The sequence below is a fragment of the Ruminococcus sp. AF31-8BH genome (assembly GCF_003460605.1).
Lineage (GTDB): Bacteria > Bacillota > Clostridia > Lachnospirales > Lachnospiraceae > Blautia_A > Blautia_A acetigignens.
Genome location: NZ_QTVN01000009.1, coordinates 187,791 through 233,331, shown reverse-complemented (window position 1 = coordinate 233,331; position 45,541 = coordinate 187,791). Strand labels below are relative to the sequence as shown.

The 45,541-nt window shown below is 45.0% G+C and carries 49 protein-coding genes, 2 pseudogenes and 1 riboswitch (1 of these 52 running past the window's edge); of the genes and pseudogenes, 12 read left to right on the top strand and 39 right to left on the bottom strand.

Annotated elements, in window-relative coordinates:
• Positions 1-51: 51 nt before the first annotated feature.
• A pseudogene (locus DWZ38_RS22805) lies at positions 52-267 on the top strand (group II intron reverse transcriptase/maturase); the annotation flags it as partial.
• A gap of 312 nt (positions 268-579) precedes the next feature.
• On the opposite strand, the gene rpsI reads toward DWZ38_RS22805, so the two are convergent.
• Together rpsI and rplM are read right to left on the bottom strand one after the other, a co-directional pair.
• Complete coding sequence (rpsI, locus tag DWZ38_RS13115; protein ID WP_117853329.1) at positions 580-972, bottom strand: 30S ribosomal protein S9; 393 nt, start codon at positions 970-972, stop codon at positions 580-582.
• Between the two features lie 17 nt (positions 973-989).
• A complete protein-coding gene (gene rplM, locus DWZ38_RS13110) occupies positions 990-1,418 on the bottom strand; it encodes a 50S ribosomal protein L13 (RefSeq protein WP_117853326.1) in 429 nt (142 codons plus the stop codon).
• Positions 1,419-1,902: 484 nt separating this feature from the next.
• Between rplM and DWZ38_RS13105 the strand changes: the two genes are divergently transcribed.
• The gene (locus DWZ38_RS13105) at positions 1,903-3,072 is read left to right on the top strand and encodes a cation diffusion facilitator family transporter (RefSeq protein ID WP_117853323.1); all 1,170 of its coding nucleotides are present in this window, start codon (positions 1,903-1,905) and stop codon (positions 3,070-3,072) included.
• 2 nt (positions 3,073-3,074) lie between these two features.
• On the opposite strand, the gene DWZ38_RS23555 is transcribed toward DWZ38_RS13105, so the two are convergent.
• Complete coding sequence (locus DWZ38_RS23555) at positions 3,075-3,254, bottom strand: DUF6783 domain-containing protein (protein ID WP_334298057.1); 180 nt, start codon at positions 3,252-3,254, stop codon at positions 3,075-3,077.
• Between DWZ38_RS23555 and DWZ38_RS23550 the strand changes: the two genes are divergently transcribed.
• Positions 3,174-3,383: a DUF6783 domain-containing protein gene (locus DWZ38_RS23550; RefSeq protein ID WP_317259449.1), complete on the top strand. Its 210-nt coding sequence runs from the start codon at positions 3,174-3,176 to the stop codon at positions 3,381-3,383. The two genes, DWZ38_RS23555 and DWZ38_RS23550, sit on opposite strands and share 81 nt — an antisense overlap.
• Here the strand turns inward: DWZ38_RS23550 and DWZ38_RS13095 are convergent.
• From DWZ38_RS13095 to DWZ38_RS12985, 23 genes are all read right to left on the bottom strand, one after another.
• Positions 3,365-4,420: a substrate-binding domain-containing protein gene (locus DWZ38_RS13095; RefSeq protein ID WP_021924375.1), complete on the bottom strand. Its 1,056-nt coding sequence runs from the start codon at positions 4,418-4,420 to the stop codon at positions 3,365-3,367. The two genes, DWZ38_RS23550 and DWZ38_RS13095, sit on opposite strands and share 19 nt — an antisense overlap.
• Positions 4,417-6,012 carry a helix-turn-helix domain-containing protein gene (locus DWZ38_RS13090; protein ID WP_021924374.1) on the bottom strand — a complete coding sequence of 532 codons (1,596 nt, stop codon included), beginning with the start codon at positions 6,010-6,012 and terminating at the stop codon, positions 4,417-4,419. Before DWZ38_RS13090 ends, DWZ38_RS13095 begins: the two co-directional genes overlap by 4 nt.
• Before the next feature lie 26 nt (positions 6,013-6,038).
• A complete protein-coding gene (locus DWZ38_RS13085; protein ID WP_117853321.1) occupies positions 6,039-7,538 on the bottom strand; it encodes a histidine kinase in 1,500 nt (499 codons plus the stop codon).
• A complete protein-coding gene (locus tag DWZ38_RS13080; protein WP_021924372.1) occupies positions 7,535-8,548 on the bottom strand; it encodes a substrate-binding domain-containing protein in 1,014 nt (337 codons plus the stop codon). Before DWZ38_RS13080 ends, DWZ38_RS13085 begins: the two co-directional genes overlap by 4 nt.
• A gap of 138 nt (positions 8,549-8,686) precedes the next feature.
• Positions 8,687-9,844, bottom strand: a complete 1,158-nt coding sequence (locus DWZ38_RS13075) for a sugar ABC transporter permease (RefSeq protein ID WP_117853319.1) — start codon at positions 9,842-9,844, stop codon at positions 8,687-8,689.
• Positions 9,845-9,861: 17 nt separating this feature from the next.
• A complete protein-coding gene (locus DWZ38_RS13070) occupies positions 9,862-11,400 on the bottom strand; it encodes a sugar ABC transporter ATP-binding protein (RefSeq protein ID WP_117853317.1) in 1,539 nt (512 codons plus the stop codon).
• A gap of 116 nt (positions 11,401-11,516) precedes the next feature.
• Positions 11,517-12,647 carry a sugar-binding protein gene (locus tag DWZ38_RS13065; protein ID WP_117853314.1) on the bottom strand — a complete coding sequence of 377 codons (1,131 nt, stop codon included), beginning with the start codon at positions 12,645-12,647 and terminating at the stop codon, positions 11,517-11,519.
• A 565-nt stretch (positions 12,648-13,212) separates the two neighbouring features.
• Positions 13,213-13,953: a tRNA pseudouridine(38-40) synthase TruA gene (gene truA, locus DWZ38_RS13060; RefSeq protein WP_117853312.1), complete on the bottom strand. Its 741-nt coding sequence runs from the start codon at positions 13,951-13,953 to the stop codon at positions 13,213-13,215.
• A gap of 84 nt (positions 13,954-14,037) precedes the next feature.
• A complete protein-coding gene (locus tag DWZ38_RS13055; protein WP_117853309.1) occupies positions 14,038-14,841 on the bottom strand; it encodes an energy-coupling factor transporter transmembrane component T in 804 nt (267 codons plus the stop codon).
• A complete protein-coding gene (locus DWZ38_RS13050; RefSeq protein ID WP_021925820.1) occupies positions 14,838-15,725 on the bottom strand; it encodes an energy-coupling factor transporter ATPase in 888 nt (295 codons plus the stop codon). Before DWZ38_RS13050 ends, DWZ38_RS13055 begins: the two co-directional genes overlap by 4 nt.
• Positions 15,716-16,561, bottom strand: a complete 846-nt coding sequence (locus DWZ38_RS13045; protein ID WP_117853307.1) for an energy-coupling factor transporter ATPase — start codon at positions 16,559-16,561, stop codon at positions 15,716-15,718. The genes DWZ38_RS13050 and DWZ38_RS13045 overlap by 10 nt, the downstream gene beginning before the upstream one ends.
• Before the next feature lie 17 nt (positions 16,562-16,578).
• On the bottom strand, positions 16,579-17,196 hold the full coding sequence (yihA, locus tag DWZ38_RS13040; protein ID WP_021925818.1) for a ribosome biogenesis GTP-binding protein YihA/YsxC: 618 nt from the start codon (positions 17,194-17,196) through the stop codon (positions 16,579-16,581).
• Between the two features lie 17 nt (positions 17,197-17,213).
• Complete coding sequence (lon, locus tag DWZ38_RS13035) at positions 17,214-19,526, bottom strand: endopeptidase La (protein ID WP_117853305.1); 2,313 nt, start codon at positions 19,524-19,526, stop codon at positions 17,214-17,216.
• Between the two features lie 19 nt (positions 19,527-19,545).
• On the bottom strand, positions 19,546-20,868 hold the full coding sequence (gene clpX / locus DWZ38_RS13030) for an ATP-dependent Clp protease ATP-binding subunit ClpX (RefSeq protein WP_021925816.1): 1,323 nt from the start codon (positions 20,866-20,868) through the stop codon (positions 19,546-19,548).
• Between the two features lie 208 nt (positions 20,869-21,076).
• Positions 21,077-21,658, bottom strand: coding sequence for an ATP-dependent Clp endopeptidase proteolytic subunit ClpP (gene clpP, locus DWZ38_RS13025; RefSeq protein WP_117853302.1), 582 nt, complete (start codon positions 21,656-21,658; stop codon positions 21,077-21,079).
• Positions 21,659-21,725: 67 nt separating this feature from the next.
• Entirely contained in the window at positions 21,726-23,033 is a 1,308-nt protein-coding gene (tig, locus tag DWZ38_RS13020) for a trigger factor (protein WP_117853300.1), read from the bottom strand.
• A gap of 218 nt (positions 23,034-23,251) precedes the next feature.
• On the bottom strand, positions 23,252-23,803 hold the full coding sequence (locus tag DWZ38_RS13015; protein WP_117853297.1) for a DJ-1 family glyoxalase III: 552 nt from the start codon (positions 23,801-23,803) through the stop codon (positions 23,252-23,254).
• A 153-nt stretch (positions 23,804-23,956) separates the two neighbouring features.
• On the bottom strand, positions 23,957-24,751 hold the full coding sequence (gene proC / locus DWZ38_RS13010; protein ID WP_021925119.1) for a pyrroline-5-carboxylate reductase: 795 nt from the start codon (positions 24,749-24,751) through the stop codon (positions 23,957-23,959).
• A gap of 146 nt (positions 24,752-24,897) precedes the next feature.
• The gene (locus DWZ38_RS13005) at positions 24,898-25,356 is read right to left on the bottom strand and encodes a CYTH domain-containing protein (protein ID WP_021925118.1); all 459 of its coding nucleotides are present in this window, start codon (positions 25,354-25,356) and stop codon (positions 24,898-24,900) included.
• A gap of 81 nt (positions 25,357-25,437) precedes the next feature.
• Complete coding sequence (malQ, locus tag DWZ38_RS13000) at positions 25,438-26,988, bottom strand: 4-alpha-glucanotransferase (protein ID WP_173765295.1); 1,551 nt, start codon at positions 26,986-26,988, stop codon at positions 25,438-25,440.
• 156 nt (positions 26,989-27,144) lie between these two features.
• A complete protein-coding gene (locus DWZ38_RS12995; RefSeq protein ID WP_021925116.1) occupies positions 27,145-28,473 on the bottom strand; it encodes an MATE family efflux transporter in 1,329 nt (442 codons plus the stop codon).
• A 15-nt stretch (positions 28,474-28,488) separates the two neighbouring features.
• Positions 28,489-28,959 carry a MarR family transcriptional regulator gene (locus DWZ38_RS12990; RefSeq protein WP_117853294.1) on the bottom strand — a complete coding sequence of 157 codons (471 nt, stop codon included), beginning with the start codon at positions 28,957-28,959 and terminating at the stop codon, positions 28,489-28,491.
• Positions 28,960-29,189: 230 nt separating this feature from the next.
• Complete coding sequence (locus DWZ38_RS12985) at positions 29,190-30,275, bottom strand: J domain-containing protein (protein ID WP_117853291.1); 1,086 nt, start codon at positions 30,273-30,275, stop codon at positions 29,190-29,192.
• Positions 30,276-30,483: 208 nt separating this feature from the next.
• Here DWZ38_RS12985 and DWZ38_RS12980 point away from each other — a divergent pair, with 208 nt between their 5' ends.
• Positions 30,484-31,122 carry a sugar O-acetyltransferase gene (locus tag DWZ38_RS12980; RefSeq protein WP_021925113.1) on the top strand — a complete coding sequence of 213 codons (639 nt, stop codon included), beginning with the start codon at positions 30,484-30,486 and terminating at the stop codon, positions 31,120-31,122.
• Between the two features lie 44 nt (positions 31,123-31,166).
• Positions 31,167-32,543 (top strand): MATE family efflux transporter, encoded by a 1,377-nt coding sequence (locus DWZ38_RS12975; protein WP_117853289.1) that lies wholly within the window; start codon positions 31,167-31,169, stop codon positions 32,541-32,543.
• 116 nt (positions 32,544-32,659) lie between these two features.
• Here DWZ38_RS12975 and DWZ38_RS12970 read toward each other — a convergent pair whose 3' ends face one another.
• The 7 genes from DWZ38_RS12970 to DWZ38_RS12940 form a co-directional block, all read right to left on the bottom strand.
• Complete coding sequence (locus DWZ38_RS12970; protein WP_117853287.1) at positions 32,660-33,085, bottom strand: phosphohydrolase; 426 nt, start codon at positions 33,083-33,085, stop codon at positions 32,660-32,662.
• Between the two features lie 252 nt (positions 33,086-33,337).
• Positions 33,338-34,075: a sulfite exporter TauE/SafE family protein gene (locus DWZ38_RS12965; RefSeq protein WP_021925110.1), complete on the bottom strand. Its 738-nt coding sequence runs from the start codon at positions 34,073-34,075 to the stop codon at positions 33,338-33,340.
• A 12-nt stretch (positions 34,076-34,087) separates the two neighbouring features.
• Positions 34,088-34,993 carry an AraC family transcriptional regulator gene (locus tag DWZ38_RS12960; protein ID WP_117853285.1) on the bottom strand — a complete coding sequence of 302 codons (906 nt, stop codon included), beginning with the start codon at positions 34,991-34,993 and terminating at the stop codon, positions 34,088-34,090.
• A gap of 278 nt (positions 34,994-35,271) precedes the next feature.
• On the bottom strand, positions 35,272-35,487 hold the full coding sequence (locus tag DWZ38_RS12950; RefSeq protein WP_243000260.1) for an ATP-binding protein: 216 nt from the start codon (positions 35,485-35,487) through the stop codon (positions 35,272-35,274).
• Entirely contained in the window at positions 35,459-35,650 is a 192-nt protein-coding gene (locus DWZ38_RS21980; protein ID WP_147343010.1) for a hypothetical protein, read from the bottom strand. Before DWZ38_RS21980 ends, DWZ38_RS12950 begins: the two co-directional genes overlap by 29 nt.
• On the bottom strand, positions 35,622-36,017 hold the full coding sequence (locus DWZ38_RS12945) for a hypothetical protein (protein ID WP_117853277.1): 396 nt from the start codon (positions 36,015-36,017) through the stop codon (positions 35,622-35,624). The genes DWZ38_RS21980 and DWZ38_RS12945 overlap by 29 nt, the downstream gene beginning before the upstream one ends.
• Positions 36,018-36,114: 97 nt before the next feature.
• Positions 36,115-36,187, bottom strand: a riboswitch (cyclic di-GMP riboswitch).
• A 62-nt stretch (positions 36,188-36,249) separates the two neighbouring features.
• Positions 36,250-37,611: a M20 family metallopeptidase gene (locus DWZ38_RS12940; RefSeq protein ID WP_173765283.1), complete on the bottom strand. Its 1,362-nt coding sequence runs from the start codon at positions 37,609-37,611 to the stop codon at positions 36,250-36,252.
• A gap of 150 nt (positions 37,612-37,761) precedes the next feature.
• On the opposite strand from DWZ38_RS12940, the gene DWZ38_RS22265 reads away from it, so the two are divergent.
• Both DWZ38_RS22265 and DWZ38_RS12930 read left to right on the top strand, forming a co-directional pair.
• Positions 37,762-38,010, top strand: a complete 249-nt coding sequence (locus tag DWZ38_RS22265) for a hypothetical protein (protein WP_021925104.1) — start codon at positions 37,762-37,764, stop codon at positions 38,008-38,010.
• Complete coding sequence (locus tag DWZ38_RS12930) at positions 37,968-38,300, top strand: amino acid ABC transporter substrate-binding protein (RefSeq protein WP_147343008.1); 333 nt, start codon at positions 37,968-37,970, stop codon at positions 38,298-38,300. The genes DWZ38_RS22265 and DWZ38_RS12930 overlap by 43 nt, the downstream gene beginning before the upstream one ends.
• A 25-nt stretch (positions 38,301-38,325) precedes the next feature.
• On the opposite strand, the gene DWZ38_RS12925 is transcribed toward DWZ38_RS12930, so the two are convergent.
• Positions 38,326-39,363 carry a helix-turn-helix transcriptional regulator gene (locus tag DWZ38_RS12925; RefSeq protein ID WP_021925102.1) on the bottom strand — a complete coding sequence of 346 codons (1,038 nt, stop codon included), beginning with the start codon at positions 39,361-39,363 and terminating at the stop codon, positions 38,326-38,328.
• A 309-nt stretch (positions 39,364-39,672) separates the two neighbouring features.
• Here DWZ38_RS12925 and DWZ38_RS12920 point away from each other — a divergent pair, with 309 nt between their 5' ends.
• The gene (locus DWZ38_RS12920) at positions 39,673-39,945 is read left to right on the top strand and encodes a DUF3784 domain-containing protein (RefSeq protein ID WP_021925101.1); all 273 of its coding nucleotides are present in this window, start codon (positions 39,673-39,675) and stop codon (positions 39,943-39,945) included.
• A gap of 53 nt (positions 39,946-39,998) precedes the next feature.
• Here the strand turns inward: DWZ38_RS12920 and DWZ38_RS12915 are convergent, their stop codons facing one another.
• Entirely contained in the window at positions 39,999-40,634 is a 636-nt protein-coding gene (locus DWZ38_RS12915; RefSeq protein ID WP_117853273.1) for a class I SAM-dependent methyltransferase, read from the bottom strand.
• Positions 40,635-40,839: 205 nt separating this feature from the next.
• Here DWZ38_RS12915 and DWZ38_RS12910 point away from each other — a divergent pair, with 205 nt between their 5' ends.
• Positions 40,840-41,118: a hypothetical protein gene (locus tag DWZ38_RS12910; protein WP_117853271.1), complete on the top strand. Its 279-nt coding sequence runs from the start codon at positions 40,840-40,842 to the stop codon at positions 41,116-41,118.
• Positions 41,119-41,417: 299 nt separating this feature from the next.
• Positions 41,418-41,864, top strand: a pseudogene (locus DWZ38_RS12905) (ABC transporter substrate-binding protein); the annotation flags it as partial.
• Between the two features lie 206 nt (positions 41,865-42,070).
• Here the strand turns inward: DWZ38_RS12905 and DWZ38_RS12900 are convergent.
• The 4 genes from DWZ38_RS12900 to DWZ38_RS12885 all read right to left on the bottom strand — a co-directional run bounded on the left by DWZ38_RS12900 (position 42,071) and on the right by DWZ38_RS12885 (position 43,936).
• Positions 42,071-42,292: a type II toxin-antitoxin system MqsA family antitoxin gene (locus DWZ38_RS12900; protein WP_330385670.1), complete on the bottom strand. Its 222-nt coding sequence runs from the start codon at positions 42,290-42,292 to the stop codon at positions 42,071-42,073.
• Positions 42,293-42,303: 11 nt separating this feature from the next.
• The gene (locus tag DWZ38_RS12895) at positions 42,304-42,555 is read right to left on the bottom strand and encodes a DUF4258 domain-containing protein (RefSeq protein ID WP_347519690.1); all 252 of its coding nucleotides are present in this window, start codon (positions 42,553-42,555) and stop codon (positions 42,304-42,306) included.
• Positions 42,556-43,086: 531 nt separating this feature from the next.
• A complete protein-coding gene (locus DWZ38_RS12890; protein ID WP_117853268.1) occupies positions 43,087-43,353 on the bottom strand; it encodes a hypothetical protein in 267 nt (88 codons plus the stop codon).
• 31 nt (positions 43,354-43,384) lie between these two features.
• The gene (locus DWZ38_RS12885) at positions 43,385-43,936 is read right to left on the bottom strand and encodes a helix-turn-helix transcriptional regulator (protein ID WP_178105334.1); all 552 of its coding nucleotides are present in this window, start codon (positions 43,934-43,936) and stop codon (positions 43,385-43,387) included.
• Positions 43,937-44,250: 314 nt separating this feature from the next.
• On the opposite strand from DWZ38_RS12885, the gene DWZ38_RS12880 reads away from it, so the two are divergent.
• Positions 44,251-44,865: a CHC2 zinc finger domain-containing protein gene (locus tag DWZ38_RS12880; RefSeq protein WP_117853263.1), complete on the top strand. Its 615-nt coding sequence runs from the start codon at positions 44,251-44,253 to the stop codon at positions 44,863-44,865.
• Positions 44,846-45,541: the 5' portion of a DUF5906 domain-containing protein gene (locus DWZ38_RS12875; protein WP_117853261.1), read on the top strand. Its footprint extends 102 nt past the window's final position; 696 of the gene's 798 nt are visible here — the first part of the coding sequence; its start codon is at positions 44,846-44,848; its stop codon lies off the right edge, out of view. The genes DWZ38_RS12880 and DWZ38_RS12875 overlap by 20 nt, the downstream gene beginning before the upstream one ends.

Sequence of the window (45,541 nt, the reverse complement as noted above, 5' to 3'; positions counted from 1 at the left end):
ATTTACGCAGATAATCAGCGTTAACTCGTCATAACGTTTATCTCGTCATAAGGCGGTATCCTGTCGCCATTGCTTGCAAACATTGTTTTGAACGAGTTGGATTGGTGGATTACTTCCCAATGGGAAGAAATGCCAACGAAAAGAGATTTTACAACAAGAAGCAATAAGCAGGGAACAGTTATCAAAAGCCATGCTTACAGGGCTTTGCGCAGAAGCAGACTGAAAGAAGTGCATGCGGTGCGATATGCCGATGATTTCAAAATCTTCTTTCTAATGCCGGAATCTCTGAAACAAAAAGCACCCAGTTATTTGTTACTGAGTGCCTGCATTAGAATCGTATTTAATTGTTCAGATTTGGTCAGATTATGCCAAACCCTCCTATTTTTTAACCACTAAGGCCGTTTTTTGACCCCATTTTTGCCGGTTGTCCTATATTTAACCACTAAAAATTGGGTGAAAACGGCTCTCGTTTGGTCAAATGAGGTCAAACTATATCAGCCCGTTTAGGTATAAGGAAACCCCGGAAAACCTTGATTTTCCGGGGTTTTTGAACCATTTTGATATAGTCTGAGCAGTCGATTATCGTTTGCTGAACTGCGGAGCGCGACGAGCTGCTTTGAGACCTGGTTTCTTACGTTCTTTCATACGAGGATCACGAGTAAGGAATCCTGCTGCTTTAAGAACTGGTCTGTACTCTTTATCTGCTTCAAGAAGGGCTCTGGAGATACCATGTCTGATAGCACCAGCCTGTCCTGTATATCCGCCACCGTGTACATTTACAAGGATATCGAATTTACCATCTGTTTCGGTAGCAGCCAGTGGCTGACGAACGATAACTTTAAGAGTATCTAATCCGAAATACTCATCGATGTCTCTTTTATTGATAGTGATTTTACCAGTACCTGGGGTAAGGTAAACTCTTGCTACTGATTTTTTTCTTCTTCCTGTTCCGTAGAATTTTGCGCTAGCCAATGTTTTCTACCTCCTCATTAAAATGTTAAAACTTCCGGTTTCTGAGCCGCATGTTTGTGTTCAGGTCCGGCATAAACGAAAAGTTTTGTGTACATTTCTCTTCCTAATGGTCCTTTTGGAAGCATACCTTTAACTGCCAGCTCAACAACTTTCTCAGGTTTCTTAGCCATCATCTCTTTTAATGTAGTCTCTTTCATTCCACCTACATAATCAGAGTGATTGTAGTAGATCTTCTGATCCATTTTCTTACCTGTAACTTTGATCTTGTCAGCGTTAACAACGATTACATAATCACCTGTGTCAACGTGTGGTGTAAACTGAGGTTTGTTCTTTCCTCTTAAAACGCTTGCTACGCCAGAAGCCAGACGGCCAAGGGTGCAGCCTTCAGCGTCAACTACATACCATTTTCTCTCGATTTTATCTGGATTAGCCATATAAGTCTGCATGGTTTTACCTCCTGTTATTTATCAACGATTGTTTGTATAAATGCGATATCTCGCATATTTTAGTAATATGGAAACGATGGTGCAATTACTGCGGAAATGTCCGAAACCGCTGATAAATACTGTCGCCGGGGCTATTGGCTAAAGTATCTCGCACTACGTCACATTGAGTAATTATATTATAACCCCTCTCTTCTGTCAACTACTTTTTCCCCATATTTCCATATTTTTTTCAAAAAGTTTTCCACATTCTGCCAGAGATTTGAACTAGATTTTCCACAAAACATATTTCCTGTATCCACCGCATGCACTTTTCTCCACAATCGTCTGAGAAAATGCCGACTAAATTAGCACACCCAAATTATGTATGATTTTATAAATTTCCACTAGCAATTTCCCTGACAAGATGTTATATTGGAAAGAATGTATTTTCGGATACGGGTACCCTTTTATTTTTTCTTCTTATATGATTGAGGTGAGGTTTTTTATGATAACATTTTTATCCCGTTTTTTCATTAAAGATTACAAAGATTACGCTTCCCCCCAGGTACGCCAGTCTTACGGCATGCTGTGCGGAGCTGTAGGAATTGCCCTGAACATTTTTCTTTTTCTTGGGAAATGGCTGGCAGGCATGTTAAGCGGTTCCATTGCCATCACGGCAGACGCCTTCAACAACTTATCAGACGCCGGCTCTTCTGTGATTACCCTTGTAGGCTTTAAGCTCTCCGGACAGAAACCGGACACCGAGCACCCCTTCGGACATGGACGAATGGAATACATCTCCGGGCTTCTTGTCTCTGTTGCAGTTCTGATCATGGGCTTTGAGCTGATCCGTTCCTCCATTGACAAGATCCGCACACCGGAGCCAATCGAATGCAGCCCGATCATCATCCTGGTACTGGCAGCTTCCATTCTGGTGAAAATTTATATGTACACTTACAACCGCGGAATCGGCCACAAAATCGACAGCACTGCCATGCAGGCAACTGCAGGCGATAGTTTAAGCGATACTGCCGCTACCAGCCTGGTGCTTCTTGCAACCATTATCAGCCAGCTTACAGGACTGATTCTGGATGGCTGGTTCGGTGTTCTGGTGGGAATCTTTATTTTCTATACCGGAATCACAACTATGAAGGATACCATCGATCCGCTCCTCGGTCAGGCTCCGGAGAAAAATCTGGTAGAAGAAATCGAGGAAATTGTTCTCGCCCATCCCCTTGTCCATGGCATGCACGACCTGATCGTCCACGACTACGGCCCTGGAAGACTGATTCTCTCCCTACACGCCGAAGTACCGGAACATGGAGACCTGCTGATCATCCATGACGAGATTGACAATATCGAGCACGAACTCCAGGACAAACTGAACTGCTCCGCAACCATCCACATTGACCCTATCGTCACAGACAATAAAGAGGTCAACGACATGCGCACCCAGATTGAGGAAGTTACCCACAATCTGGACCGCCGCCTTTCCATCCACGATTTCCGTATGGTAGAAGGCCCCACCCACACCAATCTGATTTTTGATGTGGCCGCTCCTTTTGAGTGTAAACTTACCAACGTAGAGATAACCAATCTCCTGAAAGAGCGAATCCGCAACATGGACGATGGCAACTACTGCGCCGTCATCCAAATCGACCGCGTTTATTTCTAATATTAAGCTGCGCCAAAATTCCCCCAGACAGTATTCTTACTGTTTGAGGGAATTTTTCTGCACCTTTCCCTAGAGCGTGTTTGAAAAAGGCTTGCTGCAAGATGTGCGTCACAATTTGTGGGAGATTTTGCCCGGATGAGGGCGTCGTAGCGGGCTACGACAACCGAATTCGGGTGAAATATACCGCAAAGTGGGGCGTGCAGATTGCGGGAATGATTTTGGGGGCAGGCTCTAAAATACATCAAAGCTTTAAAGATCACAAGTGTCCGAATGCGTCCGCCTTGAACCATATCTATCTTATATTCAAATAAACATCCTCCCTTGTATGGAATCCCCCGTCAATAATCACCTCATCCATATTCTCCGCCGTCACCGCAATAGGATCAATCTTATAATAAGGAATCTCATACGTACCGTCATTAAACGTCTCTTCCGCTTTATACTCCCCGGAACCAGATGTAATATCCTCCCCATTTCCAAGAGCCACCGCAAACTCCGCCGCCGTATTCGCCTCCTGCTCAATAGGTTTGTAAACCGTCATCTCCTGGGTGCCTTCCACAATTCTCTGACAGGCCGCCAGATCCGCATCCTGCGCAACCACAGCCACCTTTCCAGCCAGCCGGTTCTCCGACAAAACCTTCACCGCCTGACTGGCCAGATCATCATTTCCGCACATTACACCCACAATATCCCTGGTTACTTCCAGTCCCTTGTTCACATGATTCCCAGCCAGTTCCGCCAGCCAGTTATCACAGTAGCCAGTATAAACAACATTCAGATTGCTTCCCTCCAGAGCTTTGTTAAACCCTCGCACAACTTCATCCACATTTTTATCTGTAGGAGAACCATTAATCGCAAAAATATTTCCCCCGTCAGGACAAGCCTGCATCAGCGCCTCGCCCATAAGAGTTCCCACCTTTTCATTATCAATGGTAATATACAGGTCTGCATTGATATTCCCCACTATACGGTCGTAACAGATCACATAAATCCCCTTATCCTTGGCTTCCTTCACCACATCATAAAGGGCATCTCCGTCAATAGGGATCACCACGATCACATCCATATTCTTCTTAATAAAATACTCAATCTGCGAAATCTGCTCTTCCACCACGCCCCCGGCAACCTGCACATTCACCTCTGCCCCAAGGCTCTGCGCTGTGGAAACAAACATATCCCGGTCCCGAAGCCACCGCTCGATTACAAAAGAATCAAAACTCAGTCCAATTTGCAGCTTGTCCTCTTCCTCTTTTTCCGTCTTTTCAGGCTCCCTTTGGGCGGTACCGCACCCAGCTGTAAAAGCCAGCGCCAGAACCATGATCAGAAACGTCCATCTTCCCTTTTTCATTTTCCATACCTCGCCTTATATTCGCTTGGTGTCATATCCATCTGCTTCTTAAAAATCCTGCTGAAATAATTAGGATCCGAGTATCCGCTCTGAATTCCAGCTTCCTTCACGCTTATATTGGCATCCACCAGAAGCTCTTTTGCTCTCTCAATCCGCACTCTGGTCAGATACTCAATGAAATTTTCTCCTGTCTCATCCTTAAAAATCTTGCTGAAATAATAAGGACTGATATTCACCTGCCCGGAAACATCATCCAGGGAAATATCCTTGCTGTAATTTTCCTGAATATAAACCATGGCCTTCTTCACTGCTGAATTGGACTGATCCACCTTCTGGTCACGGATCGCACGGCACACATTCACCATTTTCTCCTGAAACCACTTATGAAGCTCTTCATAGGTGGAAAGAGACATTGCTGTATCCAGATAATCTCTGCGGTAACTGAATCCATAATTGATCGCCCCGCACTCAAATGCAATCTTCTCGCTCCAGATAATAAACTCCAGGATCTTCAGACGAATATTGTTCATATCCTGGGAATAATGCTCCACCATCCAGTCAAAGAAGAAATTCACCTCCTGAAGCATGCCTTCCTCATTTCCCTCCTCCAGGAAACGATACATCCGCTTCTCATTGTTGCCGGGAAATGCTTCATCATACACACCATTCTGGGAAAGATCCTCAATATGTATCACACGGCTGAGGCTGCCATTCAGCGCACGAAGAGCCTCGCGGTAAGAACGCTCCATCTCCGCCATCTCCCAGATTCTTCCGATTCCTACACGGAATTTAGCATCCAGACGGTTCTCCAGCCTTGCCACCAGCTCCCTGGCTTTTTCCACCAGATCAATACGGTCCTCATAAGGATTCTGGGAAATCTCGCAGGGAACTACCACAGGGATACGATTAGACATAATATTTCCTACCACACAGGGAAACGCGGATTTCACCACATCCCGAAATTCCGGGTAAAAGCTCTGCGCCTTCACATTCATCCCAACCGGGCTCACCAGCCTGCCGTTCTCATAGCTCTGCCCAAACTGCACCACCATAACAAACCCCTGTGCATATGCAATATCCAGAAGCTGCTGGTAATAATCTGCTGCCTGCATCTCCTTCTGGAAAAGCAAAGCACTTACATAGCTTGACTCCACAACAGGAATTACCGTTTCCAGTTTTTCCTGAATTTTCAACAGATTGCTTCTCTGATCACGAACTTTATCCACCTTTGCCGTGGCTTCTTCCACAACGGAAATGATTTTTCCTTTTGAAATAGGCTTGGTAAGATACTTTTCCACACCAAGATCAATGGCATCTTTCGCATAATCAAATTTGTCATAGGCAGAAATCACGTAAAACAGGGCAGAATTGTTAAACTTGCGTATTTCCCTCATCGCCTGGATTCCGTTGATTCCCGGCATGTGAATGTCCATAAACACAATATCCGGGTGAAAGGTTTCCGCCTTCTCGATCACCACTCTTCCTGTTTTAGCTGTCTCCACAATGCATTTTTCTCCAAATTCAGCCAGGATTATGCCTTTAAAAGCCTCCAGCATAAGTCCCTCGTCATCTGCTATCAGAATACGGTACATATCTTCATGCTCCTCTTCGTTCTTGCTTACTCTTCCCCTTCATTTTCAACAGGCAGCGTAATATGCACGCTGGTTCCCTTTCCAAGGCCGTCACTTTCTATGATAAGAAGCCCTTTTTGCTTATAATACAGCTCCAGCCTGTCGATTACATTTCCTACCGCAATTCCTGTGGAATAACGGTCCTCCCCATTGTTCCGGGCCCTTCCCGCCATTACAGACTGAATCATTTCCGGTGTCATTCCGGCACCATTGTCGCTGACTGTGATTTCCAGATCTTCTCCGGCCTTATGGATGGACATTTTGATTTTTCCGGTTTCCATACAGTCATGAATGCCATGCTGAACTGCATTTTCCACCAGCGGCTGCAGGATCATGCTGGGAATCCGGAAATCACCGATTCCCTCATCCACATCCTTTTCGTAATGGATGTCCCCTGCAAACCTTACATTTAAAATATAAATATAGTTGTCAACTGCTTCCACTTCCTCAAAAAGCATGGCATCGTCTTCCATTTTCCGCACATTATACCGGAAAAAATCCGCCATTTTTTCCAGAAAAATGCCAGTCCTCTCTGCATCCTCCAGCATGGCAAGCTGTGCTCCTGCATTCAGGCAGTTAAAAAGAAAATGGGGATTGATCTGGGCCTGAAGGTATTTCAGCTGAGCCTCCTTCAGATGAGTTTCCATAAGAAGCTCCCGCTCCTTCATCTGGGCCTGCTTCTCCATGCTCTCCCTCTGCTGGGCAATGTGAATGCGGATGCTGTCCAGCATCTGGTTAAAGCTTCTTGTTACAACGCCGACCTCATCCTCACACACTACCGGCAGAACCGGCACATCCAGATTTCCCATTGCAACCTCATGAGCTGTATTGGAAAGCTGGGTCAGCGGCCGGATCATAGAGCGCACAACCAGTAAAATAATAACCACGCCCACTGCTGCCACAATAAAAATAACTACCAGTGCCAGGCGATACAGCACATCCATAGAGGACAGAAGGATCTGGTAATTCGCAGAGTTGGTTCGAAAGCGCAGATTATTTAGCTTGTAAATGTAAGAATTAATATATTCATACAGCTGAAGCTCTTTTTCATAGGAAGATTTATATTTCTCAATATTTCTTCCTCGCTTGGCCTGAACCGTCTCGTTTGTTTGATCCAGATAGCTCTCAGACATTTTGCGGATATTTTTCTCCAGCATTTTCACTTCGCTGTCCACATTGCGGTCATTGAGCCCGTCCAGAAGCTGTCTGTAATCCTGCTCATAGCGATAGTAATTTTCCAGGGCTTTGCTTCCCTTTGTATTCAGATATTCGTAAACGGTTCCCTCCAGTTTATTCAGGGACTCAGACAGGTCATTGATCGCTGTATTACTGGAAAAAACAGCGTCAATGCGGTCCACGCCCATGTGGATCTGCTCAAAAATAAAAAAATTAATGCATACTACAAAGATCATGACCAGAACCATGGCAGCACTTAACCTGGTCTGGATGGAATTCTGCATCGAAAGGCTTTCTTTTTGTTCTCTCATTGATTCGCCCCCGTTCTGTAGGTTCCCACATTTTTCCGGGTGATCACATTCTGACCTACGCTGTAATAGCTGCTGGTGTGTCCAAGGGAGGAATATTCCTCAAGGGCATTGATGCTGTATCTTCCGATTTCCTCCATATCAAGAGCGATTGCAGAAGAAATGATGCCTTTACTGATGGCATCCAGAATTACATCCGAATAGTAGAAGCCAACAACATCCACGTTGCCTACCTGGTTATAATCGATAAGTGCCTGGTAAACACATTCTGTCACAACCTCATCCATGCAGACCAGCACGTCCGGAAGCGTATTTCCATTTACAAAAATGTCCCTTACAAATTCTTCTGTATCAAAATCAGAGCTGTTGTCAATGCTGTACTCGGAAATATTCACAGACTGATAGCCCTGCTTTTTTTCTTCCAGTTCTTTTTTGATCTGATAATAGACCAGATTAGTCTCCTGGGTTTTGGACTGGGAATTGGACAAAAGAAGCACCTGAGTGGTCTCATGCTCTTTCAAAAGTCCCAGGATCTGCTCAGTGTAGGCATTTCCAAGCTGGTAGCTGTTCAGGCCTACAAAGCTGATCCTTGCGCTGGAAGAGTCATCGGTCAGCACAGTTACAACCGGAATATTCTGGTCCATTGCTTCCTGAATCAGTTCCTGTTCTTCTGCGCTTCCGTCCGCTTCCAGAATGATCCCATCCACCTTGGAGGCGATTCCGATCCGCAGATAATCCGCTTTTGTATAAGTGGACTCTCTTTGGGGCGCGATCAGCTCTACATATGCATCTGCATCCCTGGCTGCCTCGCTGGCGCTCTCGTAGATGGAATCCCACATCAGGGTATTCTCCTCTCCGGAAATCATCAGATAATGTTTTTCATAGCCTGCTGCCCCTTCCCCTTCTCCCAGGTCTACCTGATCCAGAGTTTTCTGGAAATAAATCCAGATTCCGGACAGAAACAGCATGCATCCTGCCAGAACAAAAAAGACAGTCAGTGTGGATTTTTTCATAATTTTACAGTTTCCTTTTCTAAGATACTATAAGTTTAACATATTTACTTAATATGTGCAAAAAGGACCATTGCATTTTCTGCAACAGCCCTTTGCATTTACAACTGCCTGATACAGCAGCTTTTCACTTATTTTGATTTAGTTGGATTTTCTGTTGGAAATAACATCAAATACAACTGCGATCAGAAGTACGGCACCTTTTACTACGTACTGCCAGGAATCACCGATACCCATGATAGACATACCCATGTTGATAACACCAAGGAGAAGAGCACCGATTACAACACCGCCTACAGTACCGCTTCCGCCGTATGCAGAAGCACCGCCGATGAAGCAGGAACCGATTGCATCCATCTCGAAGGAAGTACCTGTACTACCATTTACAGAACCTACACGTGCTGCGCAGAGAAGACCTGCAAGTCCGGCAAGTAAGCCCATATTTGCGTATGCAATAAAGTAAACCTTGTTTGTATCAATACCGGAAAGCTGTGTAGCTTTCTCGTTGCCGCCGATTGCGTAGAAGTAACGTCCAAATGCGGTCTTGGATGTGATGAAGTTGTAGATCATGCAGATTGCAACTACCCATACAAGCATTACGGAGATACCTTTGTACTGGTACAGTTTGTAGCAGTACCACAGAATAACAACTGCGATTACGGCTGCTCTGCTGTAATCAGAAGCTGCTGTGTTCTGGCGATAGCCTTTTTTCGCTTTGTTTGCTCTGGATTTCATAGTGGAGAAAATAACGTAGCATGCAATGATCACACCAACGATCAGAGCGGAATATTTCTTTCCATCATCAAGTCCTGGAATGTTGATATAAGAAGTAAATACATTCAGGAAAGATTTGTTCTGGATGGATACGGTTTTGTTGTCCAGTACCAGGCGGCCGAATCCACGGAAAATGAACATACCAGCAAGTGTTGTAATAAATGGAGGAATTCTCTTATAACCAATCCAGTAACCCTGCCAAACACCAACCAGAAGGCCGATTACCAGACAGAGGATAATGGTAAGTAATGGGTTAAATCCCTTGCTGCCAATGAGAACAGCTGCAACACCGCCTACAAAACAGATAACAGATCCAACGGAAAGATCGATGTTACCACCAGTTAAGATACAAAGCAGCATACCACATGCAAGAACCAGTACGTATCCGTTCTGGAGCATAAGGTTTGACATGTTCTGTGCATAAAGAAGTCTTCCATCAGTAAGAACACAGAACAGGATAAATACGATCACAAGCGCAATGACCATCGTATATTTTCTAAAAAAATCCTTTATTTTGGAATTCATATCGTTTTCCCCCTTGATTATTTCTTCTGATTCTGCATGATATGTGCCATGATGCCTTCCTGGGTTGCCTCTTTCGCATCCAGTTCTCCAGCCATCTTGCCTTCATTCATAATATAAATTCGGTCACACATACCAAGGATTTCAGGCATTTCAGAGGAAATCATGATTACAGATTTTCCCTCTTCTACCATCTGATTGATCAGACAGTAAATATCATATTTCGCACCTACATCAATTCCTCGGGTAGGTTCGTCCAGAATCAGAATATCCGGTTCTGTAAACATCCACTTTCCAAGAAGGGCTTTCTGCTGGTTACCACCGGACAGATTGCCGATACGCTGCTCGTTGGAAGGTGTCTTGGTTCCCATTTCTTCTGTCATCTTTTCTGCAAGCTGTACTTCAAGGTCGGTATTGATGATTCCCCTGTCACAGACTTTGGAAAGACGGGCCAGAGTGGTGTTGAAACGGATGGACTCATCAAGGATCAGTCCGTTTGTTTTACGGTCCTCAGTTACATATGCAAGACCATGCTGGATGGCTGCCCGAGGATCCTTAAGATCTACTTTTTCACCCTTTATATACAATTCTCCGGTAATTGCACTGCCATAGCTCTTACCGAAAATGGACATTGCCAGCTCTGTACGGCCTGCACCCTGCAGTCCTGAGAAACCAACAACCTCACCTTTATGTACTTTAAAGGAAATATTGTCGTCTACAATTTTTTCCGGATACAGAGGATGATGAACAGTCCAGTTCTTTACCTCAAGCATCACGTCCTTGCTTACATTGTGCTCGCGTTTCGGATAACGGTCTTCCATAGGACGGCCAACCATTCCTTTGATGATTCGGTCCTCACTTAAGTCATCCACGCCTTTTGTAAGTGTCTCGATCGTACTTCCGTCTCGAAGAATGGTACAACGGTCTGCACAGTAAATGATCTCATTCAGTTTGTGTGTGATAATAATGGATGTCAGTCCCTGCTTCTTGAATTCCATAAGCAGATCCAGAAGCATTTTTGCATCTTCATCATTCAGGGATGAAGTAGGCTCATCCAGGATGAGCAGTTTTACTTTTTTGGAAAATGCTTTCGCAATTTCAACCAGCTGCTGTTTGCCGGTTCCAATATCTTTAATTAAGGTCTGGGCAGATTCGTGAAGTCCTACCTGAGCCATGTGTTTTTCTGCTTCACTGTAGGTTCTGTCCCAGTCGATGGCTCCTCTTTTATTTTTGATCTCGTTTCCGAGAAACATGTTTTCACCGATGGAAAGCAGTGGGATTAATGCAAGTTCCTGATGAATAATAACGATACCTTTTGCCTCGCTGTCATTAAGCTTTTTAAACTTACATTCTTCACCTTCATAGGTAACCGTTCCAGTATAGCTGCCGTATGGATACTGACCACTTAATACGTTCATCAATGTGGACTTTCCCGCACCGTTCTCACCGATCAGCGCATGAATCTCTCCACGCTGAACTTCAAGGTTAACGTTATCCAAAGCTTTGACACCGGGGAATTCCTTCGTAATGTGTTCCATTACTAAAATATTATCAGCCAAAATGGCGCCCCCTTTCCCATAAAGCAGGCGGGGCTTTTCACCCCGCCCGCATTTACAACATTACTGTTCTTTTTGTGAGCAGTAACTTTTATTTGTATGACGTTCTCTCAGTTCACTTAGTTTGCCGGATGAAGATATCCGTCGTCGTCCATTGTGTAGTATCCAGGATCAACAAGTGCTTCCTGAAGGTTGTCTTTTGTTACAACTGTTGGAACCAGAAGGAAGGATGGGCATTTGTTGCCTTCAGATGTCTCATAGGACTCTGTGTCATAAGTACAATCGAAATCCCAGCCGGAAGCCTCGATCAGAGACTCATCAACGGTATCACCAGCCAGCATTGCTTTTGCCAGGTCAAGTGTTACTACTGCTTCGTTAGCAACTGCTTTGTAAACGGTCATGGACTGTTTTCCATCAACGATGTTTGCAAGGTTCGCTTCGTCACCATCCTGTCCTGTAATAAGAACAGTATTGCTTCCAGCATAGTCAGACTCAATTGCCTGTGTTACACCAAGTGCTGTGGAGTCGTTGGAGCAAAGTGCTACGTCAAGCTGTGTTCCGTCTGCATAGTAGGATGCCAGAATGTTCTGCATTCTTTCAAGGGCTGTCTGTGTATCCCATGCAGGTGTTGCAACAGAATCGAAGTCTGTCTGTCCGGAAACTACATTTAAGGTTCCTGCATCGATGTATGGTTTTAACACATCAAATGCACCGTTGAAGAAGTAGCCTGCATTGTTGTCAGCAGGATCACCAGCTGTAAACTCGATATTGTATGTCTTATCGCCGGCATTTTCAAGATCCAGAGTGTCTACAACGTACTGTCCCTGAAGGGTACCAACTGTGTAGTTATCAAAGGATACATAATAGGAAACAGCGTCGGATTTGATCAGACGGTCATAGGAAATAACCGGGATCCCTGCTTCTGCAGCTTCATCCATAACTGTGTTAAGAGCCTCACCATCAATAGCAGCTACTACTAACAGGTTAACTCCATCAGAAATCAGGTTCTGGATATCGTTTACCTGACGATCTGTCTCATTGTCAGAGTAGGTAAGCTCAACTTCATATCCAGCGTCCTCAAACTGCTTCTGCAGATAAGAACCATCACGATTCCAACGTTCCAGTGACTGTGTAGGCATTGAAATACCGATCTTTCCGCCTTCAGCTGCTGCATCCTCTGCAAATACCGGAACTGTAAATGAACTAACTGCCATTGCTGCTACCATTGCCATTGCTACTTTTCTCTTCATGAAAAAACCTCCCGTATCATTTTTATTTGCTATGTCGTATAGCTTTCTGATGGGATTATAATATCATACAGGCAGTTTGTGTAAAATGGACTAATTTTGGATTGCTCTTTCAATTTTTGTGTTGGTATGTGCACATTTTTGTGCTGGACTGGATATTTTTGTTGTAGGATAGTACTAGATTGTAATTATGTGCTATTGACATTTTTGAGATGTGAAGGGGTGGATTAGTTAATCAAGGCGGACGCTTTCCCCCAGGTGTGCCGGGACAGACAATGACGAATTTCGGGATTTGGCTCCGTCGCCTATTGATTTAACTTAAACTTGTTAGTAACCAGTGAGTTTGCAATGTATATTCGTGAGCAGGTCATTTCAGGAGCGGTCTTAACGGAGACGAGATCCACTGTCTACGGAGACTTAGCATCGAAGGCTCTCCTGAGATACTTAGCCGCAGTTGACAGTTAGCTTGGCGGAGTGTTGCGACGATCTGCGATGAATATACATTGTGAACTCACGTCCGGGTAACGACGCTACTTCACTAATCTACCCTATAGTAAATCCATCCGCATCAATCAAAAAACTGTATTCCCATAAGAGTCAGTCCCTGGGCGGGGGCGGTGGGGCCGGCGGCGGAGCGGTCTTTGGCGTCCAGGATTTTCTGCATGCGCTCCGGTGGATACTGGCCGTTTCCGATTTCAATCAGGGTTCCGGAAATAATACGCACCATATTATAGAGGAAACCAGTTCCGGAAACACGGATGGTAACCATATCTCCCTCGCGGAAAACCTCAATGCCAGTCACAGTACGGATGGTAGTTTTCACCTGGGCACCGGAACCGCAAAAGCTGGCAAAGTCATGACGTCCAATCAGATAAGAGGTAGCCTCCCGCATTTTGTCCACATCCAGCTTATAATGATAGAAATAAGAATACAGCCGCTCTGTAGGCACCGGGAATTTCCGGTTCAAAATACGGTATTCATAAGTTTTCTCACTGTCACAGTATCTCGGATGGAAATCCAGTTCCACCTCCTCAGACATCTGAATCCGGATATCCTCCGGAAGCCGCTGGTTCAGCGCATACGAAATCTTTTCCCCGGGAATGCGGGTATTGGTATCAAAAACAGCCACATTGCCAAGAGCATGCACTCCCGCATCCGTACGGCTGGCCCCGATGGTCTCAATCTTTTCCCCAAGAAGCTCGGAAAGAGTATCATTGAGAACTCCCTGCACGGTAATTCCATTTGGCTGAGTCTGCCAGCCGCAGTAATTGGTTCCATCGTATGCAACAACAAGTCCAATTCGCTTCATATTTTTCTCCTTGTTAAAAATCCCTCACCTGCTTCTTTCGCACAGATGAGGGAATATATATTCTCAGAAATTTATAGATATCGTTTACAGTCCTGCCACACGGAAGCCCACTGCAACCGCAAGATAAGCCACCATAACTCCATAGGCCGCATGGTCTCTCTTCTTATAGCTAAGAGGCTTCATCTGAGTACGATTGTCACCGCCGTGGTAACATCTCGCCTCCATAGCCATGGCCAGATCATTGGCCCGGCGGAACGCGGAAATAAACAGCGGCACCAGAAGGGGCACCATATTCTTCGCCTTCTGAATCAGATTTCCATTCTCGAAATCAGCACCGCGGGCAATCTGCGCCTTCATGATCTTGTCCGTCTCCTCCAGAAGAATAGGAATAAAACGAAGGGCAATGGACATCATCATGGCAATGTCATGAACAGGCACATGAATTTTATTCAAAGGACGGAGCAGTCTCTCCAGACCATCCGTCAGCTGATTCGGTGTGGTAGTCAGGGTCATAATGGAAGAACCGATTACCAGAAAAACCAGTCGGATCGCCATAGTTCCCGCAAGAACAAGCCCCTCCTTTGTCACCTTAAGAAATCCCAGCTTCCACACAACCTCACCAGGCGTCAGTATCATATTAAAAAATATGGTAATCAGAAGCAGCATAAAAATGGTCTTCAGTCCCTTGAAAATAAATTTTACCGGAACCTTTGACATCAGGATCATTCCAGCAAGAAATACACCTGCCACCGCATATCCTAAGAACGTATGAAACAAAAATACCGACACAATAAAAGCGATGGTTCCCACAAGCTTGGTTCTTGGGTCCAGCTTATGGATCACGGAATCCGCCGGATAATACTGTCCAATGGTAATATCTCTGATCATGCTTCGCTGCCTCCCTTCTTAAGAAGTGAAGGCTTCTGCTTTTTCAGCGCTGCCAGAATGGTCTCCTTTGCTTCCTCCACTGTGGTTGCAGTAGGATCCACATCCAGCCCATTCTCAGAAAGAGCATGCATGATATAGGTAATCTGCGGCGCCGCAAGTCCCATCTCTTCCAGTTCCTTATAATGGGAAAATACATTCTTCGGGGTATCGTCAAATACCATTTCCCCATGATTCATGACGATCAGGCGCTCCACATATTTGGCAATGTCTTCCATGCTGTGGGAAACCAGAATAATGGTGATTCCCCTCATTTCGTGAAGTGCTGCAATCTGATCCAGGATATCATCCCTGCCCTGCGGGTCAAGACCAGCAGTAGGCTCATCCAGTATCAGAATCTTCGGGTTCATGGCCAGAACGCCTGCAATGGCCACTCTCTTCTTCTGTCCTCCGGAAAGTTCAAATGGAGATTTGGTAAAATTCTCTTCTTTGACACCCACGTGGACAAGGGCTTTCTTCGCCTCTTCCTCTGCCTGCTCTTTGGAAAGTCCCTGGTTCATAGGACCAAAGCACACATCTGCCAGCACCGTATTTTCAAACAACTGGTGCTCCGGGTACTGGAACACCAGTCCCACCTCGCTTCGAAGCGCCCTGCGGTCATAATTTTCAGCCCACACATCTTCTCCATTATAAAGGACCTGGCCGCTGGTTGGCTGGATCAGTGCATTAAAATGCTGGATCAGAGTTGATTTCCCGCTTCCGGTATGTCCGATCACACCGATGAACTGACCATCCGGAATCACAAGATTAATGTCCTTCAAGGCATGGCTCTCATATGCAGTGCCCTGACTGTAAGTAAAAGTTACGTTCTTAAGCTCTATCGACATAATGCACCTACCAATTCCTCTTTTGTCAGTATTCCTTCCGGAATGTCCACGCCAGCCTTATGAAGCTCGTGGGCAAGCAAAGTTACCTGCGGTACATCCAGTCGGTATTTCTTCAGGGTCTCCACCTGGGAAAAGATTTCCCTTGGAGTTCCCTGCATCACAACATTTCCACGGTCCATTACATAAACCTTGTTGGCATGAATGACCTCTTCCATATAATGGGTGATCAGAATAACGGTTACATTCTCTTTTTGATTCAGCTCAGAAACAGCTTCCAGTACTTCTCTTCTGCCGTTCGGATCCAGCATTGCAGTAGGCTCATCCAGCACAATGCAGCTGGGACGCATAGCTACAACGCCAGCTATGGCAACTCTTTGCTTCTGTCCTCCGGACAGCTTGTTCGGAGATGCATAACGGTAAGCGGTCATTCCTGTCTTTTTCAGACTGTCATCCACACGCTTCCAGATTTCTTCTGTAGGAACGCCCATATTCTCAGGACCAAATCCTACATCCTCCTCCACAACCGTACCAATGATCTGGTTGTCCGGATTCTGAAAAACCATGCCTGCTCTCTGGCGGATTTTCCATAATTCCGGTTCCTTGGCTGTATCCATATCATCAACCCACATGGTTCCCTCAGAAGGGATCAGAAGCGCATTCATCTGCTTCGCCAGTGTGGATTTTCCGGAACCATTGTGCCCCAGAACGGCCACAAAATCGCCGGCTTCAATGTCCAGGTTTACATCATTGACGGCACGCTGTGTTGCCTCCACATTGCCGTCCTCATCATACTTGAGATAGTCAAATCCCAGCTTGAACGCCTTGATAATTCCCATATATTTTTCCTCGTATATTAGTTCTGAGCCTCGTCCGTAGCTGCCGGAGCGAATCCAGTCAACTCGTCCATTAACGCCCAGATCTCATCTCTTCCCTGTTTGGTCTCAGCAGAAAAAGGAATGATCCTGCTTCCCGGGCGCAGCTTCAGTCCGTCTTTGATTGCTTTTACATTCTTCTGTACCTGGCTTCTTTTCAGCTTGTCAAGCTTGGTTGCGATAATGATCGGATTGTATCCGTTGTTTACGATCCAGTCATACATCAGCTTGTCATTTGCAGAAGGCTCATGGCGGATATCAATCAGCAGAAAAACCGCCTTCAGAGTCTGGGAAGTGTGAAGATAACGCTCGATCATCTTTCCCCATTTCGCTTTCTCTGTCTCCGGGACCTTGGCATATCCATATCCCGGAAGATCCACAAGGTACATAAAATCATTCACATTGTAAAAATTGATGGTCTGTGTCTTTCCTGGCTGGGAGCTTGTCCTTGCCAGTGCCTTCCGGTTCATCAGACCGTTAATGAGGGAGGATTTTCCCACATTGGATTTCCCTGCAAAAGCGATTTCAGGTCTTCCTGTGTCCGGCAGTTTGCTGGTAATACCGCAAACGATATCCAGTGAAACATTTTTAATTACCATTTTTCCTACCTCTCATTTCAGGCAAGTGCTCGTTCCAGCACTTCGTTCATATTTTCAACGAAGATGATCTTCAGTCCGTCTGTGATCTCTTCATCCAGTTCTTTAATGTCAGGCTTGTTTTCCTTGGGTACAAGTACTTCCTTGATCTTGGCGTACTTGGCAGCAAGAAGCTTCTCCTTCAGTCCGCCGATTGGAAGAACACGTCCCCGAAGGGTGATTTCTCCGGTCATTGCAAGGTCAGCGCGTACCGGCTTTCCAACAATTGCAGACAGCATGGCGGTTGCCATGGTAATTCCGGCGGACGGGCCATCCTTTGGAACAGCACCTTCCGGAATATGTACATGAATGTCATTTTCCTGGAAAAATTCCTGATCAATTCCATACTTAGAAGCAACAGAACGGATATAGCTGATGCCAGCCTGTGCAGATTCCTTCATCACATCTCCAAGCTGTCCGGTCAGCACAAATTCCCCTTTGCCAGGCATAATGTTGACCTCGATCTGAAGGGTATCACCGCCTACCTGTGTCCATGCAAGGCCTCTTGCGATACCGATCTCGTCTTTCTTGTTCGCCATCAGATAATTGTATTTCTCCTGTCCCAGGAAATCGGAAAGATTCTTGCCTGTGACTGTTACTTTTTCCTTGCCTTCTTCCATGATCAGACGTGCTGTCTTGCGGCAGATCTGTCCGATCAGGCGCTCCAGGTTACGCACTCCAGCTTCCTTGGTGTAATTATTGATGATCTTGCGAAGGGCTGTACTCTGAATGGAAAGCTTGCCTTTGGGGATTCCATTGGCTTCCATCTGCTTGGGAATCAGATGTTCCTTGGCAATGTGCTCTTTCTCATTCTCTGTATAACCGCTGATCTCAATAACCTCCATTCGATCCAGAAGAGGTCTTGGAATCCCCTGGATGTCATTGGCAGTTGCAATAAACAATACCTCGGAAAGATTCTGCGGCAGTTCTACATAGTGGTCATTAAAATGACTGTTCTGCTCCGGATCCAGCACCTCCAGAAGTGCGGAGGAAGTGTCTCCCTTGTAATCGCTGCTGGTCTTATCGATCTCGTCCAGAAGCATCAGAGGGTTGGCTACCCCTGCCTGTTCAAGGGCAACTGTCACTCTTCCCGGCATCGCTCCTACATAGGTCTTTCGGTGACCTCTGATCTCTGCCTCATCTCTTACGCCGCCCAGACAGATACGCACATAGCGTTTGCCTGTAGCTTCGGCAACGGACTTGGCAATAGAAGTCTTACCGGTTCCAGGAGGTCCCACCAGACAAAGAATGGGGGATTTGCCCTTGTGTGTCAGTTTACGGACAGAAAGGAACTCCATAATTCGTTCCTTTACATCCTTCAGGCCATAGTGCCCCTCTTCCAGGATCTTCCATGCAGCTTTCAGATTCTCAGAATCCTCAGAGCATTTGTCCCAGGGAAGAGAAAGAAGGGTCTCGATATATCCACGGAGAATACTGCTCTCCGCTGCATTGGTGCTGGTGATCTTGAAGCGTCCGATTTCCTTGAGAATACGGTCCTTCACTTCCTGGGACGCAGTCAGTTCTCTTGCTTTCCTACGGAATTCCTCTGCCTCATCAGCAGTATTATCCTCCCCAAGCTCCTCACGGATCAGCTTCAGCTGCTCTCTCAAAATATATTCACGCTGGTTCTTATCCACCCGCTTCTTCAGCTTCTGCTGAAGGTCATGGCTGATGTCCAGCACATTGATCTCATTGCTGAGAATCGCGCCAAGAAGCTCATATCTGTCAGACAGCTTTCCTGCCTCCAGAAACTTCTGCTTGCTCTGCCAGGAAAGAGGCAGGTTTACTGCGATCTGGTCAATCAGCTCCTTTGTCTTCTGGCAGTTGAGAATCTGGGCAGCCAGTTCCTTGCCTATTTTGCCCCCTTTGGTGCAGTAGGTATGGAAAAGCTCCCGGATGCTTCTGTACATAGCCTCGAGCATTGCCTGAGGCAGTTCCTCTTCTTCCTCGTCAGTCAGGACGATCTCCGCCCTGAGATAGGGTGTCTCCTGCTCCAGTCCCAGAAGTTCTGCTCTTCTGGTTCCTTCCACAAGGACACGCAGCAGATTGTCCGGAAGTTTGACAACCTGTTTGATATATGCCACGGTTCCTACCTGAAAAAGCTGCACAAAGCCCGGATCTTCAATCTGTGGATCCTTCTGTGTCACCAGAAAAATCTTCTGATCCTGGAGCATTGCAGCCTCAATGGCTTTCTTGGAACGCTCCCGGCTTACATCGAAATGGATGATCATGCCCGGGAGTATGGTAGTTCCGCGAAGCGCGATGGCAGGAAGTACATTGATCGGCTCACTCATCTGTCGTCAGGTCCCTTCTTCACGCTGTTTCAGGAGTGCCTTTCTTGCGTGCACGCTGGTTTCTTCTGCCTGTATTGGAAGCACCTGCCTGCTGCACCAGAGGTTCCCCGTGAACGATCTGAGGTTCACCTGTTCCCTCCACAGCTTCTTTTGTAATAATGCATTTACGAATGGTGTCATCGGATGGAGTCTTGTACATCAGATCCATAAGGGTGCTCTCCATAATTGCACGAAGTCCTCTGGCTCCTGTTTTACGCTCCATAGACTTTCTGGCCATAACACGAAGTGCCTCATCCTCAAAGTCAAGCTCCACGCCGTCAAGCTCAAACAGCTTGTGGTACTGCTTGGTCAGTGCATTCTTCGGCTCCTGAAGGATGCGAAGAAGCGCATTCTCGTCAAGTCCGTCCAGTGTTACCACAACCGGAACACGTCCTACAAACTCCGGAATCAGGCCATAACGGATCAGATCCTCCGGCATTACCTGCTTAAACAGCTCGCCCACGTTCTGCTCTTCCTTGGAAGCAACCTCAGCACCAAAGCCGATTGCCTTGGTATCCTGTCTGCCCTCAATGATCTTCTCCAGACCGTCAAAAGCACCGCCGCAGATAAACAGAATGTTGGTGGTATCGATCTGAATAAATTCCTGATGGGGATGCTTTCTTCCTCCCTGAGGCGGAACGCTTGCCACAGTTCCCTCCAGAATTTTCAGAAGTGCCTGCTGTACACCTTCACCGGAAACATCACGGGTGATGGATACATTCTCAGACTTACGTGTGATCTTATCGATCTCATCGATATAAATAATTCCGTACTGCGCACGGTCAATATCATAGTCAGCAGCCTGGATAATTTTCAGAAGGATATTCTCAACATCCTCGCCTACATATCCGGCCTCTGTCAGTGTAGTGGCATCTGCAATGGCAAATGGCACATTCAGAAGTCTCGCCAGTGTCTGTGCAAGCAGGGTCTTACCGGAACCAGTTGGTCCCAGCATCAGAATGTTGCTCTTCTGAAGCTCCACATCCAGGTTCTTGGATGCAGTGACACGTTTGTAATGATTGTATACAGCAACAGAAAGTGCTTTCTTGGCCTCATCCTGTCCGATTACATAGTCGTCCAGAATCGCATGGATTTCCTCTGGCTTCATCAGATTGATCTCTGATCCAAGAATATCTTCCTGATCGTATCCTCCAAATTCTTCTTCCATGATCTCCGAGCAGATTCCCACACACTCATCGCAGATGTAGGCTCCATCCGGTCCAGCGATCAGCTTGCGGACCTGGTCCTCGGTTTTCTGGCAAAAGGAACATCTTACCTTTCCTTCTCTTATCTTCTCAGCCATGAATCTCTAACTTTTCCTTTCTACATAAAGAAGCCTTTTATTCAGAAAAAGATTTCTTTATTTATTAAAATTTGAAATTTTTTATAAAATATTCCTATTTTACAAAATTTTCCCATTTTACAAGATAAGACTCCTGTCAGTTCAGGAGTCTTTTCTTACAGTAGCATGCAAAAGAAAACTCCGGTCGGGGTTTCTTTTGTTTTCAATATTATTTGTGGGCTACAACACCATCGATCAGACCATAAGCCAATGCTTCTTCTGCGGACATATAATTGTCGCGGTCTGTGTCTTTCTCTACAACCTCAAGAGGCTGTCCGGTGTTTGCTGCCAGGATCTCATTTAATGTTCTCTTTGTCTTGGCAATGTGGTCTGCCACGATCTGGATCTCGGTAGCCTGTCCCTGGGCTCCGCCAGAAGGCTGGTGGATCATGATCGTAGAATTCGGCAGTGCAAATCTCTTGCCCTTTGTACCGCCAGCAAGAAGGAACGCTCCCATGCTGGCAGCCATTCCCAGACAAATAGTGGAAACATCGCACTTAATATACTGCATGGTATCATAAATTGCCATACCAGCTGTCACGGAACCGCCCGGGCTGTTGATATAAAGCTGGATGTCCTTTCCAGGATCCTCTGCTTCCAGAAAAAGCAGCTCTGCAACTACCAGGCTGGCAGTTACATCATTAACTTCTTCTCCCAGGAAAATGATTCTGTCCTTCAGAAGCCTTGAATAGATGTCGTAGCTTCTCTCCCCTCTGCTTGTCTGCTCAATGACATAAGGCACTAAACTCATATATTCCCTCTTTTCTTATCAGGTAAGCACTCCCGAGCCTGTCAGGAGTGCCTTCATTCAAATCTGATTACTCAGCGTCTGCTGCTTTCTCAGCCTCAACAGCTGCGTCAGCGATCAGTGTAACTGCTTTCTGAACAGACAGATCTTTCTTCAGCTGCTCAATTCCGTCCTCACCGATTGCTTCTCTGATCTTGTCAGCTTCCATCTTGTAAGCGTCTGCCATCTTCTGGATCTCTTCTGTGATCTCTTCCTCAGACGGCTGTGTATTCTCTGTCTCAGCGATCTTCTCAAGAACCAGTCTTGTCTGGATTCTCTTAAGAGCCTGCGGCTTCATGTCTTCCATCATCTTGTCCATGCTCTGGCCTGTGAACTGGAAGTACTGATCCATGGATAATCCCTGCTGCTGCATTCTTCTTGCGAAGTCATCCATCATCTGACGGCACTGGGTCTGGATCATAAGATCCGGAATATCCATCTGTGCATTCTCGATTGCTTTATCTACTGCTGCATTCTCTTTTGCAGTTCTTGCTTCTTTTTCTTTCTTCTCTGTCAGGTTCTTCTTAACGTCTTCTTTGTACTCAGCAAGAGTATCAAACTCAGATACGTCCTTAGCGAACTCATCGTCAAGCTCCGGAACCTCTTTGGTCTCGATTTTCTTAACATCGCACTGGAATACTGCTTCTTTGCCAGCAAGCTCTTTTGCCTGATATTCCTCCGGGAAAGTAACCTTAACTTCTACATGATCGCCTGTGTTAGCGCCAACAAGCTGATCCTCGAATCCAGGAATGAATGTGCCGGATCCAAGTGCAAGAGCGTAGTCAGATCCTTTGCCGCCGTCAAATGCAACGCCGTCAACAAATCCCTCAAAGTCGATTGTTGTGATATCGCCGTTTGCTGCTGCACGATCCTCAACAACAACTGTTCTGGAGTTCTTATCCTGCTCTTTCTTAACTTCTGCGTCAACTTCCTCGTCTGTTACAGCGATCTCAGTCTTCGGAACCTCTACTCCCTTGTAGTCTCCAAGAGTAACCTCTGGCTTGGTAGCAACATCAGCTGTGAAGATAAGTGCCTTTCCTGGCTCCATCTGTGTAACGTTGATCTCTGGCTGGGAAACGATCTCAAGGTCGCAATCAGCAATTGCTTTGCTGTACTCCTGCGGTACAAGAGAATTCACAGCATCTTCCATGAATACTCCCTTACCGTACATGCTCTCGATCATCTTTCTAGGAGCTTTTCCTTTACGGAATCCTGGAAGGCTGATTCTGCTTTTCTGTTTCTGGTAAGCTTTCTCCATTGCTTTGTCTAACTCTTCAGCGGAAACTTCGATGGTAAGTTTCGCCATGTTTTTCTCTAATTTCTCCACCTGTAAACTCATTTTCGTGTTCCTCCTTAATATTCAGGTAAAATGTCAGGTCCAATGCAGCCGCATGTGCATAGCGGATAGACATTGTCCGTTTTTCAATCATAATGCAGGGTTTCCCCCTATTATTACAGTCATTGTAGAAGTATAGCACAACCAGATTAAAAACACCAGTGTTTTTTTATGGTTTTCCCTGTTATTCCTGAAAAAAATAGAGTTTTTGGCGGTTATTCCTACTTATATACTACAGATTCTGCGATCTGGTCTGCTTTTTCCTGGCCAAGAAGCTGGGAAATCAGGGAAAGACTGAAGTCGATGGCAGTTCCAAGGCCGCGGCTTGTGGTGATATTGCCGTCCACGACTACGTTGTCCTCCAGGCGTACTGCATCTCCTAATCCGTCCATGCAGGATGGATATGCAGTTGCTTTCTTTCCATGTAAAAGTCCGATCTGGGCAAATACGGTGGGTGCTGCACAGATGGCTGCGATCCTGCCTCCATTATTATAGAAGTTTTTCAGAAGGTCGGTGAGGGGTGCAAATGCGCCAAGGTTGGTGGTGCCAGGCTGTCCTCCCGGAAGGACCAGCATGTCTGCATCCGTGAAGTCCGTTTCCGCGAAAGTCTGGTCTGTAAGCATGGTGATGCTGTGGGCAGTTGTGATCTGCTTTGTGTTTTTTATGGAAACTGTGGTGATGGTGATTCCGGCTCTTCGCATAAGGTCTACTACGGTCAGGCCTTCAATGTCTTCGAAACCGTCTGCGAGAAAAATGTATACTTTTTTGCTCATGGGAAAGTCCTCCTTATTTTGATTCCTATTGATAAATTCATTGTATCAACAAGCTAATTTTCCGAACAATCAACTTATCGATATACTAACTTGCTCATAGCCTGCATATCAGTCAAACTGCAGCTATAAGTGAATATTAAATCTTTTTAAGGGTTACATTTGTTTTCCTTTATCAGATGCTGCCTGGAGTGCTTCGAATACGGCGCTGCGGAAGCCGTTTTTCTCAAGGGTGCGGACGCCTTCAATGGTAGTTCCGGCCGGGGAGCAGACCATGTCTTTAAGTTCGCCCGGATGCATGCCAGTTCCCAGAACCATCTTGGCACTTCCAAGTACAGACTGGGAGGCAAACTGATAAGCCTGCTTTCTTGGCATTCCCTGTGCGACTGCTGCGTCTGCCATTGCTTCAATGAACATAAAAACATATGCGGGGGAGCATCCGCTGACTGCTCCGACTGCATCCATCAGACGCTCCGGGACTACCTCTGTGCGTCCGAAGCTGTTGGTGATGGCAAGAATCTGGTCCAGATCCTCTTTGGTTACGCGGTCATTGGCGCAGGCGCCTGTCATGCCTTCGCCTACTTGTGCCGGGGTATTGGGCATCAGGCGTACCACTTTCAGAGGCTGCTCGCATTTTTCTTCCAGCCATGCAAGAGTTTTGCCGGGGGCAATTCCTACGATCATGTGATCCGGTGTCAGGCAGCCTTTGATCTGGCTGATTACTTCTTCGTAGAACTGAGGCTTCACAGCTAATATAACAATATTTGCATTTTTTACGACTTCACAGTTGTCCATAGTTGTGACAACCCCAAGTTTTTCCCGGCTTCTTTTGCTTCCTTCTTCTGTAAGATTTGAAACAATAATCTCATCTTTCGCAAATACACCTTTTTTCAGGATTCCACCGATCATCGCAGACCCCATATTTCCACATCCGATAAATCCAATTTTCATATTTTTCTGCTCCTCTCATGTAAGCCAATCATCAGTTAAGGCTCATTATAAAATAAAAAAATTTAAGGTGCAATATATAGGCATAAAAAAATAGCTGTCCTGTACTTTGGCGAGTCTCGACAGCTATTTTTTACGAAACATATTTGTCAATTTATATTTTTCCTGCTCAGGGTACTGTTGTGGTACTCGGTGGAGTAGGTCACATCCTCGCCGAACCAGCTGGGGGGCTGGTAGGCGTGGGCGGCTTCTTCGGAGGGGAACTCTACCTCAGCCAGAAGAAGGCCCTCATAAGGTGCTTTGAACACATCCAGTTCAATGGACAGTCCATCCTTCTCCGGAATCACATAGCGCACCTTGGAGATCACGATTCCGTCCGCCTTCAGCTTCAGGTGCTCATAAGCCTCCTTCGTCAAGGGCAGATTGTACTCCTCCCTTGCCAGAAGTCCCTTTGACTTATAGGTGAGATAATAGTTGTCATTTGACTTGCGAATCCGCACCACCGGTTCTGTGCACAGATATCCCTGTTCGATCACCTTGCAGGGATACTGCTCCAGATTTTCCGGAAGGTTCTCTTTTTTCACAAGAAATTTTCTCTCGATTTCCATAGAATTCCCTCCTGATAAAGCTTTTTCAAACATGCCCTAAAGCAGTTCAGGCATTACTATTCACTCCGTGTCCAGCAGCACTTAAGCTTCCTCTTTTTCTTCATCCTCTTCTTCCACAGGATCCGGAGTCCAGTTTCTTCTTCCGAATCTGGTGACAAGAGCCAGCATTTCTTTTTGCAGTTCCTTTGTAAACTGGCCTTCTGTCAGACGCCATTTCCAGTTGATACCAAGTGTGGACGGCTGGTTGATCCGGGCCGTATTATCCAGCTGCAGATAATCCTGGATTGGAATGATACATCTTCCAGCCGCACTTCCCATTACCAGACGGATCATGTTTCTGCAGATTCCCTTCTCATCATCATGGAAATTCCACAGATATTCACGAACCATATGACGCTCCTCAGGCGTAATATCACTGTACCAGCCAAGAAGAGTCTCATTGTCATGAGTTCCGGTATAAACCACACAGTTGTTTGTATAATTATGCGGCAGATAATCGCTGGCATTTCCGGTATCGCGGGCATCAAAAGCGAACTCGATTACCTTCATATTGGGATATCCGCTCTCCTCCACAAGACGCTTCACAGAATCTGTCATAAAGCCAAGATCCTCTGCAATAATGTCTTTTTGTCCCAGTCTCTGGGAAACGGTGCGGAACAGATCCATTCCAGGTCCTTTTTCCCACCAGCCGCGCTCCGCAGTCTTATCTCCATACGGAATTGCATAATATTCATCAAAACCGCGGAAATGATCGATACGGACAACATCATACATATTAAAGCAGTGCGCCAGACGCTTCATCCACCACTCAAAGCCTGTATTCCTGTGCACATCCCATCTGTACAGCGGATTGCCCCAGAGCTGTCCTGTTGCGGAAAATCCATCTGGCGGGCATCCTGCTACCTGTGTAGGCTCATTGTTCTCATCCAGCTTGAAAAGTCCCGGATTCGCCCAGGTATCTGCACTGTCCATGGCAACATAGATGGGAATATCTCCGATAATACGGATACCTTTTTTGTTTGCATAGGCTTTTAATTTCGCCCACTGCTCATAGAATTTAAACTGCATATATTCCTGAAATTCAATTTCGAAATAAAGCTCTCTTCTGTAATAATCCAGCGCATTGTTCCAGCGAAGACGGATATCCTCCGCCCATTCGGTCCACGGAATTCCTCCGAAGCGATCCTTCACTGCCATAAAAAGCGCATAATCACCAAGCCAGTGTGCCTGCTCCTGCTGGAATCTGACAAACTCCGGATTCTTTGAGATATCGCTTCTCTCATAAGCCTTGCGAAGAAGCTTATAGCGTCCCTTGTAGATTTTCTCATAATCCACATCATCTGCTCTGGATCCGAAATCCACAGCATCGCATTCCTTCTTTGTCAGAACCCCTTCCTCAATCAGATCCTCAAGACTGATGAAATAAGGATTTCCTGCAAAAGTAGAGAAGGACTGATAAGGTGAATCCCCATAGCTGGTAGGGCCAAGAGGCAGAATCTGCCAGCAGCCCTGTCCTGCTGCCTTTAACTGGTCTACAAACTCATAAGCACTTTTTGAAAAACATCCAATTCCATATTTTGACGGCAGGCTGCTGATTGGAAGCAGCACGCCGCATTCTCTTTGAATTCCCATTTTTCCCTCCATAATATCCTGAAACATAATCCTGATTCTTTCCCTATGTCCGCTGCAGACGCCGCAGCTTTCGCAGTTTGACATACTTATTTGTATCATGGCACATTTCATCATACAGAATCAATATTAAATTTTCAAGAAATATGGCATTTTTTCCTAATAATGATATTTTTTCCTGTTTTTCACAAAACAGATCAGGGAACATACCATGCCCAGTCCCTCTGCAACTACAATAGCACCCCAGATTCCATCCATTCCCAGCACAGCAGGAAGCAGCAATACCATCCCTCCTCTAAAAATCAGGGTTCTTGTGAAAGACAAGAATGCGGACAGCGGACCATTACACAGCGCAGTGAAAAAAGAGGATGCATAAATATTAATTCCGCTTAACAAATATCCCAGTGCGAAAATCCGAAAGCCATGAACAGTCATATTCAGAAGTTCTTTGTCATAACCCACGAAAACAGCTGACAACGGATAACTGATAGCTTCAGAAACTACAACCATGATCACGGATGTAATGCCAATGATCGTGATACTTTTTCGGAATACGCTTTTTAACTCTTTATGATTTCCCGCACCATACTGGTAACTGACCACTGGAGCACTTCCTGATGAAAAACCAAGAAATGCCGCTAGGAAAACAAAATCTACATACATCATAACAGAATAAGCCGCAACTCCCATTTCCCCGATTACTTTCATCAGCTGGATATTATATAAAATACTGATCAGGGAAGCAGAAATATTGCTGAGAAGTTCTGAGGAGCCATTGGAAGCAGCCTGAAGAAGCTGTTTTCCATAAAATCTGGTTCTGGTCAGCTGCAGACCATGTTCTCTCTTCTTTGCAAAATAAAGCAGAGGAATTGCACCGCCAACCACATATCCCATAACCGTTGCCAGCCCGGCACCAGCTACTCCCATTTTCAGCACAGCAATAAATACATAATCCAGCACCATATTGGTAACGCCGGATGCAATGGACAGCACCAGTCCAAGAACAGGCTTTTCATTTACCACAAAGAAATTCTGGAAGCTGACTTGCAGCATAAATGGTACACTTCCACTAATCAGGATAGTCCCATAAGTCACACTGCTTTCCATAAGAAGGTCGCTGGCTCCTGCAAGGCGCATAATAGGACGGACAAAAATAAGAATAATTACCGTCAGTATTGCACCGATTCCTATAATACTGTAAATCAACATGGAAAAATACTGATTTGCCAGCTCCTTTTTCCCTTCTCCAAGTGTTTTGGCTACCAGTGCACTGCCTCCCGTTCCCAACATAAATCCAACAGCTCCGATAATCATGGCGACCGGGAATGCAATGTTAATTGCGGAAAGTGCCATAGCTCCCACAAGATTGGATACAAACAATCCATCTACCACGCTGTAAATGGAGGCAACGATCATCGTAACCACAGAGGGCAGCGTAAAACGCAGCAAGCGGCTGTAGGTAAAATGATCGGATAATCTGATCTGCATAAATAAAATTTCTCCTTATTGTTTTTTCTTATTTCTTTCCAGAAGCTTTTTCATTTCATCTTCCAGTATGTCAATATGTCTATATCCGTAATAAAGGACATTTTCTCTTTCCTGGGATGTAAGTCTTTTAAATGCTCTTTGTTCCAGCTCAAAAATCGGGTCTACTGTACTTTGCGCCAGTTCTTTTCCTTTCTCAGTAAAATGGATGGTTTTGCTCTTCTTGTTTCCAGAATCCTGTGATAAACAGATTACGCCATCCTTTTCCAGCTTTTTTAATGCACTGTTTACTGTCTGCTTTCTGAGATGCAGGCTTTCACAAAGCTGCGCCTGAGTATAGCCGCCATCATTTTCCCGAACAAAATACAGAATATCAAACATAGTTTCTGTCATTCCGAAGTGCGATGCCAGCTTATAGTAGACTTCACAGTTTTTTTTGTAAATATTGTTCACTTCTCTGGAAAATTCTTCGAAAGTCATTTCTTCCATCTGTTTTCCCCTTTCTGATTGCGAAGAAGTTTTTCTTTGGTTTGATAAAATAATCCGAAATCGGATTATTTGCAGTATAGTCCTATTTCGGATTATTGTCAAGGTATAAAAAAACAGCTTGCATAGTGAAGTTTGGCATTTTTTACAGCATCATTTATTCTGCTGTATTGCCTTTTCCTCATACTTGCAAACTGCTTTTTCAAAGCTATTCTTTTATGTTCTTTTTATTTTCAGGCTGTCCGGGAATTTCTCGCTCCAGTCATCCTGGTGCTGGCGTCAAATTCATGGAGTTTCCTCTTGGATTCTTCACTTAAATTTCTTGGTACCTGAACCTGGATTGTTACGTACAGATCTCCGTAGACTCCGGCTTTGCCCATAACCTGAATGCCTTTGCCTCTCAGACGGATCTTGCTGCCGGACTGGGTACCTTCCGGGATACGGCACATTACCTGACCGCTTAAGGTCTGAACTCTGGCTTCTCCGCCAAGAGCGGCTGTCAGAAACGGGATATTTACAGTGGTGTAAATGTCTGCGCCTTTTCGTTCAAATCCGGCTCTTTCTCCAACATGTACCTTCAGAAGCAGGTCACCTGCCGGGGCACCGCCATAGCCTGGGTTACCTTTGCCTCTTAAGCGGATGCTCTTTCCATTGTCGATTCCTGCGGGGATGTGAACCTTCAGGGTCTGTTTGCCCTTTCCGTCAGCGTCGGAAAGATTGATCAGCTTGTCGCAGCCAAGAGCCGCTTCGTCGAAGCTGATGGAAATCTCCGCATTCAGATCCTGGCCTTTCTGCTGGTAGCTGCCGCTGCCAAACTGGCTTCCGAAGCCGGAACCTCCAAAGCCGTGTCCGCCGAAGCCATGAGCGGAACTGCCGTGGCCGAATGTGCTTCCTCCGAAGCCGCCTCCAAACAGATTCTTCAGAATGTCGTCCATGTCACCGCCTTCAAAATGGTATTCCTGATAGCTGCCGTCCGGGCTTCTGTAAGCACCGCTCTGGCCTTTTCCAAAGCCGCCAAAACCACCGAAACCAGAACTGTTAAAACCTGACTGGTTAAAGCCTCCGGCACCATATCCTGCTCCGCCGCCTTCTTCAAATGCCGCATGGCCGAACTGGTCATACAATTTCTTTTTCTCCGGGTCACTGAGCACGTTATAGGCTTCTGTAACTTCCTTGAATTTCTCTTCTGCATCTGCATTTCCTGCGTTTGAATCAGGATGATATTTCTTCGCCATCTTACGATAGGCTTTCTTTATTGTATCTTTGTCCGCGCTGCGGTTAATTCCCAGCACTTCATAATAATCTCTCTTTGCTCCCATATTGGTCACCTCTGACTCCTCAAATTCAACCTACACAAATTCCCCGGAATCACTCCCGGGGAAATCATTTTTCTTGTTCTATTCGTAATATAACATTCATTCGTGCAAGTGTCAAGCAAACATAGGGAAATTCATAATTTTTTCACATTGTTTCATTTTCTATGCTATAATAGTAACACTTTACAATTCTTTTTTGGAGGGAAATCAGATGAATCATAAAGAGCGTATGGAGCAGGGGCTGATCTATAATCCTAATCTTCCGGAGATCACGGGAGATCAGTTTGTGTATATGGATAAGCTGTGGGAGTTTAATCAGCTGAAGCCTTCACAGTTTGCAGAAAAAGAGCGCTATATGAAAGAAATGTTTGCCGAGTGCGGAGAGAACTGCTATATTGAGCTTCCATTTCGTGCAAACTGGGGTGGAAAAAATGTTCATTTCGGAAACGGTGTGTATGCCAATTTCAATCTCACACTGGTGGACGATGGGGACATTTATATTGATGACAAAGTCATGTTCGGGCCTAATGTAACCATTGCCACAGCGAACCACCCCATCGATCCAGGACTTCGCGAAAAAGCCATGCAGTACAATAAGCCAGTCCATATCTGCGAAAATGTATGGATAGGTGCGGGAACTGTCATTGTCCCTGGTGTTACCATCGGGAAAAATTCTGTCATCGGTGCCGGCAGCGTTGTCACAAAAGACATTCCGGAGAATGTGGTGGCCGTAGGCAATCCCTGCCGTGTGCTGCGGGAAATCGGGGAACATGAGCGCGAGTATTTCTATAAAAAGGAACGCATTGACTGGGAAAATTTAGGAGACATCTCATACACTCCCCTTGGCTGACTTTTCGCCAAACACTGCACTATAAAATAAACTAAGGACAAAACATGAAAAACAAACAATTAAATCTTACATCCGGTCCTATTTTACGGACTCTTGCAGAACTGGCACTGCCGATCATGGCATCTTCCTTCCTTTCCACTGCATATAACATTACGGACATGGCATGGATCGGGATGCTGGGCTCCAAGGCTGTGGCTGGCGTAGGCGTAGGAGGCATGTACGTATGGCTCTCCCAGGGATTTTCCTCCCTGACGAGAATGGGCGGCCAGGTAAACATGGCCCAGTCTCTTGGAAAAGGAGACCGGAAATCTGCAGCTGGCTTTGCCCAGGCGGCTCTGCAGCTTACCATACTTTTCGCTCTTTTCGTTACTGTAGTCAGTATGGTCTTTACAGGTCCTCTGCTGAAGTTCTTTACCCTGACAGATGCCGAAACCTACAACAGCGCCAGAATTTACATGCGCATCACCTGCGGACTGATTTTATTTTCCTTTCTTTCTCAGGTGCTGACCGGACTTTTCACAGCCCAGGGCGATTCCAAAACACCGCTGAAAGCCAACTTTTTCGGTCTGGTTCTGAACATGATCCTTGATCCTCTTCTGGTACTTGGCGTAGGACCTTTCCCAAGGCTGGAGGTGGTGGGAGCAGCCGCTGCAACTGTAACCGCCCAGATCGTGGTTCTGCTGATTCTGATCACCGGAATCATCCGCGATCATGGCGATTCCAATGTTCTGCGAAAGATTCAGCTTCTTTCCAGGCCGGAACTTTCTTACGTAAAAGGTGTATTTCGCATTGGAATCCCAACTGCATTACAGGGAAGTATTTACTGCATTATCTCTATGATCCTGACCAGAATGGTCTCCGGTTTCGGCGCCGGTGCAATCGCAGTACAGCGTGTTGGCGGACAGATTGAGTCTCTTTCCTGGAATACAGCAGATGGTTTTGGTTCTGCTTTAAATGCTTTTATGGGACAAAATTATGGAGCCAGGAAGGTTGACCGAATCAAACAGGGATACAGCATTTCCCTTCGGCTTCTGGTGTGCTGGACAGCTCTAATCACTATTGCCTTTGTATTTTTCCCAAGGTATATCTCCGTGCTGTTCTTCCATGAAGAGGAGGTGGTCCGGCTTTCTATTGATTATCTGCGGATCATCGGATTTTCTGAAATCCTGCTCAGCGTCGAGATGATGACCGTTGGCGCACTTTCCGGACTTGGAAGGACACAGCTTTGCAGCGTGATCAGCATTTCCCTTACCGTTATGCGTATTCCGCTGGCACTGATCCTTTCCGGCACTTCCCTTGGTCTGAATGGAATCTGGTGGGCCCTAACCCTTTCCAGTGTTGCGAAAGGAATTATTTTCTATATTACTTTTCAGTATATTTGCAGACATAGTCTGCTGAAAGCGGCTGGCTCAAAAAATTAAGCAAAATACTCTGGCTTACGCCAAAACATAATCATTGATAAAAAATCCCAGGCGGCTGCATGTACTTTACAGGAAGTACAGCAGATGCCTGGGACAATTTATTCATAACAATATTATCATTTCATGCTATTCTCCACTACTCCTGGAAGTACCTCATAAATGGGACAGCCCATCTTCCCCTGAAAATATTCTTTTATTTCCAGTATCTTTTTCCATCTGTCTATGGCAGCCGGATGAACGCCGTACCGAATGGTCACATCCACAAACTGTTCCATGAACTGGTAATCTTCCTCGCTGACATCGAATTTGCCAATAGAGGTGCGGATATCCTGGATCATAAATGCGTGGGAAATACAGATCTGGGCAGCCTTTTCCCAACCACGCTCTAGAATATATGCTTTCTCCGAATCCAGATCTGCACAGCGGCGTGCAATATTTTCGCAGGCCAGCGCCACATATCTGGAATGATCCACCCATACACCGGGGTTGGACTGATAAGCTTCTTTTAATGCCTGTTCTGCTGTTTTACGATCTGGTTCCATATAAAGTACCTCCTGAAACGAAAATGCCGCCTGTCGGCGACATCACTCACTACATACGAAAATCCGTTACTCTGTATCTGCAAACCTCATCCAGAACTCTGAGAGGTAAGGAGGATGAAAAATGCAGCATCGCTGCGTCCCCTGTATTTCATCCTCCCGAGTATCATTATAGTGCATTTTATATTTTTGCAATACATTTTTTCTGCCATTTTGTATTAAAATCCTGCCATTTTTTCAGGCAGGCACATACTGCTACATATTCTGCAGTGTCAGTGAGACACCTGACAGAATCAATAATACTGCCATCATCCTCCGTACCGTCTTTTCCTTCAGCAGGGAACTGCTTTTCATTCCCGCAAACAATCCCAGAATGGCAATAGGAATCAGCATAAGCGCACTTTTTAGGGTATCAAAGGTAAGCAGATGAAGGGCACTGTACAAAATAATCCGGAATGTATTGTCCGCAATAAATACGGCGCTGATATTGGCCTTGAACTCGCTTCCGCTGTCCGTCACCCGGTCCACATAGACTGCTAGAAGTGCTCCAACGCCAAATAGCCCGCAAAGAACACCAGCTAACAAACCAACTGCTCCAAATGTAAGCCTGGACCTGGGCGAAGATTGGGACAACGGATTCCCCTCTCCCCTTTTCTTGTCCCGAAAAAGCATTTCCAGCCCAAAGAGCACTGCCACATTGCCAAATATCACCTTGATATTGCTTACATCTGCATTTTTCAGAAGCAAAGCCCCCGGGATGCAGCCTGCCAGCACAAGGGCTGCCAGCGGCAGATATACCTTATAATCCAGGCTTTTCCTGTTTTTCCAGGTGAGGATAAAATTGGTGGGATACCCGATCAGCAGCTCCACCGGCGAAATATTGGCATTGGCTGCGCCAAAGCTCAAAATCGAAGTAAACACCAGCGTATTTGCAAATCCGCACAATCCCTTAATAAAGTAAGCCGTAAAAGCGGCTATGATCCATAGATACATAACATTTCCTCTCTATTTATGCTCCGTCTTCTGCCTGTACTCTCCCGGAGTGCAGTTCATATATTCCCGGAAAACCTTGCCGAAGTAGCTGCTGCTTCCAAGGCCGCAGGCGTGGCTGATCTCTGTAACGGAGGCGCGGGTTTCCGCCAGCATCTGGCAGGCCATCTGGAGGCGATAGTTCTGGATATACTGCATGGGCGTCATGTGCAGGCATTCCTGGAAAATGCGGAAGCATTCCCGCTCGCTTAGGAACACTGCGGATGCCAGCTGGGAGATAACCAGCTTTTCTGAATAGTGCTGATGAACATAGATCATCAGGTCTTTGATCTTATCGTTGTTTTTGCGCAGTTTGGGAGGCTGTGCAAGAAGAGGAACTGCCTGCTGGAAGATCCGAATCCAGATTTCAGAGAGCACTGCCCGAAGATGAATTTCAAATCCAAACTCCTTTTCGGAAATGTCAAATGCATTCCGGATCATCTTCAGGATTTCCTGGTGAACCGGATTTCCCGGATATAATGCAATCATTTCCGCCTGCGGCACTGTAATAAGCGGCAGTACATATTTCCCTTCAATCCTGCTGCCGCGCCCGCCGGAAATTAGGGACGCATCAAAGATATGGCAAAATTCAACATTCTCATTGATCAATGAAATCCCTCTGGAAGCATGCAGAATATTAGAATTCAAAAGTCCGCCGCTGCCTGCTGGAAAACAGATTTTCTCACTAGGGAGATTGTATTCCACTTCCCCGCTTTCCACATAAAAAAGCTCCACGGCCTTATGCCAGTGCCAGGGCACAAAATGATCCGGATATTGATCCAGCTCTGCCCTTGAAGCAATATAAGGAAAATCCATCCCAAAATCCGGAAGCAACTCCTCCTGGCTTCCTGCATGAAACTGAATCTGCCTGATCTTCTTCATGAATTTCCCCTCTTCTTTCCGTGTATTTGAGCGCCCAAAGGCTGCCTAAATGAATGTCTTTATTCTTCTTATCCTACCCGCATGGAAATCATCTTCGCCTTCATTGCTGCCATAGCGCTTTGCCTGCCGGATGATCTCCATGCAGTCCATATCCGGCATTTTCCAGTCGATCAGACAGATATCAAAAGGCCGCTTCTTCTCATTGGCAGAGCGGACCAGGTCGATGGCCTCCTGTCCGGTAGTTACATAGCGGTTCTGAATTTCCAGGCTGTCCAGGATCAGGGAAGTGCTCTCACAGGTGGCTGGATCATCATCCGAAGAATATTCTTGGTGATCACCATTCCAAGTCCGGTTCCCTGAATGCCCTTCAGACGCTCGTCTTCTGCTCTCTCAAAAGGAACAAACAGGCGCTGCACAAACTCTGGCGTCATTCCATATCCATTGTCCTCGCAGGTAAAAACATATTCAGAGTAAAAAGCAGACCCGGAGGGAATCTCTTTCAGGCCAACAGAAATTTTGCAGGCGTAGGGAATCCCCCACTACGTCCTCGTGGATCACATTGCAGATATCAATGAAAAGCTCCTGCTTCTTGGTGGTGATCAGGCATTCATGAACTCTCTGGGTATCGTCAAGATGCGCCTCTGCAATTGTTGGCATTCTCCGCGGCAGCGTATGACTGTTCTGCCACTGCCACAGCCTTTGCCAGAGATTTCCTGTTCTCTCTCTCATTTGCAACAATATCGTCCACCATGCGAAAGCCCATAAGCACATGCTGTTCATCATCCAAACGCATATATTTCATCTGGCACAGGTGCTTTTTTTCCACGATGATACTCTCATAGGTAAAGCTGTACTCTGGCTTGTAGGAAAGAATCTCTGCTACTTTTTCGTAATCCATTTTCCCAAGCAGGCCTTCCTGGTCTTTCTTCGGTACATGGCTCAGAACATATCGCTCACAGATTTCCTCATAGGAAGCAGAGTTTTCGGTATTCAGTTCTTCAAGCTGGATGTCTTTCTCCCACATAAATATATTTCTCTCCTGTATTGCTGCATGGTTTCTCTGGTAACCAAAAAGAGGAATACCATAGACCAACCTATAGTATTCCCCTGCATCATCTTGTATCTGCAACTGGCTGCCATTTCACAGGCCCTATATTGCGTCACAGCCTTTCGACTGCTTTGCCCATTATTTAATTGTGAACTGGATTAGTCCTGGAAAATTATAGCATTAAAGATTTTGTTTTTCAACCAATTTTTTAGATGGCAAGAAGATTCTTAATCGCTTCCATATATACCAGAACTGCCTCTTCCATGCCGGATACAAGAATAAACTCGTCAGCACCATGGATGTGGTAATCAATACCCAGTTTCTCAGGTCCGAATGCGATAATATTCTTCAGGGATTTAGCATAGGTTCCGCCGCCGATTACCATTGGCTTGTTTTCGGTGTCACCGGTTACATCCACGTATGCTTTGTACAGTGCATTGACAAGCGGAGACTCTCTTGGGAAAAACAGAGGATTGCCGATTGTTCCGATCTCAATGCGTCCGTTCTCGTCTTCCAGTCTGCCCTGGCACATTTCGCGCACCTGGTCTGCCTTTAAGGTAACCGGAACACGGATATCAATAGTACAGGAAATCACGCCGTCCTGTGTTTTCACAATGCCGTTGCAGAAGGTAAGGTCGCCGTATTCGTCTGCGAATTTCAGGCCTACACCGGAACCGTCACAGTCTGTGCCAATGTGGCTGTTGTAAAATTTCACGAAGTCATCTTCAAATCCAGCCTCTTCCAGGCACTGGCAGGTTACGCCTGCTGCATTGATTCCAAGTGCCGGTGTGCTTGCATGGGCAGGAACTCCTTTGGCATAGATGGTAAGGGTTCCGTTCTCTTCTGTTACTTTATATTCCTGAAGCTTTGTCTGGGAAAAAGCAGCCTCAAGCTTCTCTTTCAGCCTTGCTTCTGCCGGAATCACGGTGGTGCAGTTGTCGCACACTGCATTGGAAACAAATCCGCCGTTCATAGAAATGATCTTTGTATTCTTGGAGTATGCCATCATGGACATATGCCCTTTTTCGCCGTGGATACATGGGAAATTGGCATCCGGAGTAAAGCCGCAGGACAGCTCTTCTGCTACTTCATTATAATGCTTCATGCATTTGGAGCCAGTCTCCTCGTTGCAGCCCATAATCAGGCGGACACGCTTGTTCAGCTTCACACCGGAATCACGGAGAAGCTTCATTGCATAGAGGGCTTCGATCACAGGTCCTTTGTCATCTGTGGTTCCTCTGCCGTATACGTAGTCCCCTTTGCGTGTCAGCACAAATGGGTCATAAGTCCAGTCACCGCCTACCGGAACAATATCCAGGTGTCCTGCGATGCCGACGATTTCCTCTCCCTCGCCCATCTCTGCATAACCGCAGTAATTGTCCAGGTTCACAGTCTTAAAGCCAAGCTCCTGTGCGATCTGAAGTCCCATCTCAAGTGCTTTGGCAGGGCCTTCCCCAAATGGCATTCCCTCTTTTGCCGGAGCAAGCTGGGAATCAATTGCAACCAGCTTTCCAAGATTGGTAAGCATTTCTTCTGATAATGCGTGGATTTCTTCTTTTATAGTACTCATAGCTCCTCCTGATATCTGTTCTGTTATTTCGCTTACTTCTGCCCGGTCTTATGGTTCCCGGGTATTTTTGTTTTTATCAGTTTCATTATAGCAGTGTTGTCAGAAACTGTACATCTAAATTTTGCACGTCACTAAAATACTCCAAAATCCTTGCAGACTTTTGTTGACGCAGGGGTACAGGCTGCAGACGCTGATGACACACCGGGCCAGAGACTGAAAAAGGTTCGCGTTGGCTATCTGATTTATCCAGGTTATCAGGAAGGAGAAGGAAATGCCCCCAAATCCGGATATGGCTATGAATATCTTCAGCAAATCGCCTATTATGCCGGATGGGAATCAATAAAGGAAGTATTTAGGTGGACCTATTTGAAAGCAGTGAGAAACGGTACGCTGATATGAACAGCGGCAAGCTGGACGCCATTGTTTCCACAACAGTTGCAGAAAAAGAGATTTCCAAGTATCTCTGGAATTCCATTTTGAAAATCGGATATTCTCCTTATTATTTGGGAGTGAGCAAGAAAAGCCCGGAACTGTACGCGGAATTAAATAATGCGATCACCAAGATTCTTCAGTCTGACTGGTATTATAATGAGAAGGTTTATCTGAAATACAATGGAAAAACTTCTCCTGCGGCTACGCTTATTCCGGCGATAGAGATTATCCGGCGAAGCGTTCCTTTTCCCGGATAATCTCTTTTTTTACACCATATAAGTATTATGACTTACCGAGCAGTTTTTCCCAGGGTTCATAGCCTTTCATGTAGGAGAAGTCCTCTCCGTCCCGGAATAATGTCAGCAGGTTTTCTTCCATTTCCCTGGTGTATGGGTTTTCGGCGGTTTTGAATTCCATGTGCTGGTACAGCCTGGATTCCCGGAAATCGCATATGGTGTCCACATTTTCCAGAAGCTGCTTTGCTACCTGGAAGGTATCTTCCACATTTTTCTCTGCAGTTACAATATTAAGCAAAGGGGCACATTGGTTATATTTTCCCATGTCAAATACAGCAGCCAGAGTACACATTTTTTCCGCCAGAAATCTTGCGTATGCACCGTTCTTTTCCTTAAGAGCCTTTGCTGTCATAATGGAAAAAGCCAGATTTAAGGTGGTGTATTCTGAAAAAACAGCATTCTCCAGCTTTTCATATGCCTCTTCTGTTTTTCCCTGCTCCATATAGAGTCTGCCCCAGTTTACCTTTTTCATTGGGTCATAGTCGGAAAAATAGTTTAAATATTTTTCTGCCATTTCGTAGTTCTGTTTTCTTAAATAAAATCCAAACAGGGAATCCGCTGCGTGGTGCTGGATGCTCTCGTTCTCATCATTCAGCGCCAGTTCATACCAGGAATTAATCTGGTCATCATACCTGTCCGGATTCTCGCACTCTCCCAGGATTCTTCTGGAATCCAGCATGACCGCGATCTGCCAGATGAGCAGATTGCAGTTTGGGTACTCGTTTATGGTGTTGACTGCCCACTGATAGGTCTTCTCATAGCCTTCCTCGGAAAACATTTTTTCCATTTCCCGGATCAGTTCTTCAATCTCAGCATCTGTAAGATTTTCCCGAAAAGCCAGCAGCGTATCCAGGGAAATATGAAGCAGCCTTGCAATGGGCGCCAACAAATCAATGTCAGGCTTCGAATTGCCGTTCTCCCACTTATTCACAGCCGGCGTGGTCACTCCTAACCGATTTGCCATCTCCTCCTGGGTGAAACCGGATTCTTTCCTGTATTTCTTAATTACACTTCCAATGTCCATTCCTGTTATCTCCTCTAAACGAACTTGTCACCAGCCGGTGACATCATCATATATAAAAATCAGTTACAGCAAAAGCTTTTGTAAGTAAATCATAACAGGATTGCGGACAGGAGACAATTGAATTGTTGTTAAGTAATTTTCAATTTTTTTAACTGGTGGGAAATAAGAAGGGTTTTCAGAGATGCAAATGGGAGGGAATTCATAGTACCATATTTGTATTGTAAAACCAGATAGAAACTGCTATAATTTTGCCAAATACTTTAGAACCTGTTTAAATACTGTAAAATCAGAATTGCGGAGGTGCTGCGAATGAAATTAAAAGATATCTCGGCGGGACCAGACTGGGTTGTATGGATTGCTTTTATAGTATTTGCAGTGTTTTCCATAGTTTTGCTTCTGGGGCGTGGAAGCTGGCTTATTTCCGGATACAATACTGCGTCCAAAGAAGAAAAGGCAAAATATAAAGAGAAAAAATTATGCAGAGTAATGGGAAGCGGAATGGCTGTTATAGCGGTTCTCATATTGATCATGGGTGTGTTTGAAAGCATCCTGCCAGTATTTTTTGTATATATTTCAATATAATGGGAAAGTCAAGGAGAGCGCCGAAGCGCCCTCTTTTTTGAACCAACGAATACTTATTTCCGTGCCACAAGATGCGCCCGAAAGCCTTTCTGCTTCTCCATAGTCAGCACGGTGAAACCAGCCTTCTGTGCCATGGAGATGAATTCAGAAGCTTTATGTATTTTTACGTCGCCGTGTCCAACCAGGTTTGCCAGCGGCATTTCCAGATGATTCATCAGCCAGACAACGAAATCAGATGAGGTATAATCACGCAGAACCAGGCGGCCGCCTTTTTTCAGAACGCGATATGCACTATTGAAAAAATCCTGGGGATTCGGATAGTGATGGAAACTGTTGGAGCAAATAACTGCATCAAAAGAACCCTCTGCAAAAGGCAGATTTTCGCTGTCGCCTACGAGAAATTCCGTATTGGAAAGATTTTTTGCCTGAGCCACACGGATCATTTCGGGGGTGAAGTCAAGCCCTACATAATGTTTATCCGGGTATTTTTCATGAAGCAGCTCAATCATCGGTCCTGTTCCGCATCCGCAGTCCAGCACATCGTGAAACTCTTCTTTTTCCAGTTCAGCCAGAATCGGTGGGTAATCATCCTTGCACATTTCATAAATACCAGCATGTCCGCTGTCATAGACTTTTGCGGCCTGCGTAAATTCTTTGATAGAGAGTTTTTTATATTCTTCCGGTGTCATAGCAGTCATCTCCTTCACGTTTATTTTTTTCGTTAGATACTACTAACCACATTACCATAAATCCACTGGAAAGTCAAAAATTTTGTTTTCGGTACCGCTAACTTCCGGTTGCAGCTCTATATAAGAGTGTGCTAAACTAAAAGTAAGATAAAACTAACCGGACAAAGCAAGCGAAAAATGATCCAGCAGAAGGAGGAGAAAGAGTATGATCGCACAAGTACTGTTGGAAGGTTTGATACTTGGCATTTTGTTGATGGAGGTATGCGCATTCGGGATTCGAAAGGGTGCTGTAGGGATGGTGCAAGAGATTTCTGGTCAGGCTTCTGGCAGCTGTTTGTGTAATGGACAGATGGCCGTCAGAAGAATCTATGATGAAACTGGCGATGGAAAACAATCTTTTGGCGCATATGGCCCTGGTGCTGGTATTTTTCCGGAATTGCCAGAAGCTGGACCACTACATACTTCCGCTTTTGCTTTCTCATAATTGCTTCAAGATTGTCCCCGCCTTTTGCGATATACTTCACGAACCAGATGTACCGTTTGAAGACCAATTTCCCGTAATTCTTTTTCTGATAAATTCGTAACCTTGATCATAGTGCCTCCTGTATTTATGAGTTAGCTGCAACTCACCATAAACAATCGTTACTTTCAAGCGGTAAAGTGATAGCCGATTACATAACAATGTAGTATTTTCACTTCTCTCTGTATATTTGTTCTATTTTGAACCCTTTGAGTGCCTTTTGCATATCCTAAAATCAGAAGTCAAAAAAGGAGTTCATCTGCATGAGAAATAAAAAATGGATTTCGGCTGCGGCGGCAGTGGTTCTGGCGGTGACGGCGCTGCCGTTTACAGTGACTGCGGGAAAAAATGAGGAGAAAGAGCTTACGAAGGTTACTCTGAATGAGGTTGCGCATTCTATTTTTTATGCGCCGCAGTATGTGGCCATTGAAGAAGGCTACTTCGCAGAAGAAGGGCTGGATCTGACACTGGTGACTGGATTTGGGGCAGATAAGGTTCTGACAGCACTAATCTCTGGTGAAGCAGATATTGGATTTATGGGGGCTGAGGCATCCATTTATGCCTATCAGGAAGGTGCCACTGACCCGGCCGTGAACTTTGCACAGCTCACCCAGAGAGCTGGAAATTTCCTGGTGGCCAGGGAGGAAATGCCTGATTTTAAATGGGAGGACCTGAAAGGCAAGAAAGTTCTTGGCGGACGTAAAGGTGGCATGCATATATCAATGTAAATTATGAGACGATTGTAATTTTGTGTAATTGGGTGGATGGGTTGAATAGTGCAAAGAAAAGATAAAAGAAAAGAGAGGGGCCTCGGCACCCTCTCTCGATCACAGGCTTCTCAAGTATCTGTAATCTGATCACTGATTGATACTATACGGTGTTTTCAGAAAAAATGCAATAAAAATATAGAAAATTATTAAGCTACCTGTGGATAGTCAATAACAGCAATTTCCTGCATCAGTTTCTTTGCCATATTTACAATCGTTTCAAGTCGTTCAGCAACTTCGTCCGTATAATATTTTTCCCCACACTGCTCACATTCAAGGCATGGAACATTCTTAATTACAATAATGCAATTTTTATAATTTACGACGTGTGTTGTTGTACTATTTACTGTTGTACTGTTTTTACAATACATACACATATCCATCACCTCTTTCTTCGAGTCTTTAAATCATCTTCAAATTTCTTTGTATCTGGATAGTACGCTGTTATGATATATATATTTATATTATCACAACCTGCAACAATATGCAAAATCTGCCCATTTACATTATATCCAAAAATCAGACAGCTTGGATTAGAAAAATCATCTGGATAATCTTCTATGATTTCACCGGTTGCAATTCCATTTTTACATCGGCACGACTGATATCTCTTTCCTGCATTCGCTGTAAACAATGCTGTGTCCAGAGAATTTTTGATTCAGCACACAATTTTTGATATATTTCTAAATTCATTCGTTCTCTCCTTAACATTGTTGTAATCTATGAATATTATACATCATTTTTTTGTTCATATAATACCTAAATCTAGTTTACAGATGTCCAATTTTCGACTATGATAATTACATGATTATTTGAGGTGGTAAATTTCGTTGCAACCACACACCCTATGGGTTAAAAGAGATGCAGGAGCCGCGACGCCTGCCAAATAATCTCAGTATTCAAGCAAGGGTATCCAAAGGGGCGGCACTCCCCTTGGCACACGATTTTCCCTCAGGAAAGTCTAGTGTGTTATACCTTTATGAAATTGTGGCTGCCGGGAAGAAATTCTATATTCTTGCGATTATCCCCAATTCCCGGCATTCTGTGCTGAAAGGTACTCCGTAAAGGAGTTGCCTGAAAGAACAGAACTAAGTCTGAATATTAGTATAACAATGCTGTTATTCAGATGATGCCACATTTGAAGAAAGGTATATCTATGCTTACGTCAGCTATTCTCTGAATTCTTCTCAGGTACACTATTGTCACAAATATATTTTGCCAAATTCTGCACCATTGCAAGTCCCTCATCATTCAGATCTGTTGTCTGTCCCATATAATAAGCTACTGCATTTGCTAAATCAGTACTTGTAATATCGGAAGCTAGCTTATCAGGCAATGCGTCCCGAATCATCTGTACGGCCTCGGCTGTAGCAACCGCTTTTGTTGGTTCTTTTTTCTCCATACCAGATTTAATATCACGCAATATTGTCATAAACTGAATCTTGATTTTTTCAATGTCTGCTTCATTCGCGCCTAATTTCTGTGAGGCTTAAAAACTGCTTATCTTTTATAATCTCTTTTCTTTTTGCTGGTTCCGCAGTCATCAGATCAGTCAGTTGATCAACGGCAAAATCAATCATCTTATTTCGTGCCATGATGCCCTCAGCAATAGTATCATCAAAATAATTCCGAATCATAATACATAATTTTGGAAAATTTTCATGCTCCAATAATCGGTTCAAAATATCTACATCTATTCTTCTGGTAATCAGTCTCGTTACCGATTCTTCCGACAGTCCAAGTTCCGATATATCATAACTTTTGGTTGAAGTGATCTGAGTGATTCCAAGCAGATAATCTGTTAAAACATGAAAATATTTGGCAGCTTCTATAACAATTTCTATACTGGGATATTCGGTAACTCTACTTTCAATACGGCTAATTTGAGAACTTGTTGTATGAAGTTCTTTTGCCAGTTGCATTTGGCTTAACCCATGCTTGTCACGTAAATTATGTAAACGCCATGCAAAACTACTAGTGTTTATATTTGAATCTGCTTTTCCTATTTTTATCACCTCCTGCGTAAATTCAATTATATCTGTCTCTATGCAAATTTGCAATTTTTATTCGTATCTTACCTGTGATTTTCGTTTTTTGCAAAGATCCTAAAGATACGATTTTTTCATGCTAAACTGTCAACATGATCGATCAGACAGAACCTTGAAAACTAAATGACCGTTCCGGAACTTTATAAACCGCCACGATTTTCTGATCCGAAAAGAGCGCTCACAAAGAGACGACACAGCGCCGAGAAGGGTTGCCTGTCTGGAAAGGAACTGGATAAAACGGTACAGCTCTAAATTCAAACTTAAATCAGGAGGAAAATAGAATGAGATTATTTGAAACAATAAAAGAAACTGTAACAGTCGGACAGGCTGCAGAATATTATGGCATGAAAATTGGAAGAAACAACATGATCTGTTGTCCATTTCATAATGACCATCATCCAAGTATGAAACTGAATACCACTTATTACTACTGCTTTGGTTGTGGTGCAACCGGAGATGTGATTCAGTTTGTTGCAAATCTATTCGGACTGAGTAACTATGAAGCCGCCAAGAAAATTGCTGTAGATTTTGGTATTACACCAGATAATCTGCCAGTAATAGCAGCTCTGAAAAAGCCAGAGTACATGGAAACAAAGAACAGACAGAAAGAATTATGTGAATGTCAGAAAATGGTTTGCGAATATCTTCATCGTTTGGAAAAATGGAAAGCATTGTATGCACCAGAACGACCAGATTTACCTATGGACGAACGATTTGAAGAAGCATATGAAAGTCTGAGTTATATCGAATATCTGGCAGACTATCTGACCTTTGCAGATGAAGAGGAAGGTTTTGAAGTTGTAAAATCCATGAAAGAAACAGGCTATCTGGAAGATTTGAAATATCTTTCAGGACCTCGTGATGAGGAGGATACATATGCAGAAGAAGCAGCTTAGTAACTATCCAGTTTGGTTTGACGGAACCAGTATCAATGAAGCTGCCTTTTGTGAGGAATTTCTCCATACGCATAAAATACTCTTTGCCAACAATGCATTTTTTACTCCAGAGGGGCGGATTACTGATGATCTGCCCCTTCGTGGGGAAATATTCGAAAGTCTGAAACAGACCAGTTATGTGAAATCCATTGTTACTGCTCAGGGAAAAATGGACTTGGAACGTAAAGGAAAGCAAAGTTACCAGGGGTGGCTTTTTTCCAGACTGCTTGCATTCAGTAATGGTGATTTGCAGGCATTGTATGACCGGAGTGATGGATTTTACCGAAGGCAATTAGTACTGACAACAAAGGAGAAACCTACTGATCGTGTAGATGATCCCTATCTGGCAGAAAAAATGAAGAATGAAGCCGAAAGTATTTTTCTCTGGGCGTTTGAAGGACTACAACGGTTAGTCCGTCAGGATTTTAAATTTACAGAAAGTCCCCGCATCAAGGTGAATCGTGAAAATGTGAAACGAGACAATAACAATGTACTGGAGTTTTTAGAATCAGAAGGATACATTCGTTTTCAGCCAGAAGCAAGTGCAAGTTCCAAGGAACTGCATGAGAGCTATCGTCTCTGGTGTGAAGAAAATTCTATGACTGCATTAAAAAATCGAAGTTTCTCAGATGCTATG

Coding starts and splice junctions, on each gene's coding strand:
- DWZ38_RS23550 (WP_317259449.1), top strand. CDS start 3,174: ATGTGCGTCACAATTTGTGGGAGATTTTGCCCGGATGAGGGCGTCGTA.
- DWZ38_RS13045 (WP_117853307.1), bottom strand. CDS start 16,561: ATGGGAATTATCAAGGCGTTCAAGCTGGGATTTGACTATCTCAAGTAT.
- proC (WP_021925119.1), bottom strand. CDS start 24,751: ATGAAAATTGGATTTATCGGATGTGGAAATATGGGGTCTGCGATGATC.
- DWZ38_RS13055 (WP_117853309.1), bottom strand. CDS start 14,841: ATGATCAGAGATATTACCATTGGACAGTATTATCCGGCGGATTCCGTG.
- DWZ38_RS13105 (WP_117853323.1), top strand. CDS start 1,903: ATGATAACATTTTTATCCCGTTTTTTCATTAAAGATTACAAAGATTAC.
- DWZ38_RS13095 (WP_021924375.1), bottom strand. CDS start 4,420: ATGAAAAAGGGAAGATGGACGTTTCTGATCATGGTTCTGGCGCTGGCT.
- rplM (WP_117853326.1), bottom strand. CDS start 1,418: ATGCAGACTTATATGGCTAATCCAGATAAAATCGAGAGAAAATGGTAT.
- DWZ38_RS12965 (WP_021925110.1), bottom strand. CDS start 34,075: ATGTATCTATGGATCATAGCCGCTTTTACGGCTTACTTTATTAAGGGA.
- DWZ38_RS13085 (WP_117853321.1), bottom strand. CDS start 7,538: ATGAGAGAACAAAAAGAAAGCCTTTCGATGCAGAATTCCATCCAGACC.
- DWZ38_RS12925 (WP_021925102.1), bottom strand. CDS start 39,363: ATGGACATTGGAAGTGTAATTAAGAAATACAGGAAAGAATCCGGTTTC.
- DWZ38_RS12890 (WP_117853268.1), bottom strand. CDS start 43,353: ATGACAATATTGCGTGATATTAAATCTGGTATGGAGAAAAAAGAACCA.
- DWZ38_RS12990 (WP_117853294.1), bottom strand. CDS start 28,959: ATGGAAGAAATGACTTTCGAAGAATTTTCCAGAGAAGTGAACAATATT.
- DWZ38_RS12995 (WP_021925116.1), bottom strand. CDS start 28,473: ATGCAGATCAGATTATCCGATCATTTTACCTACAGCCGCTTGCTGCGT.
- DWZ38_RS13080 (WP_021924372.1), bottom strand. CDS start 8,548: ATGAAAAAATCCACACTGACTGTCTTTTTTGTTCTGGCAGGATGCATG.
- DWZ38_RS21980 (WP_147343010.1), bottom strand. CDS start 35,650: ATGCCAACAATTGCAGAGGCGCATCTTGACGATACCCAGAGAGTTCAT.
- DWZ38_RS13050 (WP_021925820.1), bottom strand. CDS start 15,725: ATGTCGATAGAGCTTAAGAACGTAACTTTTACTTACAGTCAGGGCACT.
- yihA (WP_021925818.1), bottom strand. CDS start 17,196: ATGGTAATTAAAAATGTTTCACTGGATATCGTTTGCGGTATTACCAGC.
- DWZ38_RS13015 (WP_117853297.1), bottom strand. CDS start 23,803: ATGAGCAAAAAAGTATACATTTTTCTCGCAGACGGTTTCGAAGACATT.
- DWZ38_RS12980 (WP_021925113.1), top strand. CDS start 30,484: ATGAATCATAAAGAGCGTATGGAGCAGGGGCTGATCTATAATCCTAAT.
- DWZ38_RS12945 (WP_117853277.1), bottom strand. CDS start 36,017: ATGTGGGAGAAAGACATCCAGCTTGAAGAACTGAATACCGAAAACTCT.
- clpX (WP_021925816.1), bottom strand. CDS start 20,868: ATGGCTGAGAAGATAAGAGAAGGAAAGGTAAGATGTTCCTTTTGCCAG.
- lon (WP_117853305.1), bottom strand. CDS start 19,526: ATGAGTGAGCCGATCAATGTACTTCCTGCCATCGCGCTTCGCGGAACT.
- DWZ38_RS12920 (WP_021925101.1), top strand. CDS start 39,673: ATGAAATTAAAAGATATCTCGGCGGGACCAGACTGGGTTGTATGGATT.
- tig (WP_117853300.1), bottom strand. CDS start 23,033: ATGAGTTTACAGGTGGAGAAATTAGAGAAAAACATGGCGAAACTTACC.
- DWZ38_RS13090 (WP_021924374.1), bottom strand. CDS start 6,012: ATGTACCGTATTCTGATAGCAGATGACGAGGGACTTATGCTGGAGGCT.
- DWZ38_RS13075 (WP_117853319.1), bottom strand. CDS start 9,844: ATGAATTCCAAAATAAAGGATTTTTTTAGAAAATATACGATGGTCATT.
- DWZ38_RS12900 (WP_330385670.1), bottom strand. CDS start 42,292: ATGTATTGTAAAAACAGTACAACAGTAAATAGTACAACAACACACGTC.
- DWZ38_RS13005 (WP_021925118.1), bottom strand. CDS start 25,356: ATGGAAATCGAGAGAAAATTTCTTGTGAAAAAAGAGAACCTTCCGGAA.
- DWZ38_RS12915 (WP_117853273.1), bottom strand. CDS start 40,634: ATGACACCGGAAGAATATAAAAAACTCTCTATCAAAGAATTTACGCAG.
- truA (WP_117853312.1), bottom strand. CDS start 13,953: ATGAAGCGAATTGGACTTGTTGTTGCATACGATGGAACCAATTACTGC.
- DWZ38_RS13065 (WP_117853314.1), bottom strand. CDS start 12,647: ATGAAGAGAAAAGTAGCAATGGCAATGGTAGCAGCAATGGCAGTTAGT.
- clpP (WP_117853302.1), bottom strand. CDS start 21,658: ATGAGTTTAGTGCCTTATGTCATTGAGCAGACAAGCAGAGGGGAGAGA.
- DWZ38_RS12940 (WP_173765283.1), bottom strand. CDS start 37,611: ATGAGTACTATAAAAGAAGAAATCCACGCATTATCAGAAGAAATGCTT.
- DWZ38_RS12970 (WP_117853287.1), bottom strand. CDS start 33,085: ATGGAACCAGATCGTAAAACAGCAGAACAGGCATTAAAAGAAGCTTAT.
- DWZ38_RS12910 (WP_117853271.1), top strand. CDS start 40,840: ATGATCGCACAAGTACTGTTGGAAGGTTTGATACTTGGCATTTTGTTG.
- malQ (WP_173765295.1), bottom strand. CDS start 26,988: ATGGGAATTCAAAGAGAATGCGGCGTGCTGCTTCCAATCAGCAGCCTG.
- DWZ38_RS12975 (WP_117853289.1), top strand. CDS start 31,167: ATGAAAAACAAACAATTAAATCTTACATCCGGTCCTATTTTACGGACT.
- DWZ38_RS12960 (WP_117853285.1), bottom strand. CDS start 34,993: ATGAAGAAGATCAGGCAGATTCAGTTTCATGCAGGAAGCCAGGAGGAG.
- DWZ38_RS12985 (WP_117853291.1), bottom strand. CDS start 30,275: ATGGGAGCAAAGAGAGATTATTATGAAGTGCTGGGAATTAACCGCAGC.
- DWZ38_RS12880 (WP_117853263.1), top strand. CDS start 44,251: ATGAGATTATTTGAAACAATAAAAGAAACTGTAACAGTCGGACAGGCT.